The following is a 57,520-nucleotide window of genomic DNA, read 5'->3' on the forward strand; positions in this document are numbered from 1 at the left end:
GGCTATTTGAGAAAAAAGGCATCCCTGAGAGGATGTCTTTTTGCCGTTTTGGCGATCCGCAAGAACACGGCGTTTTCTCGAGCGGTTTGGCTCCCTTCAGAATTTTTATGAAACAAGTAAATTCCCGGATTTGTCACAGTTTTAACCGATCTGTAACACTTTCCTTGAAAAGGCCGTGCTATGATCTAGTTATCAAGTGAAATGAATCACAAAGATTTTGAACAGATTGTGAAATTTTTCGCAATCTCTGTTTCTGAAAGGAGATGAGCCACCATGAATTACCGCAAGCTGCTATTTTCTCCACTGGCAATCATTTTGGTTGTGCTGCTAAGCGGCTGCGAACCGAATCTGGTTGTTTTTCAACCCCAGGGACCTGTGGCCAGAAGCATTATGGAGCTGATTAACTGGTCATTGATTTGGATGCTGCTTGTCGTTGTTGTCGTGTTCGGGCTGTTCGGTTATATTGTATGGAAATATCGCGAGAGGCCTGAAAATAAAGATTATGAGCCGCCGGAGGAGCACGGCAGTACGCTGCTGGAGGTCATTTGGACCGCGATTCCGATCCTCATCGTTGTCGCCTTGACGATCCCTACGGTAACAACGCTGTATGATTTGGAGGAAGTCCCCAAGGGCTATGAGGAAAAAAAGCCGATTACGATTCATGTCACTTCGGCGGATTGGAAATGGATCTTCAGCTATCCGGAGCAGGGGATCGAGACCGTCAACTATGTCAATATACCGGAGGATACGCCTATTTTGTTTAAATTAACGTCGGCCAGCACCATGCAGTCTTTCTGGGTTCCGGCTTTAGGCGGACAAAAATATACGATGGGCAAAATGCAGACGCAATTGTATCTTGTCGCGGATCATCCCGGTTCGTATTTAGGCCGGAACACCAACTTCAACGGCCGGGGATATGCGGATATGGAATTTGAGGTGTTGGCTCAAACCCAAGAGGATTTTGACCAATGGGTAAAGGATGTCGCCAATACCGCTCCGAAGCTGACGGAAGAAAAATATGAAGAGCTGTTGAGACCGACTCATTTGGGACGATTGACTTTTTCCAATACGCATCTGGAATGGGTTAACCATGCGGAGCCCGATTCCTTGACGTACACCCATCCTGAGCTGTACAGGTATCACGGTTATCAGGGCAAAGTGTTTGAGGAAGAAGATAATTATCAGAACAAAGGCAAAGGGAACGCAGGGAACATAGATAACACCGGGAACAAAGGTAATCCCGGGAACAAAGAAACCAGTCCTGTAGAGCAGAAAGAACAGAGTAACACCGACGGAGGTGGGCATCATGGGCATTAAATGGGATGAGTTTTTTATAACGGGGGATCCGTTAATTCTAGGTTCTCAGATTGCCATTCTTTTGACCATAATCGGGATTGTCGCAACACTGACTTATCTCAAAAGGTGGAGATGGCTGTGGAAGGAATGGCTGACCACCGTCGACCATAAACGGATCGGAATTATGTATATCATCTCCGCTGTTCTGATGTTTTTCCGCGGAGGCATGGACGGCTTGTTAATGAAGGCGCAAACGTCCAGGCCGGAATTGCAGTTTTTGAACGCTCAGCATTACAACGAAATTTTTACGACGCACGGCGTGATTATGATTCTGTTCATGGCGATGCCGTTCCTGATCGGATTGATGAACGTCATTATTCCTCTGCAAATCGGAGCGAGGGATGTGGCTTTCCCGCAATTGAACGCCTGGAGCTTCTGGCTGTTCTTCAGCGGTGCGATGCTGTTTAACATCTCGTTTGTAATCGGCGGATCTCCCGATGCGGGATGGACTTCCTACTTCCCCCTTGCGGGTAAAGAATTCAGTCCCGGCATAGGCAACAACTATTATGCCATTGCTCTGCAGATCGCAGGGATCGGCACGCTGATGACAGGGATCAATTTTATCGTCACCATTCTCAAAATGAGAACCAAAGGCATGACTTTAATGAAAATGCCGATGTTCACCTGGACGACATTAATCACATCCGTGATCATTGTGGCTGCCTTTCCGATCTTTACGGTGGCGCTTGCCCTGATGACGTTCGACCGGTTGTACGGCACCCATTTCTTTACCTTATCCGGCGGCGGTCTGGATATGCTGTGGGCGAACCTGTTCTGGCTTTGGGCTCACCCGGAAGTATATATTGTCATACTCCCGGCGTTCGGAATCTTCTCCGAAGTCATTGCGACCTTCTCCCGCAAAACGCTTTATGGCTATAAATCGATGGTATTTTCCATTCTGGGGATTGCCATTCTCAGTATGGTCGTGTGGGTGCACCACTTTTACACCATGGGCGCGGGAGCGTTGGTCAACTCGTTTTTCTCGATTACGACGATGCTGATTGCCGTTCCGACAGGCGTCAAAATGTTTAACTGGTTGTTTACGATGCGCAAAGGCCGCATCAAAATGACGACCGCGATGCTGTGGGCGCTGGCTTTTGTGCCCTGCTTTGTGATCGGCGGGGTCACAGGCGTGATGCTGGGCATGGGTGCGGCCGACTATCAGTATCATAATACGCTTTTTCTGGTCGCGCATTTCCATTACGTTCTGATTCCAGGTGTAGTATTTGCCGTATTTGCCGGCCTATACTACTGGTGGCCCAAAATGTTCGGTCACATGCTGAATGAAAAAATCGGCAAATGGCACTTCTGGCTGTTTGTCATCGGCTTCAATATTACGTTCTTTCCGATGTTCTTCCTTGGTTTGGACGGTGCGGTAAGACGGGCTTACACTTACTCGGCGGAATCGGGCTTCGCTCCGCTGTTCCTGGTGTCGGCGATCGGCTCCGTGATCCTGGCGATAGGTTTTGCCGTCTTTTGTTATAACATTTACTGGAGTATTCGCTATGCGGACCGCAACGTATCCAGTGACCCATGGGATGCGAGAACGCTGGAGTGGGCTACCGCTTCGCCGGTTCAGCATTATAATTTCACCAAGCTTCCGGAAGTAACGACACAGGATGCCTTCTGGCATATGAAAAAGAACAACGTAGGCCTGACACTTAAAAAAGAGGATATTGAAGAGATTCATATGCCCAGCAATACGGGACTTCCGTTTATCATGTGCGTGGTGTTCGGCATTACCGGATTCTTTCTGGTATTCGAATGGCACATGGCGGCGGCAGTTGCGGCTGTAGGCATTATTGTCGGAATGATCGTCCGCTCTTTCGACTACGACGACGGTTATCACGTGCATAAGGAAGAAATTGAAATGACGGAGCAGGCTTGGAGAAACAGGGAAGGAGAGGTGAACCGGTATGTCGGCTAATGTCAACACAACGCAGCCTTTGGAATATCAAACCGCACAAAACCGGATGAATGTTCTCGGATTCTGGATTTTCCTCGGGGCTGAGATCGTCTTGTTCTCGACGCTTTTCGGTGTGTACGGCGTGCTTTACGAACGGTATGCAGGGGGTCCGACCCATCAGGACATTATTATGATCAAAGAAGTCATGATTCAAACCCTATTGCTGTTGACCAGCAGCTTTACCTGCGGTTTAGCTATCTTCGAAATGCGCCGAAATCATCTCAAAGGCTTGATCGGTTGGCTGGCAGTTACTTTCCTGCTGGGGATCGGGTTTCTCTATATGGAAGTGAACGAATTCATCCACTACGTTCATTTGGGCGCCACCATGCAAACGAGCGCCTTCCTGTCCAGCTTTTTCGTTCTGCTCGGAACCCACGGTGCGCACGTGACCTTGGGGATCGGCTGGGGAATCATGATCATTATTCAGCTTCTGCAAAGAGGCTTGACTCCGGTAACGGCTCGAAAAACATTTATTATCGGCTTGTACTGGCATTTTCTGGACGTCGTCTGGATCTTTATCTTTACATTCGTGTATTTAAAAGGGATGGTGGCTTAAATGGATAACAAAGCGAAAGGCTTTCCCTTGGGGCATGTCTTTGGATTTATATTATCCTTGGTGCTCACCTTTGCCGCAGCCGGCGTGGCCTTAAAAACATCCTTGCCGTTTCATACCATTATGTGGATTATCGGCACTTTGGCGGTAATCCAAGCCGGACTTCAATTATTCATGTTCATGCATGTCAATGAGGGTGAGGATCGAAAATCGCAGCTCATTAATATTTTTTATGGTATTTTCATGGCCATTATCATTGTACTCGGGACCATATGGGTCATGTCGTTTGGAGACCATATCCATTAACAAGAAAAGAGGGCGCCCCGTCTTAATGACTTGGGGTAGCCCTTTTTTTCGCGGTGGAAAGGCTTCGGCTGCTTTCGTGGGCCGCATTCTCCATCAGACCCAGGACTAAGCCGAAAAGATACACGAATACAGACGAGACGATAACGCCTATGCCGCTGAATAAAAGATATTCCGTTTGGATACCGCTTACAAAGAAGCTCATAATAATAACGATAAACCCTAAAATGGCGGATGCGGCCGAAACGGTGTTGGTGAATTTCATCGCTTTCGGTTGAGGTTCGTTCATGATCTTCACTCCTTTATTTCCATTCTACGCATGTTCACAATTTTGTCAAATATTATTTTTGACTTTGCGATCCTTAATGATGATGTGACATCTTTGAAACACAAATTGTTTTTATGATCAAAATATGCCACATTATTAATGAAGATCAAATCAGTTTGGGGGAAAGCAGGAAAGTGATGAAGTTATGGAAATGGCTTTGCACAGTGCTCATCGTTTCATTCGTCATAGGTTTGAGCGGCTGTGCACCTGCAGTTGACCGTGAAGATCAGGCGGGGCAAACTGCAGCACTAACCGGTTTCGATGAGGTTGCGGAATACATCTCGAAGCACGGTAAGCTTCCGGATAATTTTATTACCAAGAATGAAGCCAGAAAATTAGGATGGGATCCGCAAAAGGGCAATCTGGCGGAAGTCGCGCCCGGCAAAAGCATAGGCGGCGATGTATTTCAAAACCGCGAAGGCTTGCTTCCCAAGAAGAACGGGAGAATATGGTATGAGGCCGATATCAATTATAAAAAGGGAGCCCGCGGCAGCGACCGGATCGTCTTTTCCAACGATGGGCTCATCTATAAGACTACAGATCATTATCGAACGTTTACCCGGATAAAATAACAAGGGGAGGACGCATATGCATACGGTACAGTTAGAAGGAAGTCACATAAAGGAACGGCAGCAATTACACGACTTTCTAAAAAAAGAACTGCAGCTGCCCGACACCTATGGCAGCAATCTGGACGCTTTGTGGGATTGCCTGACGGGATGGGTACGGCTCCCCTTGACGATCCGATGGATAGATCCAGAAGCCAGCAGACGTCATCTGGGTGAATACGCGGATCAATTGCTTGATCTTCTAAGAGAAGCGGAACAAGAGGTGGATGGCTTTTACTTGGAAGTCGTCGAAAATAGTGCGCCATGATGATAAACCGGAGGACATCGGCCTCCGGTTTATTGCTGTGTACGCCCAGCATGGCATGGGCGTCATCTTTAGGGTGAGAGTCCCGAACGGGGGCTGGCGAGCGCCTACCGTTAGCCAAGGGCAAGGGCGTCCGCCGCGAGGCGGAATCTGAAGGATGCCGGAGGCAAAAGCACGGGCCAAGAAAAGCACGGGCCAAGGTACATGAGCCCAATTTGAGGCAGTGTTAGTCGGATGAGCCTCTACACCAAGGCAAAATCCAAAGCCGCCAAGGGCTGACGCTGTAGACTTGGGTAGTCGCGGGAAAGGAGAGAGGAAACCGATGCGTTCGCGCGAAGAGCACAGACAGCCGAAGATCTCGCAAGAGAGCTTCCGGCAAAGAGCAGCGGTGAAGCCGCAAGGGTATGCCGAAGCGCCGAGTTCTTCGCCGGCACAAGTCGCCCCTTCCTCTCGCGAAGACCAGAACGTATTTTTTGAATCGCCCGGACGAACTAACGGCATCCCATCTTGCAGCGAACAAATTAACTTCGCCTTTTCGTCACGTAAACACCCCGATATGGTTATATTTCAAATGCTGTTCGCCGGCCGCTAATTGAATGGACACCTTGTCGTTCAACTGAAAGTGAAGCGGAGAGCAAATTTCCCATTGTCCGTCCTCGCAACGAATATGATAAATAAATTCCTTGCCCTGAAACTGCACGTTCATCACCTTGCCCTGAATACTTGTCTGATTGGGCGGGCCCAGCAGCAATTGATCCGGTCTTGCCGGATATAGACCGCGCGATTTAAAATAGCTTGCCACACGGCTGCCGCTCCATTGCACGGTACCGTCGGAGCCTGCCGGTACGAACGTATCGTTATGCCACCGGCCTCGGATGAGATTGGCTTTGGATACGAATTTGGCGACAAATTCCGTTTGCGGCCGCAGATAAATATCTTGCGGCGTCCCGACTTGTTCGATATTCCCGTCCTTCATGACGACAATCCGGTCCGCCATCGCCAAGGCCTCGCCTTGGTCGTGCGTTACATACACGACAGCCGTTCCGGTTTGTCTGTGGACGGACTGGATTTCACGGCGCATATCCATGCGAAGCATCGCATCCAGACTGCTGAGCGGTTCGTCCATCAACAAAATCGAGGGTTCTGCGGCAATGGCTCTTGCGATAGCGACCCGCTGCTTTTGGCCTCCGGACAGCTCATGCGGCATACGTGAACCGTGCTCCGGCAAGCCGACCATTTGCAGGACGCTGGCGATCCGGTGCTGCTCATTTTTCCGGATATGGGATGGTGTCTCCTTGTGATGACGGATGGGAAAACGGACGTGCTCCGCCACGTTCATGTGCGGCCACAGGGCAAAGGCTTGAAAAACCATCCCGATTCTTCTTTTTTCCGGTGGCAGGCTGTAGCCCGGCTTTGCCACGAGTGTCTGATTCATGTAGATTTCTCCGGTCGAAGGCTGTTCAAAGCCTGCGAGCAGCCGCAGGAGTGTCGTCTTCCCGCAGCCGGAAGGGCCCAGAATCGCGAGGAATTCGCCTTTGTCTATCGTTAAATTTAAAGATTTCAGGGCCTGAAAGCTGCCGAACGCTTTGCTGACTTCGATGAATTGAATGCTCATGGCTGCTGAACTCCTTTTTTGGATTGACGCTTGTTCAGCGTGTGCAGAACCGCCATTCCCACAATGATCATGATGACAATCAAGCTGGACAGGGCGGTTGAGTACAGCGTATCGCCGGCCTGCTCAAAGCTGAATATGGTCACCCCGATGGTTTGAGAGCCTGTCGACCATAACAATGCAGACACGGTAAGCTCGGTAAAAGCCGTCAAAAAGACAAGAAACGCGCCGCTAAGCAGTCCCGGAAGCAGAAGCGGCAGCAGGATGGAAGTCCATTTTTTCCAGAAACCGGCGCCAAAAATGCGGGCCGCTTCTTCCATCGAAACATCGATTTGCATAAAGGAAGCGATCCCCGCCCTCACCTGCAAAATGAGAAAACGGCACACATAAGCGATAAACAAAATGCGGATCGAGCCGTAAATGCCGGGATTCCATCCGGGAATCGGCTCCATCCAGGCAAAAATCATGGCTAAACCAAATACAATTCCGGGCAGTGTGTAAGGTACGGCGACCGCCAACTCTGCCGATTTGGTTATCCATGAAGGCTTGCGCACCCGGGCATAAGCAAGCAGAGAGCCGAGCACCAGGCAGACGGCCAGTGTTGTTACGGAAAGCATCAGGCTGTTTTGAATCGATTGCCATACTTTTGGATTTTCAAACAGAATGTATCTGTAGTTGGAGAGCGTCAAATTGGCCGGATGAAAAGGAAGCCCGTATGCTTTTTTCAAGGAAGTGGCGACCATGGAAACCAATGGGACAACCGTTATCATGGCGAGAAAAGCCCAAACGGCGGCAGTTATCCATGTCCGGTGCTTTCCAAGCGAGTAGCGCGGATGGTTATCGATCATAACGGTATCCGCCGTTTTGATTTTTCTGACGGCAAGCCATTGCAGAAGGGTGACAATGACGGCGATCATTCCCAGCATAACGGATAATACCGCTCCTCTTGCAAAGGCGGAGGGGCCAAAGCCGACGATTTCCTCATAAATCAGCGTGCTTAATACGGATATGTTTTTCGGAATGCCGAGAAAAGCCGGGATTCCGAAATTGTCCAAAGAGGATAAGAATACAAGCAGTCCTCCCGCCGTCAATCCGGGTAAGGCCAAGGGAAGCGTGATCAGACAAAATGTCTTTAGCTTTCCCGCGCCGCCGGCCCTTGTCGCCCACTCCAAATCACGGGGAATTTTCTTCAGCACGTCAACGGTCAAAAGATAAACCAGGGGAAAATGATGAATGCCCATGACGAAAATAATTCCGCCGTAGCTGTACATGCTCCATGGCTTGGCATTGGGGTTAAACCATTGCAGTACATGTGCGGCGATCCCCTGGGTGCCCATGAAGGAAGACCAGGATAACGTCAACACGTAGGAAGGAAGTATAAAGGAAAGCATCATTGCCATATGCAGTGCTTTTTTATGTCTTAGGTCGGTGTAAGCCATCACCCACGCGGCTAGGACGCCTAACAGCATAGATACCGAAGAGGAACCTGCTACGATAATAAACGTATCCTTCAACGTCTTCCATAACCGTTCCTGCCGTAAAATATCCGCATAATGTTCCAGCGAAAAACCGGTGCTGCTCTGCGCGCTTAACCCTATTAATTTTGCTATAGGCACGATAAAGAACACGAGAAGAGAAAGAATGGCCAGCAGAACAGCCGCTCGTTTAGTAAGTGAAAGGAAGGAAGAGAGGAGGGGGGAGGGTTCCCCGATTTCCTCCCTTGCCAGCTGAACGTTTTTCGAATCGATCATGATGGATAATCTCCGCTTCTTATTGTCCGAACAATTCTGTAAACTGTTTTTTATCCGAGTCGCGGTCGTTGGTCAATTGGGAAATATCCGAGGAGATGACTTTAAGTTCGGAGATGCTCTTTAATCCTTGCGGCGCCGGAATGCCTTCGCGAATCGGCGTGTATCCGATATCGGAGGCTAATTTTTGGCCTTCCTCGGACAGAACGAAATCGACGAAAGCTTTGGCCGCCTTTTCGTTTGCCGTTTGTTTCATAATTCCGATCGGTTCGGTAATCACAGGTACACCTTCCGCGGGGTAGATCAAATCGACGGGAGCACCCTTGGCCTTCTCGCGGGCTACAAGATAATCAACGACCATGCCGTACGATTTTTCACCGCTCGCTACGGCGTTCAGAACGGCTCCATTCCCTTTGACAACGGCAATGTTGTTTGCTTTCAAGCCTTTGAAATAATCCCATCCGAATCCTTCGGTGCGGGTAAAGACGCCCACATTATATGCGGCGGCGCCGGAATAGAGCGGACTTGGCATGATGCCGGCATCCCTGGTCTCGGCGGCAGCCAGCGCTTTCCAAGAGGACGGCGGGGTTGCTGCCTTTTGTGTATTGATCGCAAGCACGGTGGCCATGACCTTCGTGCCGGAATACATTCCATCCGGATCTGTAAAATCCTTTGGAATTTTAGATAATTCCGGCGATTTGTAGGATAACAGCAGATCCTGCTTCTTTAAGCCTTCGAAGGTTACGGAATCAGCCAGCAAAAGTACGTCCGCCTGCACTTTTCCGGCTTGGTTTTCCGCCGCAATTTTGGCGGTCACTTCTTCCGTTCCGGACCGGAAGCTTGTGACTTGAACATCAGGGTATTTCTTGTTGAATTCGGCAATCAGCTTGGTCACATCGCCTTCCGGCTGGGAAGTATAGAACGATAGCTTTCCGGAAACCGGGTTGGTTGCTTCCGGAACCGGCTCTGTTTGCGGAGTGGCTTGCGCTCCTTGCGCAGAGGAAGGCTGTCCGCTTGTGCCGCAGCCGCCGGAGATCAGTAATGCCGCCAAACTCATGATCAAGAATCCTTTTTTCATCTGACTCTCTCCCACACTTTTTTTATATATTATAAATAGCATTTGTCAGAAGGCTGTTAACGGAGATGTATAACATTGTTAACTTGAAATAAAAAAGATTTAAAGAGACAAGGGACGGAAATGATCGTGAAGCCATCATCTTCAACAATTTATGGGAGTTATTGGTGTTTACGCAGGTGTACAGCTGGAGAGGTCATCGTTCAAGCTTTTGTACAGCGGTTGAATAATTAGCGGCGGCAATCCGTCGGTGGCGGACGTCCCGGGGGAACTTGTCCGGAGGTTCTGTGCCTTACGGCATAGCTAGCTCGTTTATTATAAGAGGGAAAAGAGACAGGTGGCGGTTTCCCAAAGATGGGCCGCGGCTGTGCGGTTCGACATTCGGAACGCAGCGTTGCCGGGGAAATTCAGGAATCCGACGCCCCGCGTGTCAGCTCGGATTCCGCATCCCATCTTATGGCTTTCTATCTGTTAATTTCCTAAGGGGAATATTGACCGGGAAATATCATCCGGAGCATTATATGGCGGGTGCGGGCATCGGGCACGCGCTCTTCCGTTCTCCGATATGAATGAGTCTCTAGGCTTTTGCTCCTCCGGTCAGCCTGCTTACGATTTCCAATACTGCGGCCCGGTTCAGCTTGCTTTCACCGGCGCTCAGAGCCTGGACGGTAGCATGGGCTAGTGCCAGCGGAATACTGCAAAAATTGAGAATCGGACCGGGCTGAATATCTGCGATATACTCATCGGCCAGTTTCAGATTGCGCTTGGTATAGACGAACATTTCATCCATGCCCCAATGATCGGGGAAAAAGTTCACGCCTCTGGTGGAATCCTCAATACGGTTGCGAAGAATATTTACAGCCTGAAGGCCGCGGCCGAAGGCTACCGATTTGGCGCGATCCGTTTCGGTACCGTCATACCACATCCACAGGTCGGAAAGAAGTTCCCCAACCGCTCCGGCCACGCAGTATGTGTAGTAATCCAAATCCTCTTCCGTTCGTATATTCCAATCTCTGCCCACCCACTCGGCCATTTGCTCCGACATGGTCGCCGTACCTTGCAGGACGCGCGGCGCAATAGAAGGCGGGCACAGACTTACCCAATCGCTAATACGCAGAGTAACATCATCTAAAGTATGACGATATGGAGAGAAAAGAGACTCCAGCTCGGTAGGCTCATGCAGGTGTTTGCTTATCCCGAGCAGCAGCTTGATTTTCACATCAGGGGCCATCTCCGGATGGTCTTCGATCTCATCAATCGCCCGCATACATAAATAAGCAGAGGCTACCGCTTCCTTTAAACCGGGAACCAAACCGCTGATCGGTATGTAAAAGGTCCGGCTGGTTGCCGCCAGCATCTCCATGGCATCAGTCATTAAATCATTCGTCTTGTTCACGAACTACCCTCCAAAAAATCTAGTCTCTTTTCCTTAGTCTGAACCTGTTCATCCATTCCTAAGTCATGCTTGCCAAGTTCTATATTACTACTTTTTGACGAATTCTGAAACAAGCCATCTGCTGAATCGAAAATAAAGGCGGGCTGCAGGGCGTCGGTAAGGTGTTAAAAGGGTTTCGGTACCGCATTGAAGCGGATGGATTCCGCTGCTGTAAAAAAAATATTGACTGTCTGTGAGCGGGGTGATATATTAGTGTCAACATATTAATCCGAGTTAGTCAATAAGAATTGTTTATTATATGACAACATCAGTAAGTCCACCCGACACAGAGGCGACTTCCACCTTTTTAGGTTGTTACTAAAAAGTAGGAAGTCGCTTTGTTTTTATCAACACGATTTTAAACCAGGAGAGGATGGAATATGACAGAACGCAAGTTCACAACCGCCTGGCAGCCCTGGGTACTGCCGGTTCTTATATTGGCCGTATGGCAAGTGCTCGGCGTCACAGGATTTCTTTCACAGCGCATCCTTCCGACTCCGCTTGAGGTAGTGGAGGCGCTGATCGAGGTCGTGCTGGACGGAACGCTGCTGGAATATGTAGGTTCCAGCACCCAGAGGGCTTTTCTGGGATTTATCATCGGCGGAAGCATTGCTTTCCTTATCGGTTTGTTGAACGGGCTGTTTCCGGTGGCGGAACGGTTTATCGATACAACCGTCCAGATGCTCCGCACCATTCCGCATTTGGCTCTTATTCCTTTGGTCATTCTTTGGTTTGGAATTGGTGAAACGTCAAAGCTGTTTCTTGTATCCCTGGGCGTCGCCTTTCCGATCTACCTGAACACCTTTCACGGTATTCGTTCCGTAGATCCGGGGTTAATCGAAATGGGACGCGTTTACGGCTTAAAAGGAGTCTCCTTGTTCACCCATGTCATCCTGCCGGGGGCTCTCTCCCATATTTTGCTTGGCGTGCGGTTTTCTCTAGGCATCATGTGGATCACGCTGATTGTTGCAGAGACGATAGCCGCCGATTCCGGCATTGGCTACATGGCCTCCCATGCCCGCGAGTTCATGCGGATGGATGTCGTCGTCTTGTGTGTCATCTTATATGCACTGCTGGGCAAATGCTCTGATCTTGTAACCAAGTTTCTCGAACGGCGGCTGCTTCAGTGGCACCATAACTTCGCGAATAAAGCGTAGAACAGGAGGAAGAAGCGATGGTCATGAAAGAAATGGGCCGTGTTGTGCCGATCGCCAGAGCGTGGTCATGGAGGCCAAGATCCGCCTGCTCCGCCGGATAGCGGCAGGTTCGCTCATTTGGAATAACGGATGTTAGACCGGCTGTTATTGAAAGAACCAGGGGAGCTGGAAGTTCACTGCGGGCTTTTTTATTCACATAAAAAATCTTATTACAATAAAGGCGGGATTACAATGAGCGGATATGATGTCCATCTTAGTGCTGATGTTTTGGTGATCGGCGGAGGACCGGCCGGCACATGGGCGGCGGTTGCGGCAGCGAAAGAAGGAGCCAAGGTCATACTGGTTGACAAAGGGTACTGCGGAACGAGCGGAGCTACGGCCCCGTCCGGTACAGGCGTGTGGTATGTGAACCCGACGCCTCAGGAGCAGGAGACTGCGATGAAAAGCCGGGAAGCCCTGGGGGGCTATTTGGCCGACCGAGGCTGGATGAAGCGGGTGCTTGATCGTACGTATATCAATATGAATCAAGTTGCGGATTGGGGATACCCGTTCCCTACCGATGACAAGGGAGTTTCCCAGCGCAATAGCCTTCAAGGGCCGGAATATATGAAGCTGATGAGAAAACAGGTGAAGAAGGCAGGGGTGCGAATCCTCGATCACAGCCCGGCGTTAGAGCTTCTTGCCGATGAGCATGGCGTTGCCGGAGCCGTAGGAACCCATATTCAGACGAAGCAGTCGTGGCGTGTCGACGCCGCGGCAGTGATCATCGCTACAGGCGGCTGCGCTTTTCTGAGCAAGGCGCTGGGTACGAATGTACTGACGGGGGACGGGTACCTCATGGCTGGTGAAGCGGGCGCTGATTTTTCAGGAATGGAGTTCTCGACGGCCTACTCTTTGTGCCCTGCGTTCTCCCCGGTGACCAAGTCAGCCTTCTATACCTGGGCTACCTTTTATTATGAAGACGGCCGGGTCATCGAAGGCGCAGGTTCACAGCGCGGCCGTTCGGTCATTGCGCGAACACTGCTCACGCAGCCGGTTTATGCGCGGCTGGATAAAGCGGATGACGAGCTTAAGCGGACGATGCGCAAGGCCCAGCCGAACTTTTTTCTCTCCTTCGACCGGCTTGGCATTGATCCGTTCACACAGAAGTTTCCTGTCTCGCTAAGATTCGAAGGAACGGTGCGCGGAACGGGCGGGATTCACGTCGTTGATGAAACCTGTGCGACCAAAGTGCCGGGACTGTATGCAGCCGGGGATGCGGCAACGCGTGAATTGATATGCGGAGGGTTTACCGGCGGCGGAAGCCATAATGCAGCTTGGGCTATGTCTTCAGGATATTGGTCGGGCGAGGGGGCGGCTCGCTATGCGCTGAAGCAGGGGATTCACGCTTCCAGGCGCAATGCGCAAAGAGTATCCGAACGGACAGGAGTTGTGACCGTTACAACGGGACAAAAAGGAGCTGCGGATACCAAAGAGATTATTCAGGCTGTCCAGAACGAAGTGTTTCCATACGACCGTAATTGGTTTAGAACGGGAGCTGGCCTGGAGAAGGGACTTCAGCGCCTCAACCATGTCTGGAACGAATTGAAACGCGGGGTACAAACAGACGGCGGCGATATCGTCCGGATCAGGGAAGCGGCAGCGATGACAGCAACGGCCCGCTGGATGTTTGCCAGCGCGAGCGTTCGCCGCGAGACGCGCGGAATGCACCGGCGGGAGGATTATCCGGGTTCCGACCCCAATCAGCATTATCGTTTGATCAGTGGAGGCCTGGACCAACTGTGGGTCAAACCATTATCCGAATATTCGCAATACCCTAAAAAGGAGGCTGCGATCTAGTGATCGAAATCCTGAATAAAGACCGCTGCGTCAACTGCAACCAGTGCGTAACCGTTTGCCCGACGAACGTATTCGATCCGGCAACCGAACCGGACGGCGTCCCTGTCATCGCACGGAAATCCGATTGCCAAAGCTGCTTTATGTGCGAATTGTACTGCCCCGCGGATGCTTTATACGTAGCGCCGTTCGCGGAACGGGACGCCGATTTGAATGAATCGGAGCTGATCCATGGCGGTTTGTTAGGCAGCTATCGTAAAGACGTGGGCTGGAATAAAGGAGCCAGATCCACCGCTTCTGAAGACGAATCTTATATTTTATTCAAACGTATGCACAGCCATTAGAAAGAGACAGACAAGGGGTTATCGAAATGAAAATGAAACCATTCCGTAAACAATGGACTTTTACATTGCTTCTTACTGCCGTATTTGCTTTTGCCCTTGTTGGATGCGGAACTTCCGGCACCAAAGCGCCGGAAGCGCCCGAGGCGGGCGGAACCTCCGGTCAAGCTTCAACGAAGGAATCCGGGACCTCGCTCGAACCGACGCTGCGTATCGGTTATATTTCTCCAAATAACAAGGGAACCATTACCGGGGTGGAAGGCTGGGCGCAGAAAAAAGGATATCTGGAATCGGAATTAAAAAAACACGGTGTGACCGAGATTACCATTAAATCATTTCCGAACGGACCGAACCTGAACGAAGCCCTTGCTTCTGGAGCACTGGATGTAGGCATTTATGGGGATACGCCTGCGATTAATGCCCGTTCCGTCGGGCTGAAGACCAAGCTGATTAATATTAGTCAATCCGGCATGAATGCCTGGCTTGTAGCCAAGAAGGATGGCCCTCAAACCGTGGAAGATCTGAAAGGCAAGAAAATCGCTACCGCCGACGGTTCATATGTGAGCCGTTATGTCAGAGGCCTGCTTCTTGAGAAAGGGCTGGATAAAGATATCAAGGTCGTTCATTTGCTTCCGGCGGACGCCGAAGCGGCGTTGGCCCGCGGCGATATTGAAGCCTATGCTTATCCGACAGGCTTTGGTCCGCTGGTCATCAGCAAAGGCTACAAAGCGATTGATGAAGCGAAGAACCATCCGGATCTTCGCGGTTCCAGCGTCAGTGTTGTCAGCGAGGACTATCTTTCGAGAAACCCTGAATTCGTCAAAGTGTGGAACGGGATTCGCCAAAGGGCGGCGAAAGAAGTTCAGTCGAACGCCGAAGAGTTTTACCAGCTTTATGCCGAATCGTCCGGTTATCCGGTCGACGTTGTGAAAGCCTCCTTTGACATTGGCGAATGGCCTGTGGAGGATTTGCCCGAGGATGGCTTGAAGCTGCTTGAAGGCACCAAAAAATATTTGTTTGATAATGGGATTATCAAGAAGGATTTTGATCTTCAGGATTGGATTTACAAGCCCTGAATAAGCCTTCCGTTCCTTTGGTTAACGGGGTGGAATAGCATTGCGGCGTGACGATGAACTGCCAAATCTTGATGAATAGTAAAGCCTGCGCTTGGTCAGATTATGAAGGATAACTACCAAGGAGGAATTTACCGATGGCCCTTGAAGTCAAGGCGAACGAATTTTTAACGACAGTCCAACATCGCCGGAGCATTTATGGCATTAGCAAAGCGTCTCCCGTACCCGATGTACGTATTCAGGAAATCGTGAATGAAGCGGTAAAACATACGCCCTCCGCGTTCAACAGCCAAAGTGCCCGCGTTGTCGTATTGTTCGGTGACCATCATAACAGGCTTTGGGACATCACGAAGGAAGCGCTGCGCAAAATCGTGACCGGAGACTTCTCGGCAACCGAGCAGCGGATCAACGGGTTCCGCAACGGATATGGAACCGTCCTTTTCTTCGAGGACCAGACCGTCATCGATTCGCTGCAAAATCAGTTTCCAACCTATAAAGACAACTTTCCGCTCTGGTCTCACCAGTCATCAGGTATGCTTCAATTCGTGATCTGGACCGCCCTGGATGCGGAAGGCCTCGGCGCCAGTCTGCAGCACTATAATCCCTTGATTGACGGGGATGTCAAACAAACATGGACTATTCCGCAGCAATGGAATCTTATTGCACAACTGCCTTTCGGCAAGAAAACGGCGGAACCGGGAGATAAGGAATTCCAGCCGCTGACAGCGCGCGTCCGTTTCGTGAAATAAACCGCTCCTATCCGCTGTAGATTCATTCCCCTTGAGGCATCCAAGAAGGACATCGGCCAGAACGATGCGATTCGGTTGCCTGAAGGGGATTTTTGTGTTTGGTTTTTCAAGGGAAATCAAGCGTTTACAACGAATGAACCCTGTGATAATGTTGAACTATCGTTTCCAAATGCTTTCATCTGTTTCAAAGCATTGGTATGAATGTATTGATGCCGCCATCATAAATGAAGTTATAAAGGATGAAGAGGTGTAATCGATATGAACTCGATTCGAAACATTTATTGTGTCGGACGCAATTACGCTTTACATGCAAAGGAATTACAAAATGAAGTCCCCACAGCCCCTTTTCTGTTTTCCAAACCTACGCACGCACTCGCAGAAGCGAAGGGACAGGAGGTCATCCTGCCGGGGGACCGCGGATCCATTCATTTTGAAGTCGAGTTGGTCATTCGGATAGGCAGACCCTATGAAAAAGGCATCAAAGTAGACGATATTGTGGACGGCATGGCTGTCGGCATCGACTTTACTTTGCGCGATGTCCAAAACGAGCTGAAGAAAAAAAGCTATCCTTGGCTCTTGGCCAAAGGCTTTCCCAATTCTGCGGTGCTGACTAAATTTATTGCTTTCCCGGGTGTAGAAGGGTGTAAAACTACCAATTTTGCTCTCTTGAAGAATGGGGAGCAGGTTCAGGTCGGCAATATTCAAAATATGATTTTTGATCTGCAGACGCTCGTCGATTATTCTGCGCTTCATTTTGGACTTGGTGAAGGGGATATTATTTTTACCGGGACCCCGGAGGGAGTAGGGCCTGTTTCCGACGGCGACCGGCTGGCTCTATTATGGGGAGAACAAACGCTCGGCGATTGTACGATTAAACTGTCTTAAAGCATTGGAGCAGCAATTCACAAAACACTGGATAAGGAGAAAAAAGAACATGATAAAAAAAGCGGAGCATGTAGCGATTATCGTTACCGATCTGGAAAGGTCCATCGCGTATTACAGGGATATGTTCGGATATAAGCTGCGGCTCAAAGGACAAAACCCTGTACGGGAAATGGCTTTCCTATATCACGAAAATCAGCCGGGCTTTGAGATCGAGCTGATTCAGGATCGCGAGCCGCAGGGGGATTACTCCGTCAAGGGAATCGTCAATCATTTGGCTTTTACGGTGGACAATATGGAAGAAGCGATGAACTATTACCGCCAAAAAGGCATTCAATTCAACAGCGAACAACCTCAACCTGCTCCAGACGGGGGAAAGACCATTTTCTTCTACGGACCGGATCGTGAGCTGCTTCAATTTGTTCAGCGGAACACAGGCACGGGAGTGGAAGGGTAGGTCTTGAAAGATTGATCAATTTCATTTTATTGGGGAGGTAACGGTAATGGCGACTCATACAGAAACTATTGTTAGGATAGTCCAAGCCGCAAATCAATTCAAATCTTCTATTGTATTAAAGTATAATAATAAATTTGTCGATGCCAAAAGCCTTCTCGGATTGTATACCACCCTTACGGATTCCGGAGAACATGAGCTTCATGTCCACGGTCCGGATGAGGAAGAAGCGAAGGCCGCCATGCTTGAAGTGCTTGGGGAACATGGGCTGCGGGTGAAGCTTGTTGAATAATAAAATAATCAGTCCATGAATAATGATATAGAAGCCGACCAGTTTATATTGCTGGCCGGCTTTTCAGGATATAAAGGCATGGCGCGTATCATAAAACTTTCGTTTGCATGAGGAGGGATTCATTTGTGAAAACGAATACATCTTATGGCGATTCCGGCTTCAGTCATTTCATACGAATGGCGTTTCAGCGGCATCTGGGTTATGACGAACAGGATTTTGACAAACCGGTCATTGGCATTTGCAATACCTTTAGTGAGATTAACCGGTGTCACAGTCACATCCAGCCTATGGTGGATGCAATAAAGCAAGGTGTCATTATGGCCGGGGGGATTCCGCTTGAGTTCCCTACGATTTCGATAGGAGAAATGTTTACGAGTCCGACGACCATGCTTTATCGGAACTTGGCGGCCATGGATACCGAGGAGATGATCACGGCTCAGCCTATTGACGGAGTAGTGCTGATCGGCGGATGCGATAAAATGACTCCCGCCCAGCTGATGGGAGCCGCCAGTGCCAATAAGCCCGCCATTATGTTTACCGGCGGTCCGATGAACAATGGAGAGTATAATGGAAAAACGCTTGGCGCCTGCTCGGATTGCCGGTTCTTTTGGCAGGAGTATAAAGCCGGAACCGTCAGTGAAGAAGAGATCAATGAAATCAATGCACAGCTTGCTCCGACAGCGGGACACTGTATGGTGATGGGATCGGCAAGCACCATGGCGGCCTGTTCCGAGGCGCTCGGAATGATGCTGCCGGGTGGAGCGGCGGCCCCGGCCACCGTCCATGAGCGGATGAGACTTGCCAAGGAAACCGGTAAGGCGATTGTCCGGCTCGTCCAAGAGCATATCCGGCCATCGGATATCATGACGGAAAAAGCTTTCGATAATGCCATTCGTACCCTGATGGCTGTCGGGGGATCTTCCAATGCCGTTATTCATTTGATCGCGATCGCCAGAAGGCTGGGGATCGGACTTACATTGGACCGTTTTGAAGCGTTGAGTCAAACCACGCCGTTTATCGCCAATTTAAGACCGGCAGGCGAGTATCAAATGCAGGATTTTTATTATGCCGGCGGGGTTCCGGCAGTCCTGAAAGAATTGTCTCCTCTTTTGCATCTGGATGAATTGACGGTTACCGGAAAAACGCTTAAGGACAATCTGAAGGATGTACAGTCGAAGCCTCACTATAGTCATATTATCAAGTCTTTGAAGGCGCCATTATATCCTAACGGCGGAATTGCCGTGCTGCGGGGGAATCTGGCTCCCGACGGAGCGATCATCAAGCCGAAGGCTGTGATCGACAAGAAGCTGCTGAAGCATAAGGGTCAGGCTGTCGTCTTTACATCCATCGAGGATATGGAACAGCGCATCCATGATCCGGATTTAGAGGTGACTCCGGATAGCATCCTTGTGCTTCAACATGCCGGTCCTGTAGGGGCGCCGGGTATGCCGGAGGCGGGGATGCTTCCTATCCCTCAGAAATTGCTCAAACAAGGCGTCAGAGACATGCTGAGGCTGTCGGATTGCAGAATGAGCGGTACGGCATTTGGCACGGTGGTTCTCCACATTGCACCGGAAGCGGCGGTAGGCGGGCCTATCGGGCTGGTGAAGGATGGAGATTGGATCGAGCTGGACGCGGAAAGAGGATCTCTCGAGCTGCTTGTTTCAGAAGAAGAGCTGACCAGGAGAAAAGAAAGCTGGAGTCCGCCGCAATTTACAGATACGGGTTATAAGTGGTTGTATCGACGGCATGTTCTTCAAGCGGATCAAGGCTGCGATTTTGACTTTCATTTTCCGAGGGAAAGGGTAGGGGGTTGAAGGACAACGTCTGCCTTCCGGCTGCGGAGTTATACAGCAAGCATATCATCATGATACAAATTATATATTGTACAATTTTTCTGAATAAAGGTACGATAGGATTATCAAAAAATGGCAGGAGGTTTTGTATATGTCTAAAACTGCACAGCCAGGAAATTTATCCATCGGTACCTTGAATGAAAATTGGACGGGGGATGCCCGGTTCTATGAATATAGTACCGCGGCGGACCCGATTGGAAGCGGTATCATCAGTCCGATACCCGTCAAAGAATTCCCTCCCGACTTGCATAACTCAGGCGCAACCCGTATCGTTAAGCTGGATCTTTCCAGCGAATTGAGAACGGAATATCCGGCAACGAGTCCGTCGCTTCTCGCCCATTTCATTCGAATCAATGCTGGAGATTCCATCACGACACACCCCAACGCAACCAGTGAATTATACTATGTGATTTCGGGTGCCGGCAGAACGGAGTTAAACGGGAAGACGATCAGCTGGAAGAAAGGCGATTTCATGACGCTTCCTTCCGGATCGAACAGCCGGCATACCACGACGGAAGATACGACGATCTATTACATTCTCGATACCCCGCTTCTCGATTATCTTGGGGCTAAAGCGACGGAACCGCGATTCACGCCGGTCCTCTTTACGGCGGAAGAAGCCAATGCCAAATTGAAAGAAGTGACTGATGCACCGGACGCGCATGAAAAGAACCGGATTTCCATTTTGTTAAACAACCGGAAATTTGACCAGACTTTAACGATTACGCATGTGCTTTGGGCCATGTTTGGCATCGTTCCCGTGGGAGCCAATCAGGCTCCGCACAGTCATAAGTCGGTGGCTCTCGACTTCGTAGCTTATGCCGCCCCGGGGACGTATACGCTGGTCGGCGATAAGATTGACCCCGTTACCGCCAAGATCATCGATCCCGTTCGTGTGGATTGGGAAACAGGAAAGGCTTTCGTGACGCCTCCGGGATTATGGCATTCCCATCACAATGAATCCGGGGAGCCCGCCTATATCATCCCGATCCAGGACGCCGGTCTTCAAACCTACCTTCGCACCCTGGATATCCAATTTACCTTTTACGATCAAGAGGAAGAGAAACCCCTTCCGTGAATCCTCTATAACAGGAACAGACAGGAGCAGCGGGCATGAGGGTGGCCAAGTTTTGTGAACGGAACATCAAATCGGCAGGGAGCGGCGAAGCCATAGACATGCTTCAACGGGATTACCGGGATGAGGTGAGCGTTGCCGTCGTCGATTGCTTCAGACGTTGTTTACAATGCAGAGAGAAGCCCTTTTGCCGGATTCAATTAACAACCATTGAAGCCAATGATGCGAAAGCCTTGGTGGAAAAAATTATCCAAACGGCTCGGAGGGAAACCCGGTAAAAAGGGTTTTCCTCCATTGATCGTATTGACTTGGTTGAAGCCGTTTATCAATCTGCTTAGGAAGTCAAATTTTAAAATAAGGAGGGAGAGGACCCTATGATTTTTCCGTTGGAGAATCATCATCCCGAGTTGGATTCAACCGTGTATATTGCCCCTGGAGCGCAGTTGATCGGGAATATCAAGATAGGTAAAGAGTCCAGCGTATGGTTTAATGCGGTGATCAGGGGAGACAACGCCCCCATTGTCATTGGAGAAAGGTCCAATATTCAGGACGGGAGCATTCTCCATGTAGACGCCAATGTTCCCCTTAACGTGGGTAATGAAGTCACTGTTGGCCACAACGTCATCCTGCACGGATGTACGATTAAAGATGGCGCATTGATTGGCATGGGTTCAACGATTATGAACCATGCGGTGATCGGCGAACAAGTCTTGATCGCTGCAAACACCCTGATTACGCAAGGTAAAGTCATCCCTCCAAGAACCTTAGTGATGGGTAATCCGGGTAAAGTTGTACGGGAATTAACGGAGCAGGAGTGGAAGTCATTGCGATCGTCTGCCGAGCACTATGCCGCCCAAAGCAGAAGATATCTGGCAGCAAATATTCAAATTCAAAAATAAAGAATTCAACCCGTTTCCATCGCGATCTTGATAAATGCCTTCACCAAAGGGGATTGATCGTTCCGTCGCCACGACACACCCATGGAAGCTGCAGGAAATTGATTGTTGAGATCAATGTATTCCACGTCCTGAGTATGCAAATTCATGGCCGATTGGGGAACTACGGCGATCCCCATACCCGCTGCGACTAAACCGATCACGGTTTGAAACTCAAAAGCTTCCTGCTGGATGGTAGGGCTGCATAAACCCAGAATTTCATCATAAAGACCTGCCCACGTTTTTCTGGATAACATGACAAAGGGGTAGGGGGCGAGATCGGTAAGTGAAATGTCTTTTTTATTCACCAGCGGATGCTGCTTTGGCACGGCCAACACACAGGGGACGGACGAAACGATTTCGGTACGTATGTTTTCGTCATGAACGGGCGGTCTTAACACCCCTACATCGATTTCATCTTCTCGCAGCGCTTCGATTTGCTTAGGTGTCGGCAATTCAAGAAGATGCACTTGGACATCCGGGTACAGACTGCGGAACTCCCGCAGAACCATGGGGAGAATGTCGTAAGTGGCAGAACCGACAAAGCCAACCGTTAGCTTGCCGATTTCACCGTGATGGGTACGTTTCGTATTTTCTATGGCACGCCGCAGGTAGTCCAGCATTTTGCGAACCTCGTCTGCAAAGACTTTCCCGGCATCAGTTAATTCCACATGCCGATTATTTCGGTAAAATAGCAGAACGCCTAATTCACTCTCCAAATGTTGAATTTGTAAGCTCAAGGGTGGCTGCGTGATTTGAAGACGTTCCGCCGCGCGACTGAAATTCAGCTCTTCGGCTACAGTAAGAAAATATTGCAATTGCCGGAGCTCCACGGAGATCCCCTCCTGTCCAATGATGCAGAAAACAAATGATTCTTATAAAAATTATATCTCTTCCAATAATCACCAATCAATATTTTTAAGCCCGCATTAGAAAAAAGTTGAAACTTTATACGAAATCTAGCGTATTATATAGTTTGGGGGTTGTATTATTCTCCTGAAGAAATGAAATTCAACCCTATCACAAATAGACATTTTGAGATGAAGAGAGAGGGATCATTATTTCAAGCTCACAACACGAGGGACAAAGTTGGCGGGAAGATATTGCACCTTACGAAAGACCGCATACGAATTACAGTGTATGGCAGATCATCAATACGCTGGGGCCGTTTTTTCTGCTTTGGTACCTTGCTTATTGGAGTCTTTCCATTTCTTATTGGCTTACGCTTGCGGCGGCTGTGGTTGCCGGCGGATTTCTGGTCCGGATTTTCATCATTTTTCACGATTGCTGCCATAAATCCTTTTTCAAAAACCGGATGGCTAATGAAATGGTAGGAACAATAACCGGTATCCTTACCTGCTGCCCCTATTACCAATGGAGACACACTCACACGGTCCATCATGCGACCAGCGGCAACTTGAGTAAGCGTGGAACGGGAGATATTTGGACGCTAACGGTGGCGGAGTATTTGTCCGCGTCATGGCTAAAACGCCTAGTCTATCGTTTGTACCGGAATCCTCTCTTCATGTTTGGGCTCGGCCCGATCTACATTTTCCTCATTGATTATCGTTTTAACCGCAAACGCGCCGGGATGAAGGAACGGATCAATACGTATATCACGAACATCAGCATTGCCGGGCTTGCAGGCTTGCTCTGCTGGACTATTGGGTGGCAGCAGTTTCTCCTTGTTCAAGGCCCGATTTTTCTTGTATCAGGAATAGCCGGAATCTGGCTCTTCTATGTACAGCACCAGTTTGAGGAAGCCTATTATGAAACCGATGAAAATTGGGATTATGTAAAAGCAGCCTTACAAGGCAGTTCGTTCTACAAGCTTCCCAGAGTCCTGCACTGGATAACCGGGAATATCGGTTTTCATCACATTCATCACCTGAGCCCAAGGGTGCCTAACTACTATTTGGAGCGGGCTCATCATTCAAACCACAGATTACAAGATGTACAGACGATCACTTTACGAACCAGCTTGCGGTCCCTTCGTTTCCGAATCTGGGACGAGGACAGCAAGAAATACGTTGGGTTCAGGGATATCAAAGGCTTGTCGGCCAAAGCAAAAAAGTATAGTGCGGAAGCTCACTGATGGATTAGCGATACCGAGTTCTTAGGTATCGCTATTTTTTTTCATAGACTTGTGTTTGTTCACACAATGTTTCATACGAATAGCCCGGTTGAGTCATGCTTTAAAAAATAGAAAGGAATACAATAAAGTTGGAAATCCGCAGGAAAGGGGGAAGCGAGATGGGGAAAATGATGTCGGACGTTATGGAAGAGATGGAGATAACGTTCGAAAGGGCTGGTTCATACAACATTTACAATCATCTGCAGCAAGGGGAGTGTCATATGACGATGAAGAAGGAGCTAATCGTGTCATGATGCCCTCCAAGATCTTAAAGCAGGGGATTGTCTTGGGGATGACCATCTTCACTGTTCTTAGTATCGTTTTTTTTCGAATCGATTCAGCGTACAGCTCTGCTCTTACGGAGGGACATTCTCTGCAGCAACGGATTGATGAGACACCAAGCGGCGGGACGGTTAAGCTGCCGGCAGGCATGTATAACGGTCCGGTAACGTTGAATAAACCGATACGGATTATAGCTGATGGCGATGTTCAGCTGAGAAGCGATGCATCGGTGCCGACCATCAGGATACAGGCTGAGGGCGTTGTTTTACAAGGGCTGCGGATTGTACACCATGGCAGGGAGGATACGGCCGCCGTGCTTATTACAGCAAATGGCGCTACCCTCGAAAGTCTGGATATTCAAACCGCGTCCTACGGAATCGTCATCCGGGACAGCGGTCGTCATGAGATTCTCGATTCCGGCATTCGTTGGACAGGCCGTGACCGGCCGGACGGCGGCAAGCTGTCGGATCGGCGAAACGGCATCGATCTGCTCAACTCCCATGACAACCGAATCGTCGGGAACGTCATCAGCAGCATGAATGACGGCATTTATATGGAAAACAGTCACCGCAATTATATAAACGGCAACCGCTTCGAACACTCCAGATACGGCATTCACAGCATGTACATCGACGGCACGGAGATCAGCGGCAACCAAGGAGCTTTCAACGTTACGGGCGCCATGATCATGGGAGTGAAGGACGCCGTAGTTCGGGATAACACTTTCGTGAAGCAAAGTGAGAACGTCAACTCGCAGGGGCTGCTTTTCTACGATGTTCACACGTCCCGCATATTCAACAATAAGGTTGAGGGCAACCGGGTCGGTCTTTATGTGGAGAAATCGAACCGCAATGAATTTCAGAACAATGACGTTTTGCAAAACTTCGTTGGCGTGCAATTTCTGGAGTCGGAAGGGAATCGTTTCACGGCCAACCGTTTTATCGGCAATGTGATTGAAGCGGAAGCGAACGGGAGCAAGAACAACACCTTTGAAGGAAACTATTGGGAGGCGTTCCGCGGTCTCGATACGAACGGAGACGGATACAGCGATCTTGCTTATGCGATCAATCCGTTTTTTCAAAGATTAACATCGGCAACGCCTGCCTTCCAGCTATTTTTCCAGTCGCCGGGTCTTCTTTTTCTGGAAAGCCTCAATACGGCGGGCAAAGAAGAATGGACGAAAGACAAGGCACCATACCTCAAGCCGGATTTTCGTACCGAGGCTGCCCGTTCTTCCTACCCGGGTTCGTCCGATACGCTTGCGCTGGGGATCATGCTTTTATTTGCGGCAGTGTTCACTATTTATTATTTGGGGGTTAGAAGAGGATGAAAAAAACGGGATTTCTGATCTTTGTACTCATACTTGTAGCTGTTCTGTCCGGCTGCGGACAACCTAAGTACCAGGCGCAGCCGATTAATGAAGCGACGGATAAATGCACGATTTGCAATATGCAGGTGAAAGACGATGCCTTCGCCGTGCAATTGATCACCAAAGAAGGGAAAACCTATAAATTCGATGATTTGGGCTGCATGAACGAATGGAAGAAGCAAAACGCCGATGCTGAGATCGGTGCTCAATTTGTCAGGGATTACAATAACAAAGAATGGATTAAATATGAAGAGGCCACGTATGTGTACGATCCTTCCTTTAAGTCGCCAATGGCCTATGGCATTTATTCATTTAAAGATAAAGCCGAAGCACAGCAATTTATTGACAGTCAAAAAAAGGGCAAGCTAATGTCCGCTGCCGATTTGGCCGCACATTCCTGGGAGCGAAACAAGGGAATGATGGATATGGGAGGAGACCATAACAAAAATGCCCATTCCGAGACAAACGGAGGCATGAGCGGCGGAGATAAAGGAATGCATGGCAAATGAACGTACTTCATATCGCCTTGAGAGAAGTAAAGCTTGGATTCCGTAACCCTTGGGCCTACTCCTTTATGGCCCTTTTTACTCTTTTCAGCCTATCTCTGCTTCTGATTAATACGCAAAATTTCATGCAGGGCTATTCCAGCTCCACGGCTTCCATGCTGAATCTGATTTTGTATTTGCTGCCGCTCATGACGCTGCTGCTCGGCTCATTCTCTCTAACGGCGGAAAAAGAAGAAGGAAGCTGGCAGCTCTTGTCCACGTATCCTCTCACGACGTTTTCGTTCCTGTGGGGTAAATATGTCGGATTAACCTCTGTTCTGATGACCATCGTAGCTTTCGGGTACGGAGTGACGGGCATTATAGGCGCGCTGCTCGGAAACGGTCTGGACGCTGTCACCTTCGGGCTTTTTTTGGCCTTCTCTTTTGGGCTAGTGGTCTTATTCTTAGCGGCTGCGATATGTATAGGTACCGTGGCCAAAAACCGGTGGCAGGCGCTAACGATCGGCGTGGCGATCTGGTTCTTTGCCGTCATAGGCTGGCCCACCTTGCTGGTCGCAGCACTCGGATTGCTGCCTTATCTGTGGATTAAGCCAGCTTTGACGGCACTGACGTTGGTAAATCCGGCGGAAATCGTGAGGCTGTTCGTTATCGTTAAGCTCGGGGGAGGCGCGGCGCTGGGACCCGAGTATTACCAATGGGTGAGCTGGATCGGGAAGCCTTCAGGCACATGGGCGTTCATTCTGATATGTACAGCTTGGATTATCGTATCTGTAAGCCTGGCAAACCTGATTTGGGAGAGGGGGCGCTCGCGTGGGTGAGGACGTATTGAAGCTGAAGGGGATTGGTAAGGATATCGGAGGCCAAACGATTATCCATTCGATCGATATGTCGCTTCGCCAGGGGCAGGTGCTCGCGCTGTGCGGAGGCAATGGCGCAGGGAAAAGCACCCTGCTGCGAATGATTACGGGAATTCTTCAGCCGACCCGCGGCACGATTGAGGTTAACGGGCTTCAATGGCGGCACAACCGCCTGAAATATGCGGAACAAATCGGTTATATGCCGGATGATTATTTATTCGGTCAAGGGCTGTCGGCCGAAGAAACTTTAGCCTTCTGGGCGTCGCTTCGCAAAGTGCCGATGTCCAGGGTCAGGGAAGTTCTTGAGCTCGTGGGATTAATCGAGGTGAGACGCAAATCCGTCTCCTCGTTCTCTAAGGGAATGCGTCAGCGGTTATTGTTCGCGCAAGCCCTGCTCGCCAAGCCGCCTTTGCTGATTATGGATGAGCCTACAAACGGTCTTGACCCTTACTGGATGGATTCGTTCGTTGAGCTGGTGAGGTTCGCCAAGCAGGAGGGACATACCGTGGTATTTTCCACACATCAGCTGCAGGTAGCGGAGCTGGCGGCTGATTCCGTCGTATTTTTGAAAAATGGACACATCGTAAAGGAAGAAACGACCGTATCGTTCGGGAGAGCGGCGGGTTCCTCCAGCCTGCAAGCGGCATTTTCGAGCCTGTATGTCCATTCGAACAGGAATCCCGATGAATAAGCAGGAGGGCCCCATGATAACAGCGTGGAGAAAATGGGTCAGCTTTTCCGTCATCGTCCTTATTGTACTGGCTCTGGTATATGCGCTGCTTCAGAACCGCTCTGAATCCTCTTCGTCATTACGGATAGGAAAAATGGCTCCTGATTTCACGGCCACCACTCTGGACGGAAGCGCAGTGAGCTTGTCCGATTACCGGGGCAAGGGCGTCCTGCTGAATTTCTGGGGTTCGTGGTGCGAACCCTGCGTAAGTGAAATGCCAAGAATGAATACCGCATATCTCAGCGGACTTTCCGGCGTCGAGGTGATTGCCGTCAATGTAGGCGAGTCCAGAGGAAGCGCCGCCGAATTCGTATCGAAGCACGGGTTAAAGTTCCCTATCCTGCTGGATCCGGGCGGTGAAGCTGCCGGTCGTTACGGGGTCGTCGGATTGCCGGCTACCTTTCTGATCGACGGGGAGGGGCGGCTAAAGAAGATCATCCCCGGCGAATTGCCCCAGTTTGAGGGAATCATGGCGCTGATGAAAGAGGTACAATCTTAATCGCATCGTAATGGTATTTGAGCGGCCGGGCTTGAGCTTCTGACGGCCCGGTCATATAAGCCAATTCAGTTAAGGAGAAATTTGCTGCCCGGCTCTCTTGTTTTCATGAAAAAGATTTGGGACAATAATAAACAGGCTATAAGCCATTCGGCCGCTGAAGCAGAAGAGAGCTGAATTATCGTTTTGAAAAGAGGGCAGGCAATGAATAAAGCATCCATATATGGTTTGACATTGGATCAACTGACGGCATGGCTTATGGAGCACGGCCACAAAAAGTCTCGCGCGGCACAGGTCTGGGATTGGCTGTACAGGAAGCGGGTAACGGACTTCTCAGAAATGACAGATGTCAATAAAGAGTGTACTCAACTATTAGCGGATCATTTTGTCATCCAAACCTTAACCGAACATACCAGGCAGGAATCAGCGGATGGAACGGTCAAGTTTTTGTTCAAGCTAAGCGACGGCAACCTGATTGAAACGGTATTGATGAGACATAAATTCGGTTTGTCGGTTTGCGTCACCACCCAAGTAGGCTGCAATATCGGATGCAGCTTTTGTGCAAGCGGGCTATTGGCCAAAAGCCGTGATCTCTCCGGCGGCGAAATTGTGGAACAGATCATGAAGGTGCAGCTTTATCTGGATCAGGCGAAGCGGGATGAACGAGTGAGCCACGTGGTGGTGATGGGCATTGGCGAGCCGTTTGACAATTTCAAGAACCTGGTGAATTTCTTGACCGTGATTAAAGATCACAAGGGACTGGCGATCGGCCCGAGACATATTACCGTATCGACCAGCGGTCTTGCCGATAAGATTGTCGAATTTACCGATGCCCAGTTGCAGGTGAACCTGGCGATCTCGCTGCATGCGCCAAACAATGAGCTGCGGACGCGGATCATGAAAATTAATCGCGCCGTTCCGATCGAGAAATTAATGCAGTCCATTGATTATTATCTGGAAAGAACGAAACGGCGGATTACGCTGGAGTATATTCTGCTCAAGGATGTAAACGACCGGACGGAGCATGCGCTGGAGCTGGCCGACCTGATCGCACATCGGCGGCAGCTCGTGAATGTGAATTTAATTCCTTACAATCCGGTGGATGAACACAGTCAATATCAGAGAAGCGAGCGGGAATCGATACGGGCGTTCTACGACACACTGAAAAAACAAGGCGTGAGCTGCAGCGTCCGGCTGGAACACGGAACCGATATTGATGCCGCTTGCGGACAGTTAAGGAGCAAACAAATCAAGGCAGGGTAAATAACATGGGGTAAAGTAAATGGGGCCATCCCATAAGTAGTTTTTAACTACGCAGGGACGGCCCTGTTTTCTTAACTTCTCGTTTCCATACAGAAAAAAAGGTCGAGTAGGGGGCTATACGTACTCTCTTACTCGACCTTTTTGGTTCATCGCCGCCCACTTTAATAAATTATGGGCAAGGGAAAGCCACCCGACCTCCAGGCTCACTTTGGGCAAGCCGCGAAGCAGGAAACGCCGGAAGTTCCGGTTGTTTTTCATTTGTCCGAACACACTCTCCGGTTCGATCATACGTCGAACCGACAACGCGTAGCCTTCCTCACTTCGCAGCTTTTCCCGCGCCTGCTGCTTGTAGCGAAGGTACTTGAGACTCACCCGGATTTCCCGGTTCCCTTTGGCTTTCGTGCAGGCATCCTTCAAAGGACAACCTGTGCACCCCGACTCCGGTAATGGCGCAAACGAACCTCATAGCCGCTTTCCGTTGATTGCTTGCTCTCATAACGAAAGTCCAGCGAGAGGAATAGATTCGCTGGGTGTAGGCGTACACGATGACTTTCGCAAGCATTTTCGGATGGCAGCTATCCCGACCGCCCCCGGATAAGCAGCCGCAAAGATGTTGTCGTCCAACCGATTAACCGCATCATTGACAATGCGGACCAGATACCCCGCGGGAATATCTTCTTCTAAATCCATTGGCAGACAAAGTTGATCCATGTTATATTGAATGTACAAAAGAAGCCCTCCTTTGAATGGTTGCTCGCACTTCCATTTTACCAAGGTTTGGCTTCTTTTTGTTTTACAAAATTGAAAAAGGGGTATCCCCGTCACCTCAGTGACTTTTGGGACACCCCCATTTCTTTTTGTATCAGATTAGACGATGGTTTATTTTACTACTAAAACGGGAACCGGGGAATGCTGAACGACATTGTGGCTGACACTGCCCAGAAATAATTCCTTCAGCCCGCTGAGCCCTCTGCTTCCTATGACGATCAAATCGCAGCCGGATGTTTTGGCGTAATCGAGAATGGTCTCGGCGGGATAGCCCTTATGTAAAGCTTTGTTCCATTTGTTGGGGATCCCTGCTAAGACCTTTTCAGCTTGCTGCAAGGTTTTACTGCCCTGCTTCATGACCAGCTCAATGATATCCGGAGATGGAATATACTCATAGCCCGTATAAGGAGCGGAAGGAGAGACGACATGCAGCACTAGGATCTCGATCTGCTCATTAAGTTTAGCCAATTCAACGGCTTTAAGCAGTGCCTTCTCCGCTTGATCGGAACCGTCATAAGCGACAAGAATTTTGGAACATAACATAGCATCCACCGCCTTTTTGATTTATACATCGATCATAAATGAAATTCGGCTTTGATCATATGAGAAAAATCACAGATAAGCTATTTTTAGAAAGTCATTTGGTATAATTTCGTATAAATTCCAAAGGGGTTAACAAAAATAAGGGGGTGGCCGTTGTGAGGAGCATATGGATAACTTTCGGTTTGCTCGGTATTGAGTATCCAAAAGACAGGAAAACGGAAAGCCGCGGAGACCATCATTCTGAAAGACCAAACGCTATGGATACCCAACATGAATTTGAAGAATGCGAAGATATCGTAACCAGAACATTTCCTCTTTTAAACATCACTCTGATATACTTCGATCATCTTACTTTACCACATTTCTGGATAATCATCTGCAATTAATTATAAAAAATCCCAATGAAAGCGTTGACAAATAAAAACACTTGTAATAATATTTGATCATAAACCACTATATGGAATGTCTAATCTAATCTGTGGATTGATTGTTATTGCAGTATCGAAAACATTGTTATAGACCCTCATGGTTTGATAAAAAAGTGAACTATTAAGCAAGTGTATATGTCTTACGGAAGGGTCGGTCGGCGTTAACTACCGACCTATTTTCGTTTTACGTGCTCTTCCCTTAGAAGAATCGCTAAACACGGAAGAAGGACGTTTATCGTACAGATGGCTGAGGAGTTTGGTTCGTTACCTATCATTTTTTGGGCAACGAGGAAGGAGGACAGGATACGAAGAGATAGTACTAGAAATTTTTATTTTCCCATAGATTGATACAACGAAGGGAGACATTTCAATGGTGAAAAAACTGTTTCCTTCCGGGGACTTACTATCCTTAAGTACAGATGAGGTAAGGGACTTGTTTGGCGATCTAAAAAGTACCTTTATTGGGCTAGACGCACTGGGAATCTTACGCAAAGATCTGATCGCCGCTTTAGGCAGCGAGCGGGCGAAAGGTTTCTTACTGCGTTATGGTTGGCAGTGTGGCATTAATGATGTGAAATATTTGAGAGAAAAGTTCTTATGGACAACCGAAGACGACTTACTTCGGGCCGGATACAGAATAAACGAATTAAATGGCTATCTAAAATCCGGCTCCGTTGTAATGCGAGCCGACTGGGAGACAGGAAAATTTTACACCGAGGCCTATTGGAATTATTCATCTGAAGCGCAGAAGCATATAGAACATTTTGGTTATCATGATGAGACCGTTTGCGCTACAATGATCGGTTATGCAGGTGGTTACGGTACAGAATGTTTAGGCGCGAACATTCTTTTTAAAGAGTTCGAGTGCATTGGGAAGGGTGACCCTTATTGCCGGTGGGTTGGCAAAACGATTGATGATTGGGATGAAGAAATTGAGGATGTGCTGCCATTCTATGAAAGTGAAAATTTGGCTAATGAACTGGACAGAGCCTATCACAGGATTGAAAAACAAAAAGAAGCATTAAAGAAGGCTCTAAACATAAATGAAAAATTGTCAAAAGTCCTGATTCAAGGTGGAGGATTATCCAGCATAGTCAAAATTTTGGCCCAAAGTCTTGGTGCTGCCGCCGTCCTTGAGGATAAAAACTATAACCTGTTTGAATCATATGGAAACTACACACCTCATGAATTTGGTAGGTTTGTTGATCTTTCGCTCAAAAAAAACGAACAAAGAGTGAAGCGCTTGATAGAGGAAAAAGGAACGGTTCATGTCACGGTTCCTGGCGATTTTGGGTGGCAGCACGAGCGTCTCATATCTCCTGTGTTATTGAGGAATGAAGTGTGCGGATATATCTCGTTAATTAAACAACAGGGTGTGTTTGATGAGATGGAAACCATTTCACTGGAACGTGCTTCAACGATGTGTGCAATCCAATTTTTACAAGAACGTACGGCAATAGAGAGAGAGCAGCGAATAAAAGGCGAGTTTTTGAATGAACTCCTTAGTGATAAACCGGATATAGAGAATCTTTCTTATCGCATGAAATTACTTGGCTATAATCTCAATAAGCCCCATTATGTTTTTGTTTTTAATCTAGAGCATACGAATGAGATTAATATACATCAACGCGAACCTTATTTAATGGAATTAAGAAGAAGTATTGCGGATACGTTGGAGTCTCAATTGTTGTCTTATGGAAAGGGCTGTCTTGTTGCAAGCAGACTGGATAAAATTATTGCCTTAATCCCCCAGGAAGTTGTAGCACAAATGAAGTTTGAATTAAAAACCTTTGGAGAGTTTTTAGTCAATATTATATCTAACAATTATGCAGATAATAAGACCATTCTAGGCATTAGTTCCCTCTGCAAAGGCATTGATACGTTTCGCAAGGGATATGAGGAGGCAAACAAATCCATCATAATGGCCAAGCGGGGCAGAGTGACCTCAAATGTTATCTCTGTTGATGAGATGGGTTCTTTGGGGATTCTTCTTTGCACTAAGGATGAGAAAGAATTGGAAAGCTTTGCAACAGGATTATTGAAGGAACTCTTAGCGTATGATGAAGAAAACAACGCGGAGCTATTAAAAACATTATACTATTATATGGAAAATCAGGGGAATATACAGCAAACATCTGTTCAAATGACAATATCGATGGGCGCGATTAGATACCGTTTAAAACGAGTTCAGGAAATAAGCGAACTCGATATCACAAGTGCGAAAGGATTCATTGATTCCTATTTGGCGCTAAAAATACTCATGTTTCTCGGTAAATGGGGATTGTAACCGAGCGCATTTTGGATAAAAAAGGTATCATGCCACGAATGTGGTGTGATACCTTTTTTTGTGCGCGGCATTAGCGCTATCTCAAGGCATGTTGAACATGAATTAGGAATTGAACGACTTTAAATTCATACGTAAGCAATGAAAGCAGACCCGAAAAGGGCTTATTCAAGGAAAGTAACGGCAATCCTCCTGCTCAATTGATCGACCCCAAAAAAGGTTGTAATACGTACGGGTATTTGTGTAAAAGTACAAAACAATAGGCTGTAAAATATAAAAAATGGTTAACTAAGTAAGTCGAAAAAGGAGAATATTTTAACCAGTATTAGTATATAAAAGCGGTTCTGTTTATCTTAATATTATTTTTGTAAGCATTTTCAAATCGCTTTGCTGATCTCGAAACAAATAAAGGAGTGGTTTTTTGCAAGTAAAAGCCGATGAAGCAGTTGGACTTAAGGCATGCTATCACTTTCAAGGACGGATTAAAACAGATCTTTTGATTCATTTGGAGGAGATAAGATGAAAGCATTCCCGAAGGTCTTTGGACTAATAGGTAACTATGCCCCAATTATGGCTGAAATGGACGCGGAAGAGTTATGTGTGATCGAGGGCGAATTGCCTGAAGGTCTTAACGGTACGTTGTACCGAAACGGTTTCAATCTAATGTACCCTCCACTTGCTGAAGAACATAACTGGTTATTGGGGGAAGGCATGGTCCATGCGATTCGCGTTGAAAATGGAAAAGTATCTTATCGCAATCGGTATGTACAAACGGAGCAATACAAGGCGCAACGCAAGGCCGGCCGTCGTCTCTTGCTGACCACTGTGCATGAGCCTCCAGCTGAAGGCGGAGAAAATGTTCCGCGTAACTTTGGAAGTATCAATGCAATCTTTCATTCCGGAAGGCTCTTTGTCCCAGATGAATGGTCCCGTTAATGCTTATGGACGCTGATACACTTGAAACGATGGGACAGTACAATTTTGATGGTCAATACAAGGGCCCATTTACTGGATATCCTAAGATCGATCCTAAAACAGGGGAGATGCTAGCCTTCCGCCATTAAGCAGATGGTCCAGGTACTCCGATAGTATCTTTCAGTGTCATTAGTTCGGATGGAAGGTTAACCCGACATGAAAGATTTCAGGCGCCTTATGCTAGTGTCCTTCATGATTTTGTTACGACGGATGAACATATTATCTTTCCGGTCTTTCCGGCAACGATTAATTATGAGCGTGCTATGAAAGGGAAATCACTTGTGGTATGGGAGCCGAATTATGGGACTCGTATTGGCATCATGAGACGCGATGCCGGGGTAGAAACAATGCGCTGGTTTGAAGGCGATCCTTGCACTTGCGTGAATTTCGGACTTCGGCGGGAATCCAGAAAGATCGGCGCATGTGCTGCGCCAGCTTTTTACGAAACTAATTCATTTGAAAGAGGGTAATTTTCTATGGTAAATAAGACAGTGCCCGTGGTTGTTCACGCGTTGATCAACGGGGAGAAAGTGGCAGCCGATAAACAATATGCCCGTGAGAACCCCGCGAATTCCAGCGAGATAGTGGGCTATGGGCCTCTGAATACACGCGATGACGCCATTCGTGCGATCGATGCTGCAGAAAGAGCATTCTCTTCTTGGTCGGTGACACCTATTGACGAGCGCATAGAACGTATGCAGCGTGCGGCCGAAAAGGTGAAAGCTGAGGCCCCAGAATTAGCACAGTTGCTATCCCGTGAACACGGAAAGCCAGTTTACGATTCTCAAGGGGAGATTTTTTTTGCCACCTTGTGGATGGATTTTGCCACCAATATGGCGAAAGAAGTCCTGAAGGATAAAATACAGGAACATGACAACGGCAAGACCATCATCACGAAGGATCCTAAAGGAGTCGTCTCCGCTATTACCCCTTGGAATTATCCGATCGCGCTTTCCATCACCAAGATCGTTCCGGCTCTTCTCACCGGGAATACGATAGTGCTGAAACCAAGCCCTTTCGCTCCGCTTGCAGTTAGCCAATTAATGGAAATTATTGCTTCTGAATTCCCGGCAGGTACTCTTAATGTTGTGCATGGTGAATCGGATGTCGGTGTTGAACTTACAACGAACCCGAAGGTCGCCAAAATCGCCTTTACGGGCGGTACCAAAACTGCGAAGCACATCATGAGGGCCGCCGCCGAAACAATAAAGCATCTTACATTGGAGTTAGGCGGGAACGATGCCGCCATTATCCTCAGTGATTTTGACGTGAATGATGAGCAAGCGCTGCGCCGGATTGTAATTTCCAACTTTCTTACAACAGGACAAATTTGCATGAATTCAAAGCGCATCTATGTACACCGCCCCATCTACGACAAATTCGTAGAGAAGTACATTGAAGCCGCAAATAAATGGATTCGGGTAGGAGATCCATTTCATCCGGATGTGACGGTAGGCCCGCTGAACAACGCATTACAGGTGAAATTCGTAAAGGGATTAATTGAAGACGCGGAGAGTCGCGGGGCAACGGTGATCAAGCTGGGACGGGTGCTTCATCATGAACTTTTTGATAAGGGCTACTTTATGCAGCCTACGTTAATTTTGAATGCTGAGTACAATGGCTCCGTTGTTGTGGAAGAGCAGTTTGGACCGACGGTACCTATTTTGCCCTATGATAATGAAGAACAGGCTATAGCTCTGGCCAATGATAGTATCTATGGTCTGACTAGCTCTGTTTGGGGCGAGGAAGAGCACGCAATACGGGTGGCACGGAGCATTCAGGCAGGAACCACGATGATTAATACAGCATCACTCATGGGCCTGGATTTGAACTTGCCTTTTGGTGGTGTGAAGCAATCGGGTTTTGGACATGAATTCGGTCCTGAAGGGCTGCTTAATTATGTTGATACCCACGTTATAAATATTCCTAAGTCCCTCGATTTACCAAACATTCCGGAGTAAGAAAGGCGCCGGCGCTTTTGAGGGAAAGCGAATCAATAAAGGATAGAAATTGAAGTATAACGGATCACAATGGTACCCGCACCGGCGGGCGTCCGGGCAGATAAAATTCATCACCGGGGATATCGCCTCAATCGATGAAATTATCATATACTGAATATTTTTGGGAGGGGATTTTTGTGCAAATAAAAGCAGTGGTAACCCGCAATCAAGGCGAATTCAGCGTGGAACAAGTCACCCTGCAACATGAGCCGAAGGCAGAGGAGGTATTGGTTCGAATTACCGCTGTCGGAATGTGTCATACTGACTTAAGTGTCAAAGGCGGGATGATACCTTCTCCATTACCGATTGTATTAGGGCATGAGGGTGCGGGCGTTGTGCAACAGGTTGGGGCAGCAGTGCAAGGGATTGAACCGGGGGATCATGTGGTGTTGTCTTATAGCTCATGTGGTAAGTGTGATGCTTGTCTCCAAGGTAGACCCGCCGGATGTGTCCATATAAGCCTGTTGAATTTTGGCGGCATTATGCCGGACGGCACCAAGCGGATCGAACAAAATGGACAGGAAATTTCCACGTTTTTCGGGCAATCCTCCTTTTCGGAATATGCGGTTTCCCATTACCGAAACGTTATAAAAGTCCCGAAAGATATTCCGCTAGAAATCCTTGCTCCGCTAGGCTGCGGTATCTCAACCGGCAGCGGTGCAGTGCTTAACAAATTGCAACCGGAACCGGGTTCCAGTATTGCTGTATTCGGCTGTGGAGCTGTCGGATTGAGCGCCATCATGGCGGCCAAGGTCAAAGGCTGCACAACCATTATTGCAATCGACATTAATCACGGCCGTTTGGAATTAGCGAAAGAACTCGGAGCCACCCACACCATCAATGGCAAGGACGTGGACAATGTTGTACAAAAAATTACAGAGATCTCTACCGGAGGCGTAAAGTATGCGGTTGAAACGAGCGGTGTTCCGCAAGTTTTAAGACAGGCGGTCGAAAGCACCAAATCTCTTGGAACAACTGCGGTTGTTGGTGCACCGCCATTGGGAACAAAAGTGGAGTTTGATCATTTAGGTCTCGTTTCGGAAAAAACGATTACAGGGGTTCTCATGGGGAGCTCGGTACAGCAAATCTTTATTCCTCAATTGATTGAGTTGTATAAACAGGGCCTGTTCCCGTATGACAAACTCATTAAGATCTATGATCTTGAGGAAATCAATCAAGCTGCGGAAGACTCCGAGAGTGGCCATACGATCAAGCCGGTCTTGCGTGTGTCTGGTTAACAGGGCTTATAAACGATTGAAGGAACCCTTCCGTAATCTATCAAAGCTATCCATTTTTATCGATTGACTTGATAACGCTTTCTGAAAAAGGGAGGAACATCCTGAGACTTGAAATCCTTACTCACGAATTCGGCGTTATCTCGAAAAGTCCTGTTGCGGAATAGGTTTGTCCACGGACTCATCGATGGGAAAAAGGAGAGGAGGAATATCTCATGTTAGATTATTTAAGGTACTATTTTAACATCATAGTGGTGCTTGCTGGGGTTGCAGGGTATATGCTAGGTGGTCAATGGGTGTGGATCGGTTTCTTGGGAGTGCTCGTTTTCTTGTTAGTAGCTGATTATATAACCGAAGAAGATGAAGCGGAAAGAAAGATCAAGAATCCTTGGATAGCAGATTTTGCGTTATACCTGCACTTCCCGTTAATGATTCTGCTTTTTGGATCTTTTGCTTGGCGCATTCAACAAGGATTTAGCGAACCTACTGCGTTTATGACGGTGCTTGCTTACGCCGGATGCATATTTTCAGCTGCATTTTTGGGTAATGCCCCCAACTTGCCCATCGCTCACGAATTGTTTCACAGAAGACACTGGTTTCCAAGATATTTGGGCACTACATTAAACGTATACTTTGGAGACCCTGTAAAAGATATCCAGCATGTATATAATCATCACATTCATGTAGGAACATTGAAAGACCCCGATACTCCCCGTCGAGGGGAATCCGTCTACAAGTTTATATTTCGGGCAACATGGCATTCTTACAAGGAATCATACAAGATTGAAAAAGAGCGTCAAAGAAAAAAAGGTCGCTCGGTTTGGTCATGGCGCAGCCGTATCACCCAAATGTTTGTGCTATTCGCTCTGTTGATAGGCAGCTTCTATTATGTTTCTGGGTGGCTGGGTGCACTGCTTGTAACGATTCATTTGGTTGTAGCAAAGCTGCTTGCCGAAGTTTTCAACTATACACAACATTACGGACTTATCAGGGCGGAGGGCACACCGTTTCACCCCCGTCACACGTGGGAACAGCGCACATTTTTTTCCCGGGTATTCGGTGTGGAAATCACGACACATGCACACCATCATATTGATAGCTACGCCCCCTTTTATGAATTGAAACCAAGTACCATTGACAATAAGATGCCATCACTTGTTATTTGTTTCTTAATAGCGCTTGTTCCGCCGCTTTGGTTCCGGTTTGTCCAGCAAAAACTGAAAAAAATGGATTTGCTCTATGCCACACCGGAAGAAAAAATACTGGCAAGAGAAGCGAACAAAAGAGCTGGCTGGCCTGACTGGTTCGACGAAACAAGAGTCAGTTAGTATTCCAGGCGCTATGCTCTACTCAAAAACCGTATAGACAGATTCAATCCGGATCTGTCTTTTTTACTCATTATGAGGAAAGGACAATTACGATGGCGAATTTACTTGCTAGGATATTCAATCGAACAACGGAACCACGGTTTGTCGATGTACTGCCCACCGGTGACAAATTTTCGGTAGAACCAAACCAGACATTGCTGCAGGGGGCGTTGTCGGCAGGGATACCTTTACCGCATGACTGCAGGGTGGGGACTTGTGCTACTTGCAAATGCCGCTTAGTGGAAGGGAAAGTAAAATCGATCATGGATTTTTCCTACACGTTAAACACGGAAGAGATTGAACAGGGATATATCCTTGCCTGTCAAACCATTGTCAAAAGTAATCTGACGATTCTGATTGACCCTTCGTCAGAAGGTCCGCATCATACAGTAAAATCTGTTAACGGTGTTATTCGCAAGAGCGAAACGTTGACACATGACATTCTAAAAATCAGGATAGAACTGGACGAAAGCATTTCTTACGAAGCCGGCCAATATGCGGATCTGTCGGTCCCTGGCATTAAGGAACCCCGTTCCTACTCGTTTGCGGATGCGCCGAAAAAACAGGGACAGACAGAGATAAGTTTCTTTATTCGCCGAGTGCCGAATGGAGAAATGACCGGCTGGTTGAATGCAGCGGACCGGACAGGCGAAAAAGTGACTGTCACGGGCCCTTACGGGTCTTTCTATCTGCGGCCTTCCGTTCAACCAATAGTTTGCATGGCGGGGGGCAGCGGCTTAGCCCCAATAAAAGCAATATTGGAACAAGCCGCCAAACAAGGAGGGGACATTCCGGTATTACTTTTGTTTGGTGCACGCACGCAAGGGGACCTGTATTGTCTGGATATCATTGCTGAGATTGCTTCATCCTGGAACGCGCCTTTTCATTTCATTCCGGTATTGTCGGAAGAACCAATGGAAAGCGATTGGATAGGAGCCCGCGGTCTGGTCACCGAACACATCAAAGATCATCCGGGGATTCAGGTACCGTTCAGCAAAGCCTATCTGTGTGGGCCTCCAGGAATGATCGATGCAGCTATAAATAAGTTGAATGAATGTGGTGTCACCGCAGACCAAATCTTTTTTGACAAGTTTTTGGACCGCAGTCATGTGCAGAAGACAATAAAGGCGGATCGATTGCACAAATGACAAGGTCAGACGGCTCTCAGGATTAGCCGAAGGTCAGGCGGAGGAGCTCCAGTTGTCATGATAAGCCGATTCCCAGGCAAGATATAGCAAGAGAACCGGCTCTTACCCATGCTTACAATTGTTTCATAAGCTCCTTCAGCTCAGCCATGCTGCGGGGAGGAAAACTTTCCGCACGCACGTGTTCGGGTAAACTGGACCAAACCTGCAGCAGCAAAGGCGGTTCCAGACCGAGCGACAGGATCAAGTCTTCCTGTTCAAACACCTCGAAAGGCGTGCCTTCCAGCAAACACTTCCCTTTGTCCATCACCAGGACCCAGTCCGCCCATGCATAGGCCAAATTCATATCGTGCGTGGCCATCACGACAGTGGTGCCTTGGGCATGAATGCGGTCCAATTCCTCCACCAGCCGCTGCTCGGATGAGCGGTCCAGGTAAGCGGTCGGTTCGTCCAGCAGCAGCAGCTCGGGCTCGAGGACCATCACGCCGGCCAGGGCGACACGCTTTTTTTGACCGAGGCTTAAGTGATGAATAGGTGTATTAGCCAAATGCTCCAGACCCATGGTACCAAGAATATGTTGGATGCGCCGGATCATCTCATGCTCAGGTACCCCGGCATTGCGAAGACCGTAGGAAATATCTTCATACGGCGTACTCAAAATCAACTGCTGTTCCGGGTCCTGGAACACCAGTCCGACTTGCTGCCGCAGCTTTTTGAGATCATCCGCACGATAGGACATGGGAGCGCCTTTCCAGTGCATCCTTCCGGAAGCCGGGCGGTGAATGCCGACCGCATGCAGGAACAAGGTCGATTTGCCCGACCCGTTATGGCCGCAAATGGCGGTTTTCTTGCCTTCGGGCAGGCTCATGGTCAAGCCCTGAAGCGCTTCGGCTTGAGTTCCCGGGTAGCTGTAGCGTACATCGTAAGCCTCCATAATGGATTTCACAGCATTTCCCCCCAGCGAAGCCACAGCTCGATTAGCAGTAATAAAATCACTCCGATACGGCTTTCCCATATATAACGAAAGGGCAGGGGAGTGGCTTGAACCGGCGCCATTTGAATGCTGTCGGCAAAGCCTCTGGTTACCAAGCCCTGCGAAAGCCCTTGGTACCGATGCATCGACTTGCCGAACAACCGGACGATCAGGATTGCCGTATCGTTCAGCCTGCGGTAGAAGCCGGTCTGGCCGCCGCGGGCTCTCTGAGCCGTATACATCTGTTGTGCCGTATCCGAAAGTACGAAGAGAAAGCGGTACATGATCATCATCAATTCCAGCACCAGAGAAGGCACACGCCATTTTTTCATCACCTGAAACAGCTCGGACATAGGCGTCGTCAGCATGACAAAGGCCAGGCAGGATAAGCATGCGATGATCCGGGCCAGCAAGCTGCCCGCTTCGTAAATGCCCGCTTCTGTAACATAAGACGTCCACCGCGCAAACGTAAAGAGGATCATTCCATCGGGCGAAACCGGGCCGGCGGATGTAAACTCGATGACAATAGCCGGCAGACTGGCCGCATAAAACAGGCAGGAGGCTCCGATCAGCAGGCTGTACGCTTTGACGGGAATCCGGGCGTACAAGGTTATCCAGACGAACAGCCAGCCGACGATCATCATCTGGGTCACAGGATGGGACAAATAAGACAGCACCATCAGAACGGCTGCGAATCCGCTTTTCCACATCGGGGAAACGGAGCGCAGCCTGTTGGTGTAAGAAAATGTATCGATCAGCTTGATCATGTGGTTTTGGATTTGGAGGCTCTACCCTTGAACCATCCGAAGGCAAAGCCGATAAAACCGGCGCCAATGGCGGCCTGCAGCGCAAACAGCATGCTTTCGGTCTCTGCCGGAGGCTCCATCAGCGGAGCAAACCAGGGTTCATAAGCAGGATGAATCTCGGTGATCATTTCTTCAGCGGCACCGTCTGCTCCGCCGAATTCGCCGTTGACGAACAGGAGCGGAAGAACAGCCAACAAGACGACGGCAATCAGGATGAGAAGGTTCGTTTTCTGATGGGACATGAGAGTTATGCTCCTTTCATTTTACGCTGTAAAATCGATAATTCTTCCGAACTGTTGGCTTTCAGCCAGTTCCAGATCAGTACCGTAAGAAGTCCTTCGCTGATGGCCAAAGGGATTTGAGTGATCGCAAAAATGCCCCCGAATTTTACGAATGAAGCCAAAATGCCGCCGCTCTCTGCCGGGAACGCCAATGCCAGTTGAATGGAAGTGACGACATACGTAGACAGGTTGGCCAGCGCCGCCGCCGTAAAGATCGACAGCGTTTGTTTTCCCGTCGATTTGATCATCCACCGGTAAGCGGCATAACCGATCATGGGGCCGGCAACAGCCATAGAGAAGGCGTTGGCTCCAAGAGTGGTCAACCCGCCATGGGCAAGCAGCAGAGCTTGAAACAGCAGGACGATGGAGCCCAGCACGCTCATGGGCAGCGGTCCGAACATGACAGCGCCGAGACCTGTTCCCGTCGGATGCGAGCTGCTTCCCGTCACGGAAGGAATTTTCAGCGCCGACAGAACAAGGATGAAAGCACCGGCTACTCCCAGCATAATTTTTAGCTCCGGTGTTTCTCTCGTAATTCTCATCAAGGACCGCAGCCCGAGAATGAAGAACGGAATAAACACGGCCCACCAGAAGATCGCCCATCCGTAGGGAAGAAAGCCTTCCATAATATGCATGGCATAGGCGGACTTAGGATCGCTGACAGTCAGGTACAGGGTAAATCCGGAGACCAACAACAGTGTGCTTATTGCTTTTTTAGAAATCATTGTACATTTCCTCCCTGGCAAATCGTTGTAAAACTCAAAAAAACCAATCCTGCAGGATTGGTTAGGGGTACGCATCAATAGACGACAAGATCAGCCTGGCGTGATCGTCGCTTTTATCGTTCGTACACCACTCCTTTCCTCGAAGGCCTTGGGGTGCATAAATCAGGTAGGTCTCCTGGCTCTCGGATCGTCGTGTTCTCCCGTCTTCCCCGATGGATGATCGAGTGACATGCTGGGAGAAACTCCCCGAATACAGTGGCGGGACCGCTCGGGATTTGCACCCGATTCCCTGTTACCCTTTGCTGTCGCAAAGGCACCTGATTCAGTATGTATGCAATTCGTTTGCGTCAATCCATGCTACTTGTCCGTTGGCGGTCGTCGCATTGCATTATGTAACATGAATTTATTGAACTATAACACGAATGAGGTGACTTTGTCTATCAAAATCCTCATCCGAATGCAAGATTCGGCCTGTGATTCATTCGGCGTCATCCAGAGCCGCTTTTTTCATAAGATCAACCCCAGTGATATGTATTGGTTATAGTTACCCTCTAAACGAAACGCTAAGGCTGAAAATTGCAAAAGAGCGGCGGCTTAAAGTTAAGAAATCGTTTAGCTTTTGTTTACCTTTTATTTATATTGCTTCTGTATACTTCATTATGGGTACTAGAAGAAAATAGTACTATCCAGCAAATGAAAACCCCTTAAAATAATGAAGTAAGTAAGATATGTTAGGGATGATCTGTTTATGGAAATAAAGGATCGCATATCATTTTTAAAGAAACACGAAAATGACTGCTACCGCATTTGTTATTATTTATTGCAAAGTGAAAAGATGGCCTGCGAGGCTGCCAAAAAAGCATTGTACAGCTTGAGCAGATGCGACTCATTCTTTGCCGAGAATACTCAAGCCGTACGTGAACTGGTGCGTAAAGAAGCGATGAAATCGGCCCTGCAGTTGAAGAAAGAGCAGTCCGATCTGCTGCGGTTATGATGAACAGTCATTTGCATCATTGGGGCTGTCCCATAAGTAGTTTTTAACTACGCAGGGACGGCCCTGTTTTCTTAACTTTTCGTTACCAAACTGAAAAGATCGAGTAGAGGGCTATACTTGCTCTCTTACTCGACCTTTTTGGTTCATTGTCGCCCAGAAGAGAAGAAGATCCGCAGGTGGGCGGCCGCCGTGTTTTTCAACGGCAGGCTGCCCTTTATACTGCACGGCTACTGTTCCAGGCAGGGCTTGTCCAATGGAAAATATTCCAGAAATTTTTTCGATGTGGTCGAAAGGTACCGTCCCTTCAACCAGATGATGGCGGAAGGCCTTGACATAATGGAAGGTTCTATGATCTCTTTGAATTGAAGCCCTGCATTCGGAATGAGGTTCATAGCGGATTGGGGGACGATGGTAATGCCTACATCATGATTGGCCCAGGTTAGCAGCGTCATGATGTCGTTGCTTTCACAGATGATTTTGGGTTCGAATCCGGCTTCCCGGCAGGCGTCTTCCACCAGATCCATGATGTACATCCGATGATGATACATCGAGGTGCCCTGCTGTCTTCGGAGCAGCATCAGCGGCTTGTTTTCCAGATCGGACAGCTTTACGTACGGTTGGTTATCCCCAATGTTCCAATGGCGGCTCATGGCTGCAACGAGAGGCTCCGCAGGCAGGTTGATCATATTGAACATTCCGTTATCGACGGGCAGTCTGACGATGCCGAGCTCAATAATCCGATTCTCGAGCAATTCCATCACCCGATTGGGATCCCCCTCCCATACCTGGAAGCGCACCTCCGGATACCGCTTTTGAAAATCATGAATTCGTTCCGGTAAAAGCTTGGCGCCCAGAGAAGCAATCGTGCCGATGGCTAACGTTCCCCGCACTCCCTCGCTCAATTCCCTGATTTCTTCCATGGTACCGTTTACAAGTTCGAGTATTATTTTTGCCCGGTCGTACAGTAATTTTCCAGCCTCGGTGGTCGTGAGCCTGCGCGTATTTCTCTCCAACAGCGTGACACCCATTTCGGTTTCCAGCAGTTTCAGCTGCTGGCTCAGCGGCGGTTGCGCGATGTGTAAGCGTCTTGCGGCTTGCGAGATCTTGCCTTCCTCGACAATGGCAAGGAAGTATCGGAGTTGTCGAATATCCATAGCGGCACGCCCTTTTGCTTTAAGTCGTTGTTGATACGCGGTTTCCTGCATGTTTATATCTATTGCATATAAATCCTTAACGAAATGGATATTTTTCTTATAATTTTTTATTTGTTATCTTTAATTTATAAGTTTAAGGGAAGGAGGGCAAGCAAAAATTTCGGATGTACTCATTATTTTGAAAGCGGTTACTAAATGTTCGCCTTTCAGGGGAGGGGGTTGGTGGAATAAGCAAGCACAATGTAAACCAAGAAAAATGTAAGCCCTTTAATTTTTCGATGAGGTGAGAAAATGAGAACAAACCAATGGATTCTGGTTATATTGTTAAGCCTTGGTATGATTTTGTCAGGTTGCAGTTCGACTGCAGATTCTTCCCAGAACGGCAGCAAAACCGAACCTTCCGAAAGCCCCTCCGCCAATGCTCAACCTTCGAATGCTCCGAAGCCTCTTGATAAACCGGTAAGCATCAAAATCGGATATCCGACGCAAGGCGCGTCCATGCTTCCCTTGTGGATCGCCAAGGACACTGGAATTTTTGAAAAATATGGGGTAAAAGCGGACCTGATTTATATCGCAGGAACTCCAAAGGTTCAGGAAACCTTGAACAGCGGAGCGATTCAAGTAGGATTAACCGGGGTCGATCCGGTAGGAAAAGCCAAGGCAGCCGGAGTGGATTCCGTGATCCTGTCTGCCGTTTCCGATCGGACCGTACTTTATATCTATGGCCAAAAGTCAGCCGAAAAAGCCAATATTGCCAAAGACCTGAAAGGCAAAACCATGATTACGGCGGCAGAGGGTTCGCTATATGACCACTTGGCGAAATTTTTTATCAAGGAAAACGGATTGACACCAAAAACGGACGTCAAGCTGCTGAATATGGGCGGCGAGGGTGACCGTACAGCGGCTTTCTTGAAAGGCGAAGGAGCGTTTTATGTAGCGGCGCCTCCGACGTCATTCAAAATGGATGAGATGGGCTATCCCCAATTGTACGACTTTAAAGATAAAGAAGTGCTCAATTCAGGTGTGGTGATGTTAAAGGACTATTATGACAAAAATCCTGAGCTGGCAAATGCGGTTGTAGCTTCGTTGATTGAAGCCAATGCTTACATTGTTAACCATAAAGAGGCCGCCATTAAATCGATTAGCAAATGGACCGGAATTGACGATCCGGCTTTAGCGCAGAAAACCTATGATGTCAATGTGGGCACGCTTCCCAAAAAGCCTTATGTATCGGATAAGTCCGTACAGTTCTTTTTAGACAACTCGGATAGCGAGGCTGTCAGAACGATGAAGCCGTCGGATATCGTCGATAACAGCCTGGTCAAAGCATTGGATGAGTCCGGCTGGATCGACAGCCTGTATAAGAAATAGCTGTTTTCCCGGAAAACAGGCAAGGAGGAGTGCACATGACCGTATTAGCCAAGCTGCATACGGATAATGTATCCATTACCTATCCGCTTAAGAATGGAGAAGAAATTACGGCCGTATCCGGCTTCAACATGACCGTGAATGAAGGCGAGTTTGTATGCATTGTCGGGCCCAGCGGCTGCGGGAAATCAACAATGCTTGGCGCCATTGCCGGCATACAGCATGTCAGTAACGGAAAGATCTATTTGAACGGTCAGCCCATCAAGGGAACCGGACGGGATCGCGGCGTCGTTTTTCAGCAGGCATCGCTGTTTCCATGGCGTACCTCTTTGGAAAATGTGGTTTACGGCCTCGAGTTAGCCGGTGTACCCAAAAACGAACGCATGGCCAAGGGAAGGGAACTGTTGAAGCTGGTAGGCCTGGAAGCGTTTGAACATCATTATCCGAACCAGCTGTCGGGAGGCATGCAGCAGAGGGTCAACGTAGCCAGAGCGCTTGCCATAGAACCCAGCCTGATGCTGTTAGATGAGCCTTTGGGCGCCTTGGACGCGCAAACCCGCGAATTTATGCAGCTGGAGCTGCTTCGGATTTGGAAAGAGACGAAACAAACGATCATCTTTGTGACGCATGATATTGGCGAAGCCGTGTATTTGTCGGATCGCGTCGTTGTGATGACCGCAAGACCGGGAACCGTTTGTGAGACGGTAGATATTCATCTTCCTCGCCCTCGTCCTTTAGAGATCAAAAGAAGTCCTGAATTTTTGGAATACGAAAAGCACATTTGGGGACTTATCGTATCGGAAAAGGAAAGGGAAAAGCAGCGGATGAAGATCATCACTTTGTAACCAAAGGAGGAAAACCGATTGAACAGCATAAAGATAAGGGAAAGCGCTTCCGAATCCTATGGCTCTATGAAACCGCCGGACAGGAATACACGATCCGAGGCTCAAGACAACCGCAAGGTCGGACCCGGGAAGCGCAAACGTTCAGACGGATTCCTGCTGAATCATATCGGGGCCATGACGGTCGTCGTTGTTCTTGCTGTTTGGGAAATGCTGTACCGTAGCGGTATGATCAACCCGATTTTCCTAAGCTCGCCGATTCGAATCATAAAAGTCGGCTATCAATTGACGCAAAGCGGAGTTTTGCTCGATAATCTGCTTTTTACGCTGGGCAACTTCTTTGTCGGATTTGGGCTGGCGGCTGTTCTAGGCATATTCGTCGGACTGCTTATGGGATGGTACCGGCCTCTGGGTAAAGCGCTCGATCCCTTTTTGACGGCGATGCTGGGTACACCGCGTATTGTGCTGCTGCCCTTGATCACGCTTTGGGTGGGAGTAGGCTTTTCCAGCAAGGTTCTCGTTGTGTTTATCGCAGGGGTATTTCCGATCATTCTGAATACCATGACCGGCGTGCGGAATCTGGATCCGAACCTGACCCGGGTGGCCGGCTGCTTCGGCGCTTCCGCCATTCAGACCTTTATTACGGTTGCTCTTCCCGGCTCGCTGCCGCAAATTGTTTCCGGTCTCAGAGTCGGTATCGGTCAATCGCTTGTTGGAGTCATCGCCGCCGAAATGTTTGTCTCGACAGGCGGGATCGGTTATTTTGTAGCGCAGTCCTCGGCCAACTTTAATATCGATCGCGTATTTGTGGGGATTATCGTGATTGTTATGATGGGTATGGCCATCACCAGCTCGGTCAAGCTGCTGGAGACGCGTTTATTGAAGCATCGAATGGATTAATTCAACCAAAAACGAATAGAGGAGCGAATGTCATGCTGCAAGGAAAACCGAATTTTACAACTCCACCCCTTATTGAAAAATATCCTCCGCGCTGCCCGCCGTTTGTAGAGGTAAAAAGCGTGGATGATTTACTTCCTTATCTGGATGAGGTGGCTAAACGTCCATACAGTCAGGGACTTCATGCCGCATGGGATTTGCAGCCGGGCGAACGCGTGCTGCTGCGTGCGGATAACTGGCATGATCCTATGGTTATTGAAGCTTGCAAACGGATACTCGAAAAATATAACACCAAGTATGAAGTTGTAATGGCGGACAAAGGTCCGATTCCAACATGGAAGGGACATAACGAAGTGGAGTACTATTTGGCCCGGACGAAGGAGCTGGCCGAATGGATGGACGAATGGGAGCAGATCGAGAAGGAAGGCAAGTATGACAAGCTCCTCTGGGGTTATGGCGGTCCCGTCTTGTGCGACGCGAACATCAAAATCCAGCGGATGCCATTCATTACGCCTGAGCTCACCGCGACTCCGGCGCATACGATTGCCTATGAAATTATCGATGCCATCGACAAATGGACATGGGACAGGATCCGAAACGCCAGGAGAATCCGTATTACGGATCCGGAAGGCACCGATTTGAGCTATACCAATCATGACGCCTATTATGACAGCAAACGCGAGTTTTTCAATCCCGATCTGGTCGACAGGTTCTGGTCGCAAAACAAGAATTTCGGGAAAACGTATCTCCCGGGGCATGTTCTGGGCAGACCATGGATGTATCTTCCGAAGGAAGATGCAAGCGGTGTCATTGCGGGCACGAGCAACCATATCGGTCCGGTTCCTTGGGTCCAATTGAAAGTGGAGGACGGCAGGATTACCGACATCCATGAAGGCGGGGAATTCGGAGACAAGCTTCGCAAGCTGCAGGATGAAACCGGTCATCTTCAGTACCCCGGTTTTCCGGACAAAGGACTTCTTCGTTGGTGGGAAGCGTCCATAGGTACGAACCCTCATATTCACCGTCCGAGAAGAGGGTTTCTCCAGGGCTGGCTGAACTGTCTCTATGAACGCATGCGCAGCGGCGTTATTCATATGGGCTTTGGAACGATTATTTCAAGCTCGACGGAACGTGAAGCGGCCAAAATGGGGCTGCCTGTCGGACACTGGCATCTGCATCTCTACTTTGCGACAATGACGTGCGAAATGGTCGGAGGAGGAACCGAAACCATCATTCAGGACGGACGCCTGATGGCGCTGGATGATCCGGACATTCGCAACATTGCCGCTAAATACGGTGATCCGGACCTGCTGCTGACCGAATCCTGGATTCCGGCCGTACCGGGAATTAACGTGGCCGGCGATTACTGGAAGCATTACGCCAACGATCCGGAGGATTGGGTGCTTGCGGAGCTGAAAATCTGCGAGAACTATCATCATTTGTTCATGAGCATGGTTGGTGCAGATCCCAAGTATTGCAACAATCCGCTCTGGAAGCTGCCGCATTCCCATGATGCTTGCTCCTGCGGACATCATCACGGCTGAACGGAATAAATCGGACAGCTTGGGTTCAGGAGCTGTCCGATTCACGATTGACCACAATCCCATCAGGACAGGAAAGAGGGATGCCGTTATGAATATCATCATTCAAGTACTTGTATTTTCCATTCTCATTGCTCTGACAGCAGTAACCTACCTGACCGTGTTAAGTATCCGGCAAAAGCTGTCCTGCACGACCGGCATGATGGCTGCCATGCTCATTGGCTCGATGACAGGACTCATTACAGGTACCGTACTTGGAGCCGATCAGAGCTTTTCCATCAACTGTATGCTCGCCATGATCGTTGGGGTGGGCGGCGGGGTGATGCTGGGAATGCCATTCCATGCGATGGCCGTCCTGGACGGGCTCATGGCCGGAGTCATGAGCGGGATGATGGGGGCGATGCTTGGCTCTATGCTGTCTCCCGACTTCTTGCTTCCCATGAGCTTTTTCTTAACGCTGCTTTTTGTCATCGCTGTGCTCCTTCTCCATCGGATCATGAAGCAGGAAGCGGGAATTTTACAAGGAACTGAACCCAATAGGGAAAAGATGAAAACCGGATCCATTCTTACCGTTTGTGTTACCATCGTTTTGTTTTCTCTAGTGATCATGGGTTCGTCTTATAAGGATCAGCCCAAAGCCCCGGAGGAACCGCATGTGCACACCGGGCATCACAAGATGTCCGAATAAGTCATGCCAAGGACAGCTCACAAGCAGGCTTAGCCCTCTGTGAGCCAGTGCCGAAGCTGCTCACTGACGGTTAATCGGCCGCTTGCCGTCCGGACAGGTCCGAAGAACGGTATAAGCTCCCGGGCGGTTAAAGGTTCCGGGCGATCGATCCAACCGGCCAGATGGGCCAAGGCTCCCAGCAGGCGTTCGGGCGGAACCTGCGCACTTCGCAGTGCAGCAAGCGTAAGCGCACTGTCGCGCTTGGACAGACGCCGGCCGCTTGCATCGACCAGCAGGGGAACATGGGCAAAATCCGGTGCCCGGAGTCCCAGCGCTTCGTAGAGTGCCAGCTGTCTTGGCGTCGAGTCAAGCAGATCGGCCCCGCGCAGCACGTCGGTGATGCCCATGGCGGCATCGTCGACCGTCACGGCGAGCTGGTAGCTGAACATGCCGTCGGCGCGCTTGACGACAAAGTCGCTGAGCGCTTCGCCCGCGCAGGTTTGCGGCCCGGCTACCGCATCGTAGAACCGCAGCTCGTGCGGCGGCATGATGAACCGCAGGGCAGGCGTTTTCTTCGCGGCTCTTGCCTGCCGCTCCGCGGGCGAAAGCGAACGGCATAAACCGGGATAGGCGGCGCCTTCGGATGCCAGCCCATGAGGCGCGCTGCCGATCGCCGCCAGCTCGCTGCGGCTGCAATAGCACGGGTACAGCCGTCCGGCTTGCTGCAGCTGCTCAAACGCCTCCTCGTAAAGGGATTCACGCCGGCTTTGCTCATAAGGCGCGCAGGGACCGCCGCCGCGCGGGCCTTCATCCCAATCGATGCCCAGCCAAAGCAGGTCGTCCTGAAGCTGCTCGGCGTAGGCGGGACGGGAGCGGGCTTTATCGATGTCTTCGATGCGCAACACAAATTCTCCTCCGGCTTGGCGCATTTGCAGCCATGCGGCGAGGGCGGTGAAGGCATTGCCGATATGAAGCAGTCCGGATGGAGTTGGTGCGAAACGTCCGCGGCGGGTCATACTCTCACGCTCCTTGAAGAATACAAAAAAGAGCAGACATGTCGTTCTGCTCGGTGTTCTTTAGGCTATGTAAGATAATATGGGATGTAAATTCATGGCGGAGCCGACGGGATTCGAACCCGCGATCTCCTGCGTGACAGGCAGGCATGTTAGGCCTCTACACCACGGCTCCACACATTAGCAATGTTGTGTCTCGGACACAAACAATATAATAACATGAATCGATGCGGTCTGACAAGCTCTTTGTTGATCGAATCGATTTTACCGTGTTCAACCGTATGAAAAAGGCTGCGGATTCATGTGGAACTTTTTTCCTCCTTCCTTCGTTAAAACTTATATGGCAGGAATAGGTAAACGTATATTTATAAATGAGGGAGGGAGCAAGCAAGATGGAGATGAACCGCAAACGCTTATGGAAGCTGAGGCTCATTGAATTGTGCTGTATCCTCATCATGCTTGTCATTTTATTTGCTTTTGCCGCTGTGCTCTTGTGGCATTACCATTCTAAACCATCCTTGACTGTTGCATAAATACTATTTGTAATGTATTATTTTACGAGCAACAATTTTATATTGTGGGAATAGGTGCTCCGGTCCGTTTCAAACGGTTCCGGAGCTTAAAAGGGAAGTTCGGTGAAATGCCGACGCGGTCCCGCCACTGTAACAGAGGAGTCAACGCGGATATGCCACTGATCTTCGGATTGGGAAGGCGCGTTTTGACCATGATTCTGGAGCCAGGAGACCTGCCTGTTCTGACAGCACTGTTTTTACCTACGGGAGATAGGGAGGTGTTAAAAATGGTAGCCACCGTTTTTACAAACGAGGGGCATCTTTACCCTTTTTAACCCAAGGGAAAGATGCCTTTTTTGCATGGAATTTAAAAGCAATATGAAAATGGAGGGTGACCGAATGGATTCGTTGAAAAGCAGTAACTTGGGGTATCCAAGAATTGGAGTGAACAGAGAATGGAAAAAGTTGCTGGAAGCCTTGTGGGCAAACAAGATTCAGGAGTCTGAATTTGAAAAGAAGATAGAAGAACTGCGGTTGAATCATCTCAAACTCCAGCAGGAAAAAGGAATCGACCTTATTCCGGTCAATGATTTTTCTTTGTACGACCATATGCTGGATACGGCGGCAATGTTCGGAATTGTACCCAAACGGTTTAACTACCCTGGCGGCGTTGTTTCCCTTTCCACCTATTATGCTATGGCCAGAGGCAGCAAAGGGGCTCCTGCTTGCGAAATGACCAAGTGGTTCAATACGAATTATCACTACATTGTACCGGAATTGAATGATATTACTCCGGTGCTTACCATCAACAAGCCGCTTCAAGCCTATCGGGAAGCAAAGCAAAAGCTGGGCATTGACGGGAAGCCGGTACTGATCGGGCTGTATACGTTTTTAAAACTATCCAAAGGGTATAAGTCCGGGCAATGGGACGAGCTGATTGCATTGTTCCTCCCATTGTATGCTCAAATCCTGAGGGAACTGGAGCAAGAAGGCGTAAGGTGGGTGCAAATCGATGAACCTGTTTTAGTCAGCTCATTGTCTGTTGAAGATATGGATCGGATAACTCATATTTATAAGCAACTGCATGAAGCGGCGCCGGGGCTGAATATTATGCTTCAAACCTATTTTGATGCCGTAGAGCACTATGAAGCGACGGTTTCGCTGCCGGTGCAAGGAATCGGACTGGATCTGGTGCACGGTTACGACCGGAACATGCAGCATATGGCCAAGCATGGATTTCCAAAGGATAAGGTGCTCGGAGCAGGTCTGATCGACGGGCGCAACATTTGGGCTGCCGATTTGCAGTCCAAGCTGACATTGCTGAATACGTTGTCCCAGTACGTTCCTTATGAAAGAATGATCATTCAGCCTTCCTGCAGCCTGCTTCATGTTCCTGTCACTACCGGGCAGGAAACCAAGCTTGGTTCTGAAATTCGGCAAGTCTTGGCTTTCGCCAATGAAAAGCTTGATGAGATTGTTTTGCTGACCAAGGCCGTGGCAGATAAAGATTCCGAACCGATCGCACGCGAACTTGAAAAAAATCAACAAGCGCTTCGCGAAATCAATGCATCCTCCTCCAGAAAAAAGGAACACATTCAGGAAATGGTAGAGCGGATCGATCAACAGCCATCGGCAAGAGCGGGTACTTTTGCAGAACGGCGAATTCTTCAGCAAAACAAATGGAATCTTCCGATCCTGCCAACCACAACGATTGGAAGCTTCCCGCAAACCTCTGAGGTTAGACAAGCCCGCAAAAAATGGAGAACCGGCGAGTGGACCGAAGAGCAGTACAAGACATTTATTCAAGAGCAGATTCGGCTGTGGATTAACCTTCAGGAAGAAATCGGACTGGATGTGCTTGTCCATGGAGAGTTTGAAAGAACGGATATGGTAGAGTTTTTCGGAGAGAAGCTGGGCGGATTTTTCTTTACGCAAAACGGTTGGGTTCAATCCTACGGTTCACGGTGCGTCAAGCCGCCTGTCATTTACGGCGATGTGGAATTCATCAAGCCGATGACCGTCGAAGAAACGGTGTACGCCCAATCGTTGACGAACAAGCCGGTGAAAGGAATGCTTACCGGCCCCATCACGATATTAAACTGGTCGTTTGTGAGAGATGATATTCCTCGCGAGAAGGTGGCTTATCAAATTGCGCTGGCTCTGCGTCAGGAAGTTGAGGCATTGGAGAAAGCCGGGATTGAAATGATCCAAGTCGATGAACCTGCTTTGCGGGAAGGTTTGCCGATCAAAAGACAGGACTGGCAGCATTACCTGGATTGGGCTGTGCTCTCTTTCCGCTTGGCCACAGCGACCGTCAAAAACACAACACAAATCCACACACATATGTGCTATTGCGAGTTTCACGACATCATCGACTCGATTCGCGAATTGGATGCCGATGTCATTTCCATCGAAACCTCGCGGAGTCACGGAGAATTGCTGCACAGCTTTGAAGAGCACACGTACGATCATGGCATCGGGCTGGGCGTATATGATATTCATAGTCCAAGAGTCCCTGATGTGAAAGAAATGGTTCATATGATCGACCGATCCCTGTCGGTTTTAGATCCTGAATTGTTCTGGATCAATCCGGATTGCGGACTAAAAACGAGGGGCATGGATGAAACGATTGCATCGCTCAAAAATATGGTGGAGGCCGCGAAGTCGTTTAGAGAAAAAAGCCCTGTCCTCAGCTCATCATTGTAAAAAAGAAAAAAAGCTGTAAGGGTTCATCTTTATCAAGACCGGCTTATTCGGATTTATACACAAGGCATCTTTATGTCGCAGATAAACGGCATATAGATGCCTTGTTTGATTGAGGGTGATGAACACGCAAATTAATAAGCACCCCGCATTAGGACTTAGGACGGGGTGCTGCCGCAATACCTGCTAATTAGTCGCGATGACGATGATCTTTACAAACCACGATAGCTTTTTCACCTGGTTTTAATTTAACGACGATAACTCTTTTTTTGCGATTCTTTGCCATATGTTGTCAACCCCCTTTATGAGATATGATTTATACTACGCTACTCCGTTTGATTTGGTATAGACAAAAGATATGCGGCAATCAAACATTATTAGTATAAAATCAAATCGCTTAACAAGGTATTTGGGAATAGTTGTAGAAGTATACTCTATAATGAAAGAAAAACAAGCTGCTCGCAGTGAAGAAAAGGGCAGGTTATTATCAGGAGGCGGGTAATTTGGACTCTCGTAAAGAATCGCCTGAAGAAACAAGAGAACGTTTAAGACGAGAAGAATTAAAAAAAAATCCTGCTGGTGCGTTTAGTGATGGAGTAAATCGTGCTGAATTTGGAAATTTAGCTGATCTCGTTGGCGGTTTGGGATGGAAAGGCACCGGAATTTTAATTTTAATATTGCTTATAGGGTATGTAATTTATAAATTACTGTTTTAAAATGAGAGGGACGATGATACATTTTTCGCCACTTGAACGAATAAGCGTATTCGAGTTTTTTTTCGAATACGCTTATTCGTTTGCAGTACAACATTCTAGGAATCTACCGTCTTACCGTCGCTTCGGTTCGGTATGCGGACTTACGGTATAAACAAAGCCGGTATTTCATCAATCGTTTCGCAGATGGCGTCCGGGGCTTCAGCTCCAGCGGGAATGGGCTGAAAGCGCGCGTCTCCCTGCCGGACCCAGATCGCGCTCATGCCCAGACGCTTGGCGGGGATGATATCGTTATCGATCCGGTCGCCGATCATGACCGCCTGCTTCGGCCGGCACTGCGCTTGTTCCAGAGCCATGAGGAAAAAGCGGGGATCGGGCTTTTCCATGCCCGCCTCGGCCGATGCACAGCAAACGGAGATATAAGGAGAGAAGCCGTAGGTTTCCAGTCTTGCAGGCGTGCCGGGCCCCTGATTGGCAATGATGCCGATACGGTACTGTCGAGACAAGGACTGCAGGAGGGTCAAGGCCGACGGAAATGGGCGCTCCATATTTTTCCGGTACGTCATGCCCCGCTTGATTTGCGCCCGATGCTCTTCCGAGGGAACCCATGCCTCCATCACACTGCGCATCGGAAATGGGGCGAACTTCCGGTAAGCCTCCTGCAGAGCGGCTTGTACTTGATCGGGGCGAAATGTATAGCCCAAAAGAGCGGCTTGCTCGGTAAATTGACGGATACTTTCGGATATGGGTGCTGATTCGTCGATCAGCGTTTCCCCAAGATCGAAGAAGATCCATCGGATTTGATCTTTGTTCATAGTTAGGCCTCCTGTATTGTAACGGAGTATTGCATAAACTAGTTCGAGATGTCAAGCTTGAGGCCGGCTTAACTTGATTCCAAGGCGGCATTTCGATCAGTAATGCATTTTTCAGGGGACATCATACTATATCGGATACGATTCAGCTTACCATAGATCATAACGTCGCAGCAGTAAACGGCCAACCGGTACCCTTGGAACAGCCTGCCGTAATGATCAATCAAACCACGATGGTTCCTTTGCGTTTTATTGCAGAAAGCTTACATCAGAATGTTGCCTACGATGACAAGACACAAGCTATCTCGATCACTGACAAAGCTCCGTCAAACCGCGGCGTTCAACCCGCCAAGCCTCAACCGGACAAAGGGAAAGAGCTTGTGAAACTGGACAAGATTACAGTCGATAATCTTACGAATGGACTGGATGGAGGTAAAGCATCGCTGTATGACAAAAAGACAGTATATGTAGTCAATATGGTTTCAGACAAGGATAAAAATGATTCCGAAAAGGTAGGCGTCGTCGTCATTTTTTCCGCATTGTTCGGTGCTTTTTCCATTTTATTTTTTTATCATAAAGATCCGGTTCGATAAAAAAGAATAAAGTCTATGGTATGAAACTGCTCCAATATTACAAGACGGTATTAAAATTTTAGACAATCGATTAGTGGTAGCCGCCATAAATATCCATCCAGCCATATTGCATGCGGACCGCAGGGATATCCATTTCCAGGATTTCATTTGCAGAGCTTTGATTGGCGCGTTGGTTCAAATAGGCGTACAAGCTGTATTCCAGACTGCGTTTATCCTGGCCGGACGCCGTGGTTGTCACGGAGATTTCAGGGGCCGTCTCCTGCATGTACCGTTGAATCGTTGAGCGGTTTGCATTCAAACCCTCCCGCTGAAGCGCCTTGGCGATCCGCCGGGAACCCCAATACGGGTAAAGGCTTTGCACCTCCGCCACTCTCTTCTTGATCAATTCCTTCCGGGGAACGGGCCGGTAATATAAGCTGGACCTGTTTAATCCGAGCAGCCGGGTTTGCGTACTTAGGGGCAGGGCATCCGGAGACCTGTCGATCAGTTCCGCTCTTTCCTTACGGGACAGGTGGGAGGCCAATGCTTTCTTCAGCCATTCAAGCTGGGCGGTTAATTTCTCTGCATCGGTCTGTTCATTGGTTTCGCAGCCGGCGTTATCCATGGATTTTTTCAATTGATCGCAAATGTCGCGTTTCCACCGGG

General features: G+C 48.8%; 57 protein-coding genes, 1 tRNA gene, 3 pseudogenes and 2 riboswitches (1 of these 63 only partly in view). Of the genes and pseudogenes, 42 read left to right on the forward strand and 19 right to left on the reverse strand.

Annotated elements, in window-relative coordinates:
• Positions 1-273 precede the first annotated feature (273 nt).
• Genes qoxA through qoxD form a run of 4 tightly spaced genes read left to right on the forward strand, consistent with a single transcriptional unit; the run spans position 274 to position 4,181 of the window.
• Positions 274-1,317 (forward strand): cytochrome aa3 quinol oxidase subunit II, encoded by a 1,044-nt coding sequence (qoxA, locus tag IJ22_RS00825; RefSeq protein ID WP_062406501.1) that lies wholly within the window; start codon positions 274-276, stop codon positions 1,315-1,317.
• On the forward strand, positions 1,307-3,283 hold the full coding sequence (qoxB, locus tag IJ22_RS00830; RefSeq protein WP_062406504.1) for a cytochrome aa3 quinol oxidase subunit I: 1,977 nt from the start codon (positions 1,307-1,309) through the stop codon (positions 3,281-3,283). The genes qoxA and qoxB overlap by 11 nt, the downstream gene beginning before the upstream one ends.
• Positions 3,273-3,878 carry a cytochrome aa3 quinol oxidase subunit III gene (gene qoxC, locus IJ22_RS00835; RefSeq protein WP_054819266.1) on the forward strand — a complete coding sequence of 202 codons (606 nt, stop codon included), beginning with the start codon at positions 3,273-3,275 and terminating at the stop codon, positions 3,876-3,878. The genes qoxB and qoxC overlap by 11 nt, the downstream gene beginning before the upstream one ends.
• Positions 3,879-4,181 (forward strand): cytochrome aa3 quinol oxidase subunit IV, encoded by a 303-nt coding sequence (qoxD, locus tag IJ22_RS00840; protein ID WP_054819267.1) that lies wholly within the window; start codon positions 3,879-3,881, stop codon positions 4,179-4,181. It begins immediately after the preceding gene.
• Positions 4,182-4,203: 22 nt separating this feature from the next.
• On the opposite strand, the gene IJ22_RS00845 is transcribed toward qoxD, so the two are convergent.
• Positions 4,204-4,467, reverse strand: coding sequence for a thioredoxin domain-containing protein (locus IJ22_RS00845; RefSeq protein ID WP_062406507.1), 264 nt, complete (start codon positions 4,465-4,467; stop codon positions 4,204-4,206).
• 176 nt (positions 4,468-4,643) lie between these two features.
• On the opposite strand from IJ22_RS00845, the gene IJ22_RS00850 reads away from it, so the two are divergent.
• On the forward strand, positions 4,644-5,078 hold the full coding sequence (locus IJ22_RS00850; RefSeq protein ID WP_062410808.1) for a ribonuclease domain-containing protein: 435 nt from the start codon (positions 4,644-4,646) through the stop codon (positions 5,076-5,078).
• Between the two features lie 16 nt (positions 5,079-5,094).
• The gene (locus tag IJ22_RS00855) at positions 5,095-5,382 is read left to right on the forward strand and encodes a barstar family protein (RefSeq protein WP_062406510.1); all 288 of its coding nucleotides are present in this window, start codon (positions 5,095-5,097) and stop codon (positions 5,380-5,382) included.
• 239 nt (positions 5,383-5,621) lie between these two features.
• Here IJ22_RS00855 and IJ22_RS26200 read toward each other — a convergent pair whose 3' ends face one another.
• From IJ22_RS26200 to IJ22_RS00875, 5 genes are all read right to left on the reverse strand, one after another.
• Entirely contained in the window at positions 5,622-5,813 is a 192-nt protein-coding gene (locus tag IJ22_RS26200; RefSeq protein ID WP_160327332.1) for a hypothetical protein, read from the reverse strand.
• A gap of 104 nt (positions 5,814-5,917) precedes the next feature.
• Complete coding sequence (locus tag IJ22_RS00860; protein WP_062406513.1) at positions 5,918-6,994, reverse strand: ABC transporter ATP-binding protein; 1,077 nt, start codon at positions 6,992-6,994, stop codon at positions 5,918-5,920.
• Complete coding sequence (locus IJ22_RS00865; RefSeq protein ID WP_074727965.1) at positions 6,991-8,742, reverse strand: ABC transporter permease; 1,752 nt, start codon at positions 8,740-8,742, stop codon at positions 6,991-6,993. Before IJ22_RS00865 ends, IJ22_RS00860 begins: the two co-directional genes overlap by 4 nt.
• 19 nt (positions 8,743-8,761) lie before the next feature.
• Complete coding sequence (locus IJ22_RS00870; protein ID WP_082660605.1) at positions 8,762-9,817, reverse strand: ABC transporter substrate-binding protein; 1,056 nt, start codon at positions 9,815-9,817, stop codon at positions 8,762-8,764.
• 574 nt (positions 9,818-10,391) lie between these two features.
• Positions 10,392-11,177: a squalene/phytoene synthase family protein gene (locus IJ22_RS00875; RefSeq protein ID WP_062410810.1), complete on the reverse strand. Its 786-nt coding sequence runs from the start codon at positions 11,175-11,177 to the stop codon at positions 10,392-10,394.
• Between the two features lie 452 nt (positions 11,178-11,629).
• Between IJ22_RS00875 and IJ22_RS00880 the strand changes: the two genes are divergently transcribed.
• The 12 genes from IJ22_RS00880 (at position 11,630) to IJ22_RS00940 (ending at position 21,863) form a co-directional block, all read left to right on the forward strand.
• Positions 11,630-12,406 carry an ABC transporter permease subunit gene (locus tag IJ22_RS00880; protein WP_062406519.1) on the forward strand — a complete coding sequence of 259 codons (777 nt, stop codon included), beginning with the start codon at positions 11,630-11,632 and terminating at the stop codon, positions 12,404-12,406.
• A 231-nt stretch (positions 12,407-12,637) separates the two neighbouring features.
• Complete coding sequence (locus IJ22_RS00885) at positions 12,638-14,245, forward strand: FAD-dependent oxidoreductase (protein ID WP_062410811.1); 1,608 nt, start codon at positions 12,638-12,640, stop codon at positions 14,243-14,245.
• Entirely contained in the window at positions 14,245-14,586 is a 342-nt protein-coding gene (locus IJ22_RS00890) for a 4Fe-4S dicluster domain-containing protein (RefSeq protein ID WP_054819270.1), read from the forward strand. The genes IJ22_RS00885 and IJ22_RS00890 overlap by 1 nt, the downstream gene beginning before the upstream one ends.
• 26 nt (positions 14,587-14,612) lie before the next feature.
• Positions 14,613-15,659 (forward strand): ABC transporter substrate-binding protein, encoded by a 1,047-nt coding sequence (locus IJ22_RS00895; protein ID WP_062406522.1) that lies wholly within the window; start codon positions 14,613-14,615, stop codon positions 15,657-15,659.
• A gap of 134 nt (positions 15,660-15,793) precedes the next feature.
• Positions 15,794-16,405 carry a nitroreductase family protein gene (locus tag IJ22_RS00900; RefSeq protein ID WP_062406525.1) on the forward strand — a complete coding sequence of 204 codons (612 nt, stop codon included), beginning with the start codon at positions 15,794-15,796 and terminating at the stop codon, positions 16,403-16,405.
• 258 nt (positions 16,406-16,663) lie between these two features.
• Positions 16,664-17,290: a fumarylacetoacetate hydrolase family protein gene (locus tag IJ22_RS00910; protein WP_062406532.1), complete on the forward strand. Its 627-nt coding sequence runs from the start codon at positions 16,664-16,666 to the stop codon at positions 17,288-17,290.
• Between the two features lie 49 nt (positions 17,291-17,339).
• A complete protein-coding gene (locus IJ22_RS00915) occupies positions 17,340-17,744 on the forward strand; it encodes a VOC family protein (protein ID WP_062406535.1) in 405 nt (134 codons plus the stop codon).
• A gap of 46 nt (positions 17,745-17,790) precedes the next feature.
• Positions 17,791-18,033, forward strand: a complete 243-nt coding sequence (locus IJ22_RS00920) for an HPr family phosphocarrier protein (RefSeq protein ID WP_054819275.1) — start codon at positions 17,791-17,793, stop codon at positions 18,031-18,033.
• Positions 18,034-18,158: 125 nt separating this feature from the next.
• Positions 18,159-19,850 carry a dihydroxy-acid dehydratase gene (locus IJ22_RS00925; protein ID WP_235594227.1) on the forward strand — a complete coding sequence of 564 codons (1,692 nt, stop codon included), beginning with the start codon at positions 18,159-18,161 and terminating at the stop codon, positions 19,848-19,850.
• A 130-nt stretch (positions 19,851-19,980) separates the two neighbouring features.
• Positions 19,981-20,967 carry a cupin domain-containing protein gene (locus tag IJ22_RS00930; RefSeq protein ID WP_062406541.1) on the forward strand — a complete coding sequence of 329 codons (987 nt, stop codon included), beginning with the start codon at positions 19,981-19,983 and terminating at the stop codon, positions 20,965-20,967.
• 35 nt (positions 20,968-21,002) lie between these two features.
• The gene (locus IJ22_RS00935) at positions 21,003-21,242 is read left to right on the forward strand and encodes a DUF1450 domain-containing protein (RefSeq protein WP_054819276.1); all 240 of its coding nucleotides are present in this window, start codon (positions 21,003-21,005) and stop codon (positions 21,240-21,242) included.
• A gap of 96 nt (positions 21,243-21,338) precedes the next feature.
• A complete protein-coding gene (locus IJ22_RS00940) occupies positions 21,339-21,863 on the forward strand; it encodes a gamma carbonic anhydrase family protein (RefSeq protein WP_054819277.1) in 525 nt (174 codons plus the stop codon).
• 5 nt (positions 21,864-21,868) lie between these two features.
• Here IJ22_RS00940 and IJ22_RS00945 read toward each other — a convergent pair whose 3' ends face one another.
• Positions 21,869-22,732, reverse strand: a complete 864-nt coding sequence (locus tag IJ22_RS00945) for a LysR family transcriptional regulator (RefSeq protein ID WP_062406543.1) — start codon at positions 22,730-22,732, stop codon at positions 21,869-21,871.
• Positions 22,733-22,959: 227 nt separating this feature from the next.
• On the opposite strand from IJ22_RS00945, the gene desA reads away from it, so the two are divergent.
• The 8 genes from desA to rlmN all read left to right on the forward strand — a co-directional run bounded on the left by desA (position 22,960) and on the right by rlmN (position 29,536).
• On the forward strand, positions 22,960-23,994 hold the full coding sequence (gene desA, locus IJ22_RS00950) for a Delta(5) desaturase DesA (RefSeq protein ID WP_062406549.1): 1,035 nt from the start codon (positions 22,960-22,962) through the stop codon (positions 23,992-23,994).
• Between the two features lie 158 nt (positions 23,995-24,152).
• Positions 24,153-24,287, forward strand: a complete 135-nt coding sequence (locus IJ22_RS26965; protein ID WP_256380581.1) for a hypothetical protein — start codon at positions 24,153-24,155, stop codon at positions 24,285-24,287.
• Complete coding sequence (locus IJ22_RS00955) at positions 24,284-25,645, forward strand: right-handed parallel beta-helix repeat-containing protein (RefSeq protein ID WP_062406552.1); 1,362 nt, start codon at positions 24,284-24,286, stop codon at positions 25,643-25,645. The genes IJ22_RS26965 and IJ22_RS00955 overlap by 4 nt, the downstream gene beginning before the upstream one ends.
• On the forward strand, positions 25,642-26,193 hold the full coding sequence (locus IJ22_RS00960) for a nitrous oxide reductase accessory protein NosL (protein WP_062406555.1): 552 nt from the start codon (positions 25,642-25,644) through the stop codon (positions 26,191-26,193). The genes IJ22_RS00955 and IJ22_RS00960 overlap by 4 nt, the downstream gene beginning before the upstream one ends.
• Positions 26,190-27,008: an ABC transporter permease gene (locus IJ22_RS00965; protein ID WP_062406557.1), complete on the forward strand. Its 819-nt coding sequence runs from the start codon at positions 26,190-26,192 to the stop codon at positions 27,006-27,008. Before IJ22_RS00960 ends, IJ22_RS00965 begins: the two co-directional genes overlap by 4 nt.
• Positions 27,001-27,738: an ABC transporter ATP-binding protein gene (locus tag IJ22_RS00970; protein ID WP_062406560.1), complete on the forward strand. Its 738-nt coding sequence runs from the start codon at positions 27,001-27,003 to the stop codon at positions 27,736-27,738. The genes IJ22_RS00965 and IJ22_RS00970 overlap by 8 nt, the downstream gene beginning before the upstream one ends.
• Before the next feature lie 13 nt (positions 27,739-27,751).
• Positions 27,752-28,276, forward strand: coding sequence for a redoxin domain-containing protein (locus IJ22_RS00975; RefSeq protein WP_062406563.1), 525 nt, complete (start codon positions 27,752-27,754; stop codon positions 28,274-28,276).
• Between the two features lie 201 nt (positions 28,277-28,477).
• The gene (gene rlmN / locus IJ22_RS00980; protein WP_062406566.1) at positions 28,478-29,536 is read left to right on the forward strand and encodes a dual-specificity RNA methyltransferase RlmN; all 1,059 of its coding nucleotides are present in this window, start codon (positions 28,478-28,480) and stop codon (positions 29,534-29,536) included.
• 114 nt (positions 29,537-29,650) lie between these two features.
• Here rlmN and IJ22_RS25515 read toward each other — a convergent pair.
• The 3 genes and pseudogenes from IJ22_RS25515 to IJ22_RS00995 all read right to left on the reverse strand — a co-directional run.
• Positions 29,651-30,039: pseudogene (locus IJ22_RS25515) on the reverse strand (transposase); the annotation flags it as partial.
• Between the two features lie 11 nt (positions 30,040-30,050).
• Positions 30,051-30,098: pseudogene (locus IJ22_RS27260) on the reverse strand (hypothetical protein); the annotation flags it as partial.
• 317 nt (positions 30,099-30,415) lie between these two features.
• Positions 30,416-30,847, reverse strand: coding sequence for a universal stress protein (locus IJ22_RS00995; RefSeq protein WP_054819794.1), 432 nt, complete (start codon positions 30,845-30,847; stop codon positions 30,416-30,418).
• Between the two features lie 798 nt (positions 30,848-31,645).
• On the opposite strand from IJ22_RS00995, the gene IJ22_RS01005 reads away from it, so the two are divergent.
• From IJ22_RS01005 to IJ22_RS01030, 7 genes and pseudogenes are all read left to right on the forward strand, one after another.
• Positions 31,646-33,562, forward strand: a complete 1,917-nt coding sequence (locus tag IJ22_RS01005) for a XylR N-terminal domain-containing protein (RefSeq protein WP_062406571.1) — start codon at positions 31,646-31,648, stop codon at positions 33,560-33,562.
• A gap of 516 nt (positions 33,563-34,078) precedes the next feature.
• On the forward strand, positions 34,079-34,495 hold the full coding sequence (locus tag IJ22_RS01010; RefSeq protein ID WP_054819791.1) for a carotenoid oxygenase family protein: 417 nt from the start codon (positions 34,079-34,081) through the stop codon (positions 34,493-34,495).
• Positions 34,496-34,524: 29 nt separating this feature from the next.
• Positions 34,525-35,004, forward strand: a pseudogene (locus IJ22_RS27100) (carotenoid oxygenase family protein).
• A 6-nt stretch (positions 35,005-35,010) separates the two neighbouring features.
• Complete coding sequence (locus IJ22_RS01015) at positions 35,011-36,495, forward strand: aldehyde dehydrogenase family protein (RefSeq protein ID WP_062406574.1); 1,485 nt, start codon at positions 35,011-35,013, stop codon at positions 36,493-36,495.
• Between the two features lie 176 nt (positions 36,496-36,671).
• Positions 36,672-37,772: an NAD(P)-dependent alcohol dehydrogenase gene (locus tag IJ22_RS01020; protein ID WP_054819790.1), complete on the forward strand. Its 1,101-nt coding sequence runs from the start codon at positions 36,672-36,674 to the stop codon at positions 37,770-37,772.
• A 212-nt stretch (positions 37,773-37,984) separates the two neighbouring features.
• Positions 37,985-39,097: an alkane 1-monooxygenase gene (locus IJ22_RS01025; protein ID WP_062406576.1), complete on the forward strand. Its 1,113-nt coding sequence runs from the start codon at positions 37,985-37,987 to the stop codon at positions 39,095-39,097.
• A 92-nt stretch (positions 39,098-39,189) separates the two neighbouring features.
• Entirely contained in the window at positions 39,190-40,284 is a 1,095-nt protein-coding gene (locus IJ22_RS01030) for a 2Fe-2S iron-sulfur cluster-binding protein (protein ID WP_062406579.1), read from the forward strand.
• Positions 40,285-40,396: 112 nt separating this feature from the next.
• Here IJ22_RS01030 and IJ22_RS01035 read toward each other — a convergent pair whose 3' ends face one another.
• From IJ22_RS01035 to IJ22_RS01050, 4 genes are read right to left on the reverse strand one after another with little or no spacing between them, the layout of a single operon-like run.
• Positions 40,397-41,227, reverse strand: coding sequence for an energy-coupling factor ABC transporter ATP-binding protein (locus tag IJ22_RS01035; RefSeq protein ID WP_145862482.1), 831 nt, complete (start codon positions 41,225-41,227; stop codon positions 40,397-40,399).
• On the reverse strand, positions 41,224-42,021 hold the full coding sequence (cbiQ, locus tag IJ22_RS01040) for a cobalt ECF transporter T component CbiQ (RefSeq protein ID WP_062406581.1): 798 nt from the start codon (positions 42,019-42,021) through the stop codon (positions 41,224-41,226). Before cbiQ ends, IJ22_RS01035 begins: the two co-directional genes overlap by 4 nt.
• Positions 42,018-42,302: an energy-coupling factor ABC transporter substrate-binding protein gene (locus tag IJ22_RS01045; protein ID WP_062406595.1), complete on the reverse strand. Its 285-nt coding sequence runs from the start codon at positions 42,300-42,302 to the stop codon at positions 42,018-42,020. Before IJ22_RS01045 ends, cbiQ begins: the two co-directional genes overlap by 4 nt.
• 5 nt (positions 42,303-42,307) lie before the next feature.
• A complete protein-coding gene (locus tag IJ22_RS01050; RefSeq protein WP_062406596.1) occupies positions 42,308-43,066 on the reverse strand; it encodes an energy-coupling factor ABC transporter permease in 759 nt (252 codons plus the stop codon).
• 148 nt (positions 43,067-43,214) lie between these two features.
• A riboswitch (cobalamin riboswitch) is annotated at positions 43,215-43,402 on the reverse strand.
• A gap of 412 nt (positions 43,403-43,814) precedes the next feature.
• Between IJ22_RS01050 and IJ22_RS01055 the strand changes: the two genes are divergently transcribed.
• Positions 43,815-44,060: a hypothetical protein gene (locus IJ22_RS01055; RefSeq protein ID WP_062406598.1), complete on the forward strand. Its 246-nt coding sequence runs from the start codon at positions 43,815-43,817 to the stop codon at positions 44,058-44,060.
• A gap of 227 nt (positions 44,061-44,287) precedes the next feature.
• Here IJ22_RS01055 and IJ22_RS01060 read toward each other — a convergent pair whose 3' ends face one another.
• Positions 44,288-45,214 (reverse strand): LysR family transcriptional regulator, encoded by a 927-nt coding sequence (locus tag IJ22_RS01060; protein WP_062406600.1) that lies wholly within the window; start codon positions 45,212-45,214, stop codon positions 44,288-44,290.
• 291 nt (positions 45,215-45,505) lie between these two features.
• On the opposite strand from IJ22_RS01060, the gene IJ22_RS01065 reads away from it, so the two are divergent.
• The 5 genes from IJ22_RS01065 (at position 45,506) to IJ22_RS01085 (ending at position 50,550) form a co-directional block, all read left to right on the forward strand.
• Positions 45,506-46,585, forward strand: coding sequence for an ABC transporter substrate-binding protein (locus IJ22_RS01065; RefSeq protein ID WP_062406602.1), 1,080 nt, complete (start codon positions 45,506-45,508; stop codon positions 46,583-46,585).
• Positions 46,586-46,620: 35 nt separating this feature from the next.
• The gene (locus IJ22_RS01070; protein WP_062406604.1) at positions 46,621-47,427 is read left to right on the forward strand and encodes an ABC transporter ATP-binding protein; all 807 of its coding nucleotides are present in this window, start codon (positions 46,621-46,623) and stop codon (positions 47,425-47,427) included.
• Between the two features lie 18 nt (positions 47,428-47,445).
• Positions 47,446-48,324 carry an ABC transporter permease gene (locus tag IJ22_RS01075; RefSeq protein WP_062406606.1) on the forward strand — a complete coding sequence of 293 codons (879 nt, stop codon included), beginning with the start codon at positions 47,446-47,448 and terminating at the stop codon, positions 48,322-48,324.
• Between the two features lie 32 nt (positions 48,325-48,356).
• Entirely contained in the window at positions 48,357-49,865 is a 1,509-nt protein-coding gene (locus tag IJ22_RS01080) for a hypothetical protein (protein ID WP_054819781.1), read from the forward strand.
• Positions 49,866-49,953: 88 nt separating this feature from the next.
• Positions 49,954-50,550, forward strand: a complete 597-nt coding sequence (locus IJ22_RS01085; protein ID WP_074730108.1) for a hypothetical protein — start codon at positions 49,954-49,956, stop codon at positions 50,548-50,550.
• Between the two features lie 29 nt (positions 50,551-50,579).
• Here IJ22_RS01085 and gluQRS read toward each other — a convergent pair whose 3' ends face one another.
• The gene (gene gluQRS / locus IJ22_RS01090) at positions 50,580-51,545 is read right to left on the reverse strand and encodes a tRNA glutamyl-Q(34) synthetase GluQRS (RefSeq protein ID WP_062406609.1); all 966 of its coding nucleotides are present in this window, start codon (positions 51,543-51,545) and stop codon (positions 50,580-50,582) included.
• A gap of 95 nt (positions 51,546-51,640) precedes the next feature.
• Positions 51,641-51,717: transfer RNA gene (locus IJ22_RS01095), tRNA-Asp, on the reverse strand.
• Between the two features lie 393 nt (positions 51,718-52,110).
• Positions 52,111-52,309: riboswitch (cobalamin riboswitch) on the forward strand.
• A gap of 144 nt (positions 52,310-52,453) precedes the next feature.
• Here IJ22_RS01095 and metE point away from each other — a divergent pair.
• Both metE and IJ22_RS01105 read left to right on the forward strand, forming a co-directional pair.
• Positions 52,454-54,760, forward strand: coding sequence for a 5-methyltetrahydropteroyltriglutamate--homocysteine S-methyltransferase (gene metE, locus IJ22_RS01100; RefSeq protein ID WP_062406611.1), 2,307 nt, complete (start codon positions 52,454-52,456; stop codon positions 54,758-54,760).
• A gap of 500 nt (positions 54,761-55,260) precedes the next feature.
• Positions 55,261-55,473, forward strand: a complete 213-nt coding sequence (locus IJ22_RS01105) for a DUF6366 family protein (RefSeq protein WP_062406613.1) — start codon at positions 55,261-55,263, stop codon at positions 55,471-55,473.
• Positions 55,474-55,613: 140 nt separating this feature from the next.
• On the opposite strand, the gene IJ22_RS01110 is transcribed toward IJ22_RS01105, so the two are convergent.
• The gene (locus tag IJ22_RS01110; RefSeq protein WP_054820126.1) at positions 55,614-56,285 is read right to left on the reverse strand and encodes an HAD family hydrolase; all 672 of its coding nucleotides are present in this window, start codon (positions 56,283-56,285) and stop codon (positions 55,614-55,616) included.
• Positions 56,286-56,425: 140 nt separating this feature from the next.
• On the opposite strand from IJ22_RS01110, the gene IJ22_RS01115 reads away from it, so the two are divergent.
• Positions 56,426-56,875, forward strand: a complete 450-nt coding sequence (locus IJ22_RS01115; RefSeq protein ID WP_256380594.1) for a copper amine oxidase N-terminal domain-containing protein — start codon at positions 56,426-56,428, stop codon at positions 56,873-56,875.
• Positions 56,876-56,945: 70 nt separating this feature from the next.
• On the opposite strand, the gene IJ22_RS01120 is transcribed toward IJ22_RS01115, so the two are convergent.
• Positions 56,946-57,520 carry the 3' portion of a transposase gene (locus IJ22_RS01120; RefSeq protein ID WP_062406616.1) on the reverse strand. The gene runs 127 nt beyond the window's last position, so the window shows 575 of its 702 coding nt (coding positions 128-702); the start codon falls outside the window, past its right edge; it ends in the stop codon at positions 56,946-56,948.

Source organism: Paenibacillus naphthalenovorans, from assembly GCF_001465255.1.
GTDB lineage: Bacteria > Bacillota > Bacilli > Paenibacillales > NBRC-103111 > Paenibacillus_G > Paenibacillus_G naphthalenovorans.

Coding starts and splice junctions, on each gene's coding strand:
- qoxA (WP_062406501.1), top strand. CDS start 274: ATGAATTACCGCAAGCTGCTATTTTCTCCACTGGCAATCATTTTGGTT.
- qoxB (WP_062406504.1), top strand. CDS start 1,307: ATGGGCATTAAATGGGATGAGTTTTTTATAACGGGGGATCCGTTAATT.
- qoxC (WP_054819266.1), top strand. CDS start 3,273: ATGTCGGCTAATGTCAACACAACGCAGCCTTTGGAATATCAAACCGCA.
- qoxD (WP_054819267.1), top strand. CDS start 3,879: ATGGATAACAAAGCGAAAGGCTTTCCCTTGGGGCATGTCTTTGGATTT.
- IJ22_RS00845 (WP_062406507.1), bottom strand. CDS start 4,467: ATGAACGAACCTCAACCGAAAGCGATGAAATTCACCAACACCGTTTCG.
- IJ22_RS00850 (WP_062410808.1), top strand. CDS start 4,644: ATGAAGTTATGGAAATGGCTTTGCACAGTGCTCATCGTTTCATTCGTC.
- IJ22_RS00855 (WP_062406510.1), top strand. CDS start 5,095: ATGCATACGGTACAGTTAGAAGGAAGTCACATAAAGGAACGGCAGCAA.
- IJ22_RS00860 (WP_062406513.1), bottom strand. CDS start 6,994: ATGAGCATTCAATTCATCGAAGTCAGCAAAGCGTTCGGCAGCTTTCAG.
- IJ22_RS00865 (WP_074727965.1), bottom strand. CDS start 8,742: ATGATCGATTCGAAAAACGTTCAGCTGGCAAGGGAGGAAATCGGGGAA.
- IJ22_RS00870 (WP_082660605.1), bottom strand. CDS start 9,817: ATGAAAAAAGGATTCTTGATCATGAGTTTGGCGGCATTACTGATCTCC.
- IJ22_RS00875 (WP_062410810.1), bottom strand. CDS start 11,177: ATGGAGATGCTGGCGGCAACCAGCCGGACCTTTTACATACCGATCAGC.
- IJ22_RS00880 (WP_062406519.1), top strand. CDS start 11,630: ATGACAGAACGCAAGTTCACAACCGCCTGGCAGCCCTGGGTACTGCCG.
- IJ22_RS00885 (WP_062410811.1), top strand. CDS start 12,638: ATGAGCGGATATGATGTCCATCTTAGTGCTGATGTTTTGGTGATCGGC.
- IJ22_RS00895 (WP_062406522.1), top strand. CDS start 14,613: ATGAAAATGAAACCATTCCGTAAACAATGGACTTTTACATTGCTTCTT.
- IJ22_RS00900 (WP_062406525.1), top strand. CDS start 15,794: ATGGCCCTTGAAGTCAAGGCGAACGAATTTTTAACGACAGTCCAACAT.
- IJ22_RS00910 (WP_062406532.1), top strand. CDS start 16,664: ATGAACTCGATTCGAAACATTTATTGTGTCGGACGCAATTACGCTTTA.
- IJ22_RS00915 (WP_062406535.1), top strand. CDS start 17,340: ATGATAAAAAAAGCGGAGCATGTAGCGATTATCGTTACCGATCTGGAA.
- IJ22_RS00920 (WP_054819275.1), top strand. CDS start 17,791: ATGGCGACTCATACAGAAACTATTGTTAGGATAGTCCAAGCCGCAAAT.
- IJ22_RS00930 (WP_062406541.1), top strand. CDS start 19,981: ATGTCTAAAACTGCACAGCCAGGAAATTTATCCATCGGTACCTTGAAT.
- IJ22_RS00935 (WP_054819276.1), top strand. CDS start 21,003: ATGAGGGTGGCCAAGTTTTGTGAACGGAACATCAAATCGGCAGGGAGC.
- IJ22_RS00940 (WP_054819277.1), top strand. CDS start 21,339: ATGATTTTTCCGTTGGAGAATCATCATCCCGAGTTGGATTCAACCGTG.
- IJ22_RS26965 (WP_256380581.1), top strand. CDS start 24,153: ATGGGGAAAATGATGTCGGACGTTATGGAAGAGATGGAGATAACGTTC.
- IJ22_RS00955 (WP_062406552.1), top strand. CDS start 24,284: ATGATGCCCTCCAAGATCTTAAAGCAGGGGATTGTCTTGGGGATGACC.
- IJ22_RS00960 (WP_062406555.1), top strand. CDS start 25,642: ATGAAAAAAACGGGATTTCTGATCTTTGTACTCATACTTGTAGCTGTT.
- IJ22_RS00965 (WP_062406557.1), top strand. CDS start 26,190: ATGAACGTACTTCATATCGCCTTGAGAGAAGTAAAGCTTGGATTCCGT.
- IJ22_RS00975 (WP_062406563.1), top strand. CDS start 27,752: ATGATAACAGCGTGGAGAAAATGGGTCAGCTTTTCCGTCATCGTCCTT.
- rlmN (WP_062406566.1), top strand. CDS start 28,478: ATGAATAAAGCATCCATATATGGTTTGACATTGGATCAACTGACGGCA.
- IJ22_RS00995 (WP_054819794.1), bottom strand. CDS start 30,847: ATGTTATGTTCCAAAATTCTTGTCGCTTATGACGGTTCCGATCAAGCG.
- IJ22_RS01005 (WP_062406571.1), top strand. CDS start 31,646: ATGGTGAAAAAACTGTTTCCTTCCGGGGACTTACTATCCTTAAGTACA.
- IJ22_RS01010 (WP_054819791.1), top strand. CDS start 34,079: ATGAAAGCATTCCCGAAGGTCTTTGGACTAATAGGTAACTATGCCCCA.
- IJ22_RS01015 (WP_062406574.1), top strand. CDS start 35,011: ATGGTAAATAAGACAGTGCCCGTGGTTGTTCACGCGTTGATCAACGGG.
- IJ22_RS01025 (WP_062406576.1), top strand. CDS start 37,985: ATGTTAGATTATTTAAGGTACTATTTTAACATCATAGTGGTGCTTGCT.
- IJ22_RS01030 (WP_062406579.1), top strand. CDS start 39,190: ATGGCGAATTTACTTGCTAGGATATTCAATCGAACAACGGAACCACGG.
- cbiQ (WP_062406581.1), bottom strand. CDS start 42,021: ATGATCAAGCTGATCGATACATTTTCTTACACCAACAGGCTGCGCTCC.
- IJ22_RS01045 (WP_062406595.1), bottom strand. CDS start 42,302: ATGTCCCATCAGAAAACGAACCTTCTCATCCTGATTGCCGTCGTCTTG.
- IJ22_RS01050 (WP_062406596.1), bottom strand. CDS start 43,066: ATGATTTCTAAAAAAGCAATAAGCACACTGTTGTTGGTCTCCGGATTT.
- IJ22_RS01055 (WP_062406598.1), top strand. CDS start 43,815: ATGGAAATAAAGGATCGCATATCATTTTTAAAGAAACACGAAAATGAC.
- IJ22_RS01060 (WP_062406600.1), bottom strand. CDS start 45,214: ATGGATATTCGACAACTCCGATACTTCCTTGCCATTGTCGAGGAAGGC.
- IJ22_RS01065 (WP_062406602.1), top strand. CDS start 45,506: ATGAGAACAAACCAATGGATTCTGGTTATATTGTTAAGCCTTGGTATG.
- IJ22_RS01070 (WP_062406604.1), top strand. CDS start 46,621: ATGACCGTATTAGCCAAGCTGCATACGGATAATGTATCCATTACCTAT.
- IJ22_RS01080 (WP_054819781.1), top strand. CDS start 48,357: ATGCTGCAAGGAAAACCGAATTTTACAACTCCACCCCTTATTGAAAAA.
- IJ22_RS01085 (WP_074730108.1), top strand. CDS start 49,954: ATGAATATCATCATTCAAGTACTTGTATTTTCCATTCTCATTGCTCTG.
- gluQRS (WP_062406609.1), bottom strand. CDS start 51,545: ATGACCCGCCGCGGACGTTTCGCACCAACTCCATCCGGACTGCTTCAT.
- metE (WP_062406611.1), top strand. CDS start 52,454: ATGGATTCGTTGAAAAGCAGTAACTTGGGGTATCCAAGAATTGGAGTG.
- IJ22_RS01110 (WP_054820126.1), bottom strand. CDS start 56,285: ATGAACAAAGATCAAATCCGATGGATCTTCTTCGATCTTGGGGAAACG.